The organism is Mesorhizobium sp. WSM4906 (assembly GCF_029674625.1).
In the GTDB taxonomy this organism is placed as follows: Bacteria; Pseudomonadota; Alphaproteobacteria; order Rhizobiales; family Rhizobiaceae; genus Mesorhizobium.
Genome location: NZ_CP121355.1, coordinates 3,016,943 through 3,071,399 on the forward strand (window position 1 = coordinate 3,016,943; position 54,457 = coordinate 3,071,399).

Consider the following 54,457-nt stretch of genomic DNA (forward strand, 5'->3'; position numbering starts at 1 on the left):
CGCTCGCCTTCATGGCGGGATACGGCATTCGCGCCTACCTGATCGCGCAATCTTTGAATCAGATATCCAAAGCTTATGGCGAGAACAACGCCATTCTCGACAACTGCCACGTGCGCATTGCCTTCTCATCCAATGACGAGCGCACGGCCAAACGTATCTCTGATGCGCTTGGCACTGCCACGGAACTCAGATCCATGCGCAACTATGCCGGCCATCGGCTGGCGCCCTGGCTTTCGCATGTCATGGTCAGCCGCCAGGAGACCGCTCGCCCGCTGCTGACGCCCGGCGAGGTGATGCAGCTGCCGCCATCAGACGAACTGGTGTTGGTTTCTGGGTTGCCGCCGATCCGTGCGAAGAAGCTGCGCTATTACGAGGATCAGAATTTCACCGAGCGAGTACTGCCTTCGCCGGTCCTGCACGACGGTTCCTACTGCGACTGCCCTGCCGCGCGTCCGGACGATTGGACTGGACAGCTGCGCAGCGTTGACTGCCGTCTAGCTGTCGACGACGAAAGTGTCGGAGCGGCAACTGACGACGAGGGCGGCGTTCAGCAGCAGCGTCATCCTGGTTTGCCGGAAGAACAGGCCGTCGTCGCCCACGAGCCCGACCAGGAAGATCTGTTCAAGCCCGTCGACGATGATAGCGAAGCACTCGCCGACAAGCGTGTCATAGACCGAATTTCCACCGCGACACGTGCCTACGGCATCAATGAGGGCAGGGGCGACGACAAGGACATCGTCCCCGGCTTCTGAGGCCTGCTCTGAGGCAGAGCGCAGCTCAGCGTAGATAACGGCGATAAGCGATTTCGGGCGTCTGACCGATGCTTGTTCCAGTCGCCGGCGCAACGCCGGCCTGTCGAGAACAAGCCGCATGAAGTCCCATCGCATTCGCCATCAGTTTCTGCTCGGACCCGAGTTGAGCGAGAAGCTGGACAATCTCAGCCGCGATCCATCGACCACGAAATCCGCCGTTGTGGCGAAGGCGGTAGAAGCCTTCATCGAGCGGCAGGGCGAGACTGAGCTCGATCGGCGCTACGGCGTCAGGCTCGATCGTCTTTCGCGCGACCTCGCCCACGTCAGGCGTGATGGCGAGATGATCCTGGAGAGCCTGGCGCTTTTCATCCGCTTTTCGATCACGCTTCATGCCCACACGCCGGTCCCGGACAGGGCGACACAGGCTGTTGCCCAGGAGCGGTTCGACAAATTCGTCGAGCAGGTCGGCCGGCAGATCGCTTCGGGTAAGCGCTCGCTTGGCAAAGACAAAGGCATGGGAGGCGAAGCATGAGCTCTCATCCCGAAGCCGACCATCGCCGTCGCAGTATGCTGCGCACCGCCATGGGGCCGGCGATCACCGAGGCGCTGGCCGATCCATTGGTCATCGAAGTGATGGTCAATCCGGACGGCGCGCTTCGGCTCGACCGGCTGGGAGAAGGTCGCGTTGAAACCGGCGTGCACATGCACCCGTCGGAAGCGGAACGGATCATCCGCCTGGTCGCCTCTCATGTACGTGCGGAGGCACACGCGGATAATCCGATCGTCAGCGCCGAGCTGCCATCGGGCGAACGCTTCGAGGGTCTGCTGCCGCCGGTGGTGTTGGGGCCATGCTTCGCGATCCGTAAGCCAGCGGCAAAACTCTACACGCTGGCCAACTATGTCGCCGACCGCATCATGTTGCCACTCCAGGCCGATGCGCTGAAGAAGGCTGTGCGCGAGCGGCGCAACATTCTGGTCGCTGGCGGAACGTCGTCGGGCAAGACGACACTTGCCAACGCACTGCTGGCCGAAGTCGCCGAATGCGACGAGCGGGTGATCTTGATCGAGGACACGCGCGAACTGCGATGCGCGGCGCAGGACTGCGTTGCCCTGAGAACCAGGCGGGGTTCGGTCACACTGGCCGATCTCGTGCGCTCGACGCTCCGGCTCCGGCCCGACCGCATCATCGTCGGCGAAGTGAGGGGCGCGGAAGCCCTCGACATGCTGAAGGCCTGGAACACCGGGCACCCTGGCGGCATCGCCACCGTTCACGCCAATTCAGCGCGCTCCGCTCTCTACCGCATCGAGCAACTCGCCCAGGAAGCCGTTGCCACCGTTCCGCGTCGGCTCATCGCCGATGCTGTCGACCTGGTCGTCTTCATCGCCGGGCGCGGATCCTCGCGCCGCATTGATGCGATCGCCGAGGTTACCGGTCTCGACGGCAGTGGCGACTACGCCATCACCCCGCTCACGATTCCGCAACTCCAGCAGCTTTGAAAGGTCATTTCATGCGCAAGAAGCTTCGCTTTCTTTCGTCCACCGCGCTCGCGTTTCTTCTTGTCGCGCCGGCTTACGCGGCAGGCTCCGGCATGCCCTGGGAACAGCCGCTGCAGCAGATCCTGGAATCGGTGCAGGGGCCGGTCGCCAAGATCGTCGCAGTGATCATCATCATCACCACCGGTTTGACGCTTGCCTTCGGGGACACTGCAGGCGGGTTTCGCCGGCTGATCCAGATCGTCTTCGGCCTGTCGATCGCCTTTGCGGCATCGAGCTTCTTTCTCTCTTTCTTCTCCTTCGGCGGCGGAGCGCTCGTCTGATGGTCGCGGGCGAGCAGCACGTCGAGGGCTTCGAAGTTCCCGTCCACCGGGCACTGACCGAGCCGATCTTATTAGGCGGTGCGCCGAGAGCGGTGGCGATCCTCAACGGCACGGTGGCCGCGGCAATCGGGCTTGGCTTGCAGCAGTGGATCGCCGGACTGGTGCTTTGGATCGCCGGCCACACGCTCGCAGTCTTTGCCGCAAGACGCGATCCTGACTTCGCCGCCGTGCTTGTCCGTCATCTTCGTCTGAAGGGATGGCTTGCATGCTGAACCTTTCAGAATATCGCGGCAAGGCCGACCGGCTTGCCGATCATCTGCCTTGGGCAGCACTCGTCGCGCCCGGCATCGTGCTCAACAAAGACGGCAGCTTTCAGCGGACGTTGCGGTTCCGCGGTCCGGATCTCGAAAGCGCGACGGAAGCCGAGCTCGTGGGCATCTGCGCCCGGGCCAACAACGCGCTTAGACGCCTTGGCTCCGGCTGGGCACTCTTCTTCGAAGCGGAGCGCGTCGAAGCGCTTGGCTATCCGCAATCACGTTTTCCCGATGCCGCCTCATGGCTGGTCGACGAAGAACGGCGTGCGGCCTTCGAGGGCAAGGTTGCGCATTTTGAGAGTCGCTATCACCTGACCTTGCTGTTCATGCCGCCGCCGGACAGCCAGGCGCGGGCGGAAAGCGCGCTTGTCGACTCTCATCATTCGGACGGCGAGCGAAACTGGCGCCAGGAGCTGGCGCGGTTCGGTGACGAGACCGACCGTGTCCTGGATCTTCTGTCGGGCTTCATGCCTGAAGTGCGCGTGCTCGACGATGCCGAGACGCTGACTTATCTGCACGGCACAATTTCAACCCGCCGCTATTCCGTCGCCGTTCCAGAAACGCCGATCTATCTCGACGGCGTCCTGGTCGATGCTCCACTTACCGGCGGCTTGGAGCCGATGCTGGGTGAGCAGCATCTGCGTACCCTTACCATCCTCGGCTTCCCGAACCTCACCCGGCCCGGGCTACTCGACGCGCTCAATCATCTGGATTTTGCCTATCGCTGGGTGACGCGTTTCATTCCGCTCGACAAGACGGAAGCCACGAAGACGCTGACTCGGTTGAGGCGCCAATGGTTTGCCAAGCGCAAATCGATCGTCGCGATCCTGCGCGAAGTCGTGACCAACGAGCCGGTTCCGTTGGTCGACAGCGATGCCGACAACAAGGCGCTCGATGCCGACGAAGCACTTCAGGCATTGGGCGGGGATCATGTCGGCTTCGGCTATCTCACCACGACCGTGACGGTATGGGACGAGGATCGCCAAGCCGCCGCGGAGAAACTTCGCGCTGTCGAGCGCATCGTCAACGGGCTCGGCTTCACCACGATCCGTGAGAGCGTCAACGCGGTGGAGGCATGGCTCGGCTCATTGCCCGGCCATGTCTATGCCAATGTTCGCCAGCCGCTCGTTCACACATTGAACCTTGCCCATCTCATGCCGCTGTCCTCAGTGTGGGCCGGCCCGGCGGAGAACGAACATCTGGCCAAAGTCACCCGCGCCGAAGCCCCGCCGCTTCTCTTCGCTGAAACCGGTGGATCGACACCATTCCGGCTCTCCACGCACGTCGAAGATGTCGGCCACATGCTGATCGTGGGACCGACCGGCGCCGGCAAGTCGGTGCTGCTTGCGCTGATCGCCTTGCAGTTCCGGCGCTATGCCGGCGCGCAGGTCTACGTCTTCGACAAGGGCAATTCGGCGCGCGCGGCGACATTCGCCATGGGTGGAGAGCACCACGCGCTCGGCGCGGACGGTGCGCTTGCTTTCCAGCCGCTGCGCAACATCGACGATCAGGCGGCCCGCGGTTGGGCGGCCGAATGGATCGCAGGTCTCATCGCCCATGAGAATGTCACCGTCACGCCTGAGGTGAAGGAGGCGATTTGGTCGGCACTCACCAGCCTAGCTACTGCGCCGGCCCAGGAACGCACGCTGACTGGTCTGTCGGTCCTGCTCCAGTCCAATGCGCTGAAATCCGCGTTGATGCCCTACACGCTCGACGGTCCGTTCGGCCGGCTGCTCGATGCCGATGACGATCGGCTGGCCTTGTCGGATGTGCAGTGCTTCGAGACCGAGGAGCTGATGCACAGCCGGGGCGCTGTACTGCCGGTTCTCACCTATCTTTTCCATCGCCTCGAGGAGCGTTTCGACGGCCGGCCGACCCTGCTCATGCTCGACGAGGCGTGGGTCTATCTCGACAACCCGCTCTTTGCCGCCCGGATCCGCGAATGGCTGAAGGTGCTGCGCAAGAAGAACGTCTCCGTCATCTTCGCCACACAGTCGCTTGCCGATATCGCGGGCTCTTCGATTGCATCGGCAATTATCGAGAGTTGCCCGCAACGCATTTTTCTTCCCAATGATCGTGCGGTGGAGCCGCAGGCGAGAGCGGCCTATGAGCGCTTCGGTCTCAATGAGCGGCAGATCGAACTGATCGCCCACGCCACGCCGAAGCGGCAATACTATTTGCAATCGCGCCGCGGCAACCGTCTGTTCGAGCTCGCGCTCGGTCCCATCACTCTGGCGCTTTGCGCCGCCTCCGATCCGGCCACGCAGACCCTGGTCGACAGTGTGCTGTCCGAGCACGGGCAGGACAGCTTTGCCTCTCATTTCCTGAATGCGCGCAGCCTCGATTGGGCCGCCGAGCTTCTCCAGCAGTTTCCTCAACCAGACACGGAGCAATCGTCATGATGGGACGCCGCCTTTTCACCAGCCTCGTCACTGTTTCCCTGATCGCCAAACCGATGGCCGACTACGTTCGGCCGGCTTACGCCCTGATCGTGTTCGATCCGTCGAACTATACGCAGAACGTGTTATCGGCGGCACGCGCGTTGGAGCAGATCAACAACCAGATCCAGTCGCTTCAGAACCAGGCGACCATGCTTCAGAACATGGCGCGCAACCTTCAGAATCTGGATTTTTCTTCGGTCGGACAGCTCACCGGTTCGCTCCAGCGCATCGATGGGTTGATGGAACAGGCAAGTGGCCTGAGCTTTGACCTCAATAAGCTTCAGAACCAATGGCGTCAGCAATATCCGGAAAGCTACGACGCTACGATCAAGGCCAGCGATGTGGCGAGCGCCGCCCGCGAGCGCTGGCAGAGCGCCATGCAGGCGTTCCGCCAGACCATGGGGGTTCAGTCGCAGATCACCGAGAATGTGCGCGGCGATGGCGATCTGCTTGCCGATCTCGTCAACCGCAGTCAAGGGGCGGCCGGTGCGCTCGAGGCAAGCCAGGCCACCAATCAGCTGATCGCCCTTTCGACCAAGCAGCAAATGCAGATCCAGACGCTGCTCGCGACGCAGTTTCGAGCCGAGGCCGAGGATGCTGCCCGCAAGGCGCAGTCCGAGGAAGCCGCTCGCCAGACGACAAAGCGCTTCCTCGGCACCGGCACGGCCTATCCCGGCAATTGACCATCAACTCTTCACGACGAGGAAGGCGGCGACATGAATGACCTCGGCGTCATCGATCTCTTCATGGCGACTTTTACCCGCTATATCGACAGCGGGTTCGGTCTGCTCTCCGGCGATGTGGCCTTCCTCACTACCACCCTGATCGGCATCGACATCACGCTTGCCGGTCTGGCCTGGGCGCTTGCAGGCGAGCCCAACATTTTCGGCCGGCTCATCCGCAAGGTGCTCTATGTCGGCGTCTTCGCCTTCATCCTGAACAACTTCAAGAATCTCGCCGATATCATCTATCGGTCCTTTACCGACCTAGGCATCGACGCGTCCTCCGGCAATCTCTCGGCCGACAATCTCCTGCATCCAGGCCGTATTGCCGCAACCGGCTTTGAAGGCGCCTGGCCGCTGCTCGATCAGGCGAGCCAGCTTCTCGGCTTCCCGGAAATCTTTGGCAACGCGCTCACCATCTTCGTACTGCTCGTGGCTTGGTTCCTGGTCATCATCGCGTTCTTCATTCTGTCGATCCAGCTCTTCATCACCATCCTCGAGTTCAAGCTCACCACGCTGGCGGGTTTCACTCTGGTCCCCTTCGCGCTCTGGAACCGGTCAGCATTTCTGGCCGAGCGCGTGCTCGGCAACGTGATTTCCTCGGGCATCAAGGTAATGGTCCTTGCCGTCATTGTCGGCATCGGCTCCACGCTGTTTGGCGAATTCGCATCCGCGCTGCAAGGCAAGGAACCGGACTTGGCCGCGGCCATGTCACAGGTGCTGGGAGCACTGGCATTGCTCGGGCTCGGTATTTTTGGTCCCGGCATCGCTTCGGGTCTTGTCTCCGGCGCTCCGCAGCTTGGCACAGGCGCCGCGCTCGGGACCACGGCGGCAGCCGCGGGATCAGCGCTCGTTGCCGGAGGCGCGGCGTTTGCCGGGGCGCGCATGGCAACCGGCGGCGGTCTCGCTGCAGTCCGTGCCGGCACAACCATGGGATCGGCCGCTTCCACGGCGTGGCAGTTGGGACGGGTAACCTCGCCTGACTCCGGCCTGTCAGGTGTGGCTGCTGGAATGCAGGGGTTGGCAGGAGCCGTCACCGGCGCCGCGATGCGCACAGCTCGATCTGCCACAGGAGCGTTCGGACGCAGCGCGGATGCCGGTCGCGAAGCCGCGTGGACTGCCACGGGCGGTGCACCGACTGCATCAATGAGCGGAAGCCCTGCCGGTGCTGGCCCCAATGTCGCGCCGACCTGGGCAAGGCGCCTGCGGTCCGAGCAGACAGCTCGCGCCCATCGCCACGCCGCCATGCAGGCCGTCCGTGACGGCGACAGGCCTGGAGGCAGCGCCAACCCCTCTCTCAACGACAAGGACGACTAGATGCTGTTCAAGCGACCCGTTCAACGTTACGGCAAGACACCCGAGCCGGTCACGCCGTATCAGAAGGCCGGCCAGCTCTGGGACGAGCGCATCGGCTCGTCTCGAGTACAGGCGCGCAACTGGCGGCTGATGGCTCTTGGCTGTCTGGCCTTGGCGACAGGACTCTCCGGCGGACTTTTGTGGCAGTCGATGCAAAGCCGTGTCGTGCCTTATGTTGTCGAGGTCGACCGGTTCGGCGAGGCCCGCGCCGTCGCGCCGGCAATCCGAGACTACGAACCCACCGATGCCCAGATCGCCTGGCATCTCGGCCGCTTCATCCAGAATGTCCGTTCGATCTCCACCGATCCGGTGCTGGTGCGGCAGAATTGGCTGGCGGCTTACGATTTCGCCACCGATCGCGCAGCGCTCTTTCTCAACGAATACGCCAAGGCGAACGACCCCTTCGGCCAGATCGGCACACGCAGCGTGTCGGTTCAGGTGACCAGCGTGGTCAGGGCTTCCGACAGTTCGTTCCAGGTCAAATGGACCGAGCAGGTCTTTGAGCGCGGCAGCCTGGCCAGCACGACGCGCTGGACCGCGATCCTCACCATCGTGATCCGCCCGCCAAGCAATACAGACCAGCTGCGCAACAATCCGCTCGGCGTCTTCGTCAACGCCATCGACTGGTCGCGCGAGCTCGACAGCGCAGCACCTGCATCCGTTTCCCCGAAGGAGCCCGCCAATGACAAATAAAGCCTCATCGCTCCGTACCGCGCTGGTCCTGTCCGCGTCAGCAGCCCTTGTCTCCGCCTGTGCTTCGAAACCGGTGCCGCCGCCTCAGATTTCCTATGACGATGCGGACTTCAAGCCGGCCGCAGTCGAGAAGCCGCCGGAGAAGCCGGTCAGGATCGTCGAGGTGCCAAAACCCTTGCCGTTACCCGGCCAGTTGCAACCCGATCCGGGCAAGGTCGCCGAGGACAAACGCTCCCCTGAAGAACGCGTCGCCGACGCCAACAAGGCGGCGACACAGCAACCGACCAAATACGGCTATGTCAATGCGGTGCAGGTCTATCCCTTCACCGATGGCGCGCTCTATCAGCTCTATGCCGCGCCGGAGCGCGTCACCGATATCGCTCTACAGCCGGGGGAGAAACTGACGGCCGTGTCGGCCGGCGACACTGTGCGCTGGGTCATTGGCGACACCGTCAGCGGCACCGGTGACAATCAGCGCACCCATGTGTTGGTAAAACCCTTTGCGCCGGGGCTTATTACCAACCTTGTCATCACGACGGACCGGCGCACCTACCACCTGCAGCTCCAAAGCACCGAGAAGATCGCAATGGCGGCGATCTCCTGGACCTACAGCGAGGATCAGATCGTCGCGGTTCGCCAACGCAACGCTCAAGCCGAGGAGACCATGCCGGTCGCGTCGAATGTGGCGCTCGAGAACATTCACTTCCGCTACGCGATTACCGGCGATACACCGCCCTGGAGACCGACGCGCGCTTTCGACGATGGCAGCAAAGTCTATATCGAATTCCCGCGCCGCATCGATCAGGGTGAGGCACCGCCGCTCTTTATCGTCGGTGCTGACGGGAACAACCAGCTCGTCAACTACCGGATGCGCGGCAACTTCTATATCGTCGATCGCCTGTTCGCCGCGGCAGAGCTTCGGTTAGGCACTAAGCAGCAGCAGGTGGTGCGCATCACGCGGGCAGACGGCCGACAACCATCGCCCCGTATGTCACACTTTCCGCGTCTTGGCAGGTGAGGGGGAGGGCTCATGACCGATACTCACCGCTCTAATACTTCGCCGAAGCTGGATCCTGAGCAACTGCAGCTGCGCGCTTCTCCGAGACGCGCCGTACGCTTCAGGGGCGGCGTGATTATTGCTATCGCCGCTGTTGGATCCAGCGCCATATTCGGCGTCGCCATGGTGGCACTTCGAGGGCCAGCTTGGCGCATCAACGGCCAGATGGAAGACCGCTATAACACCGAGCGCAAGCCAACCGCCGAAGGAATCGACGCGCTTCCCAAGGACTATTCTGGGGTTACGCCGAAGGCTCCGGTCCTTGGGCCACCACTGCCGGGCGACCTCGGCCGTCCCATCCTCGAGCGCCAGCGACAGCTCGGCATCGCGCCGGGACAGGATAACTCCGCCGAGGAGCAGCGCCTTGCCCAGCAGGCGATTTCGGCGCGTGAATCGCAAGTCCTCTTCCGCATCGACAATCGACCTACCCAGACAGATCTCGCTGGTAAGGGGCGAGGTGCCCAGCAGTCGTTTGAGCCGCTTCCACAGTCCGATGCGACACGCGGATCGCCTTCGGTTGCACCAGCCGAGGGCGACCAAAACAACCAACAGCGCAAACTCGATTTTATCGACCAAAAGGACGCGGGCGGGATCTACAATCCACACGCGCTGCAGACACCTGTTTCGCGATATCAGCTCATGGCCGGTAGCGTAATCGCCGCGAGCCTCATTACGGGTATCAACTCCGATTTGCCCGGCCTTGTCGTCGCACAGGTCACCGAGAATGTGCACGACACGGTCACCGGCAGCACCTTGCTCATTCCACAAGGGTCACGGCTGATCGGTACCTATGACAGCGTGGTCGCTTTTGGGCAAAAACGGGCACTGCTGGTCTGGCAACGCATTGTGATGCCGGACGGCTCGTCGATCAAAATCGACAATCTACCCGCGACAGACACTGCCGGCTATGCGGGGCTGGAGGACAAGGTGGATTTGCACACCTGGCAGCTGATCAAGGGAGTGGCGGTAGCTACGTTGCTGGGCGTCGGCACTGAGTTGAGTTTCGGGAGGAACGAAAGCGATCTGGTCAAGGCGATCCGGCAATCCACTCAGCAGAACGTCAGTCAAGCTGGCCAGCGCATCACGGACAAGAACCTCAACATTCAGCCCACCATCACGGTCCGCCCTGGTTGGCCGCTGCGGGTGATTTTGTACAGAGACGTCTTGCTCAGGCCATACACGGGTTGAAGAGGAATAATCATGGCCAGCCTAAAGCTAGGAAAGCTTCCCGACAGGACACCTTCGAAGATCACCATCACCGTTAGCGCGGCCTTGAGCCAAGCTCTCAACGACTACGCGGCGCTTTACCGCCAGACCTACGGCCAGTCGGAAACGGTGGCTGAACTCATCCCATTCATGCTGTCGGAGTTCCTCCAAAGCGACCGAGCTTTTGCCAAGGCCCGAAAGGAAGGTGTGCCTGGTGTCGCGTTTGAGAAACCGCGACGGCAATCAGCTTCAACAGCAGACAATGCGTAGCGCGGGATGTTCCGAGAAGGACAGGCTCTTGAACCTGGGCGCCGCCTTCAGCCTCTTTGATCGGCCGCCAAGTTTCGCGGTGGGCTTTTTGACCGGAGCGGCCTTCCTTCCCAACGATTTTGCCAGCGCTGAGCGGACAGCCCAATCGTCTGGGGCGACCATGGGATAATCCTTCGCCAACCCATTTCGCCCGGTGTTTATCGGGCGTCATTCCGCGCCGGGTTGCCAGATGGCGCTTAAGGGACTTGTATTTCCGAAGGGCCGCACGTTTTCCAGTGCGTTGAACGTAGCGCTTGAGGCAATCATCGCCGCATTTGCAAACTCGGAGAGCGACTGAAGGGACCCGGTGCTGCAGATGGCTACTTTCTTCTTCGCCTATTGCCGCGCATGCAACTCGGCGGCTAGCGCTTCAAGCGCTTCCATGTCGGGCGCGTAGTTGGCCGCATGCGCTGGGTACCGCTGCATCTGCTGGCGATAGAAGTTCAGCCACTTCGGCAAGTCAGCGATCGGAAATGTTCCTCGCCATATGTCTTTCTCGAGCGTGAAGGTGCCCGCCGCCGAATCGAAAGTCGCTACCGTCTTCATGGGCGCATTAAAGTGGTCTCGAAACAAAAGGCGCGGCCGATCGTTAGCGATCTGCAACGATGGGTCCACCATGCCATCCACCTCGATAGAGAAAACCAAATACGATCCGACAAGCAGGATCTTGTCCGTCTGGTTCGTGGCCAGCGGCAAGCGTTACGATTTCGAGGAGGTGCCGCCGGAGACCTACGCGGCGTTACGGTCGGCGTTTGTCAAAGGTCGCTATTTCAACGACCATATTCGCAATCACTTCCGCTATCGCCAAGTTCCTGACTAGCTGTCCAGTTGAAGCGGCTCGTGTTCGTCCTGCTCGTGCCACATGTCTTTCAACCACTTGGCCGCACGTCTCATACCACAGAAGTTCGAATCTTCGTCAGCGGCCGGCTGGCGGTGCACCGTCACCTCTGGACGAGGGCCGAGCTTAGAAAGCTTCGTCATCCTCGAAGACGGTGCGTAGATTTCAGGCTGCGCGGCTTCGGTCGCATGTATCGGGTTTTCAGGGCGCCAGGGCTCGTCGTCAATTCGACCGCCACAAGCACCGCCGCCAACGCTTTCTACATCGAGTAGCGCACAAAAGAATGACATTTAGAGGGGAGAAGGGCGTCCCAGACCACCAGTCTCCCCTCCCGTCAAAAGGCTGGCGATCAGTAATCGCCGTTATAGTAGCGGTCGTCGCAGGGCGCGGTGTAAATCCGGCCGTAGCGGTCCTGGTAGCGGCAGAGCTGCTCGCCGCGGCGCTTCGGAGTGGTCGCGCTGCCGACGACGGCGCCGAGCAGCGCGCCGCTCGCAGCGCCGATCACCGTACTCTTGGTGTTGCCGCCGATGGCCTGGCCGACCAGCGCGCCGCCGGCGCCGCCGATCAGCGCGCCCGTGGTGGCCCTCTGCTGACCCTCGGTTTGTGTCTCGCATCCGGCAAGGGCTGCGGTCATCAGCACCGCCACGAAAACCTTCTTGATCATCATCTCCAGAACTCCTTTGAAGCCCCAAAGACCAAAAGAAACAGGGGCGTACCCGGCCGCAGTGGTCTCGCATTGCGGCGGAACGGCGGCAAAGCCCGCTCACGAAGTGAGTCATGGTTTCCCGGCTGTTGAAGAGCATGGTCGCCAAAACGGAAAGACGGCGCTTACCCGAGGAACGATTGCCCGGCCTGCTTCACTCTTAGCGGGACCAAGATCGGGACCCCTGAACACTGTTCTCCAGCCGTCACCGTGCTGAGCGATGAAGGCTCGGGAATTGTTTCCCCATCCTCAACAAGGCCCTCGACATGGAACGCCAGCGCCTGCGCAGCGAGCTCACGCACCTCGCCCAGGCTTGCACCGGCAGTGACGACGCCCGGAAAGTCGGGAAAAGACACTCCAAAGTCGCTGTCGCCGTCTCTATGAACTAGCCCGACGTAGTGCCGCATACCCTTTTCCTCTGTGCGCTTGGCGCTAGTTTGAGACATCGATAAGACGACGGAAAGCGATGGACAAGGTTGCATCGGTTCGCAGTGCTCCCTCGGGCAGGCGCATGGTGCGCGCAGCCCAGTATCTGCGCATGTCGACCGAGCACCAGACTTACTCGATCGACAACCAGAAGGATGCCATCCGCGACTATGCCGATATCATGGGCTACGACATCGTCGCCACCTATGAGGACGTCGGTCGCAGTGGTCTAAAGCTGGGAGGGCGTCCGGGCCTTCAGCAGTTGCTGGCCGATGTCGAGAGCGGGACAGCCGATTTCGAGACGGTCGTTGTATATGATGTCAGCCGCTGGGGACGCTTCCAGAATATCGATGAGAGCGCCGCTTATGAGTACCGGTGCCAGATGGCCGGGGTGCGGATCGAATTTTGCGCCGAGCAGTTTGCAAACGACGGAAGCATCGGATCCGATGTGCTCAAGGCTATCAAGCGCAGCATGGCGGCCGAGCATAGCCGCATGCTGTCGCAGAAAGTGTTCCTGGGTCAGGTAAGGCTGATCCGGATGGGATTTCGCCAAGGCGCAAAGGCTGGGCTCGGCCTACGACGCTTACTTATCGACCAACAGGGGCACCCAAAAGGCATTCTTTCATCCCACGAATACAAGAGCCTGCAGACGGATCGAATCGTTCTGGTGCCCGGCCCGCCCGGCGAGATCGCAACCGTGCGATGGATCTTCGATCACTTTGTCAAAACACGAAAGACAGAGCTTCAGATCGCAAGACTGCTCAACAAACGCAGCGTGCTGACCGACCGCGGGCGCCCATGGACACGGGAGTCTATGCACTCGCTGCTGACCAACGAAAACTACATCGGCAACAGCGTTTGGAACAGGAGCTCGACCAGGCTCAAAGGCTGTCATGTCAGCAATCCCCCGGAACAGTGGGTGCGGGCGGAAAACGTCTTGGAGCCGATCGTGGACCGCAAGGTGTTCAGCCAAGCGCAGGCTATCCTCAAGACCATCTATCGCCACATGACAAACGAGGAGATGTTGGCCGCCCTCAAGGCGCTCCTGGCCCGTCGCGGCGCCTTGTCCGCCTCGATTGTCGACGCCGCACCCGATTGCCCGCCGTCCACGCGCTATCACTCGCGTTTCGGAAGCATCGTCAAAGCCTATGAACTGATCGGATACCAGCCACCCAAGAGTTGCCGCTTCATCCATGTGAACCGGCGCCTGGAAACGATGAGGCAGGGGGCGATCCAGGATCTGATGGCGGCGTTTGAAAAGTGTGGCGCGTTTGCGACCTATGATACGGAGACGGACCTGTTGCGGATCAACCATGAGATCACTGTGGCGATCGCGGTAGGACGCTGCAGGGTTTCCGGCCTTGGCTATCCGCGCTGGTTCTCGAGGGCTGATCATCAGCCAACGCCGGACATTTTTGTCCTGATCCGGATGAATCCCGGCGACCTCACCATTCGAGACTACCTGATTGCTCCCGCATGTGAGATCGCTGGCAAACGGGAATTGCATGCTGACAACGGGGCGCGGCTGGATTCATATCTCTTTCCCACGCTCGAGCCGCTTGTTGCGTTGGCGGAGCGGGTATCCGTCGAGGGCGCACTATGAACGTTAAGCGCCTGAGCCGGGAAGCCGCCTACGAGGCGCTCCTGCACAGTGACCGCAGAAACGCGAGGCGTTTTGCCCTCGACCAGCAAGCGCCAAGGATGCGTCGTTTCGGCCCCAGGCTCCTCAAGACCTATGTCGCGGAATGCAAACGAAAGCGTGCCTTCATAGAAGAATCAGAAGAACTGGAAAAACGCCTGGAATGTATCGCCGCGGCGGTTCTTTTGATTACGGGCGACTGGCAGTTCCGCGCCCTGCTTGCATCCGAGGGCCTTGCGACGATGCCAAAATCATTGGCACAGAGGGTTCAAGGCTTGCCGCCCGCACAACGCTCGCTTCAGCCCGCCTCTGTACCGAGCGCCCCCCTGCTCCCCGCCGGCGAGGTTTGCCCGGAAGTCCGGAATCTGCTGCGGGACTGCACTGGACCGGCAAAGCTTTTCGCCTTGCTCGGGCTGGTCGTTCCGGTCAGGCAAGTGGAGATTGCCCGGCTGATGATTGCCATGAAGCGGGTCAGGTTCAACTACGTGAAAATGCTCGTCGCTCTTACGCCACGGTCCCTTCTGGCCAAGGATGCCGATCCGCGAAAGGAGATTGCCGGCCTTTCCGAAGATCAAATGGCAGAGATGGAGCCCGAGTTGGCCAAGCTTTGCTTGGCGTATCTAAGCGCCGTGGAACGACGCGGGCCAGCGAGCCTGGAGCTGGTCGCGGCCAGCCGCTATTTTGACCGGTTGATGGATAGTTCCAAGGTTGTGCGTTATTTGGCCCATAATTTTCCCGGCCATTTTGAAGAGTTTCACAGCTTGTCCGTACCCGTCCTGGAATAAGTGGAATCATCCATTTGCTATCAATATCAGCTTTAGATGGATTGCCGCTTCGGCGAGGTGGGCCGGCGGAATGTCCGATTTTCGTCCTCGTGTCTCCAAGCAGAGCGACCGATTACGCCCCATCCCGGTCGTTGAGTTATGGGGAATACACGTTCGCGCGGGGCAGACTGAGCGGGACTGGGAAATGTTTTCCCGGCCTGTTGAGCAGGGCTGCGGCCAGCGTCGAGTAGGTTGTCGCTCGGGGTGGAGGACATGTCTGAGCGGACATGCCGCCGAGACCATCGGCGGGCAGAACGGGAAGACTAGTTAGCGCCGTGCCCACAACTATGGCAAAAAGTTTGCAGTATCTCGGCACGTCTTCATCTGTTACTTTGACTATTTATAGAGTCTCTGGGAACTGATCTTGGTTGATCGCCTTCACTATACGCCAATCCGATGGGCATGCCTGTTGCGAAAATCGCGCACTATTTGATCGAACGACTGGCCCCGACCTCCGGACCGCGTATTTTCGTTGCGACAGCTATGGCCATGCCCTATGGCTCGAGCAAAGCGCCGCCGTATTGCGCCCAAAGGTGTTCGCAGTCCCAGATCCTCAAGCTTGGCGTTCCTGGTTCCCCATACAGGACCATCGCACCGCGAACGTCGTAACCAAGCACCGACGCATTGGCGACAAATTGGATGGCGCGCCCTAGGCTGATAGCGCAGATCCGGGTTTCAATTTTGCTGGCGAGGTCGATCACTCCGAAGATTTCCGCGTCGGCGCCTCTGCCGGCCAAAACAGCCATGGAGATCGCATCGTCCCGAGCTAGCAACATCGCGAGAGTCCCTCAAAGCGGCGCTTTCTAACTTCGATGTGCGAAATTGGTTCCGCGTGCCCGAAAGAATCTGAGATCAACCATCCAGTTCAAGCGGCTCATGGTCCGGCCGCTCATGCCAAATGACCTGGCGGAGATCGCGCCGGTCGACCGGCTGGCCGCATTTCCTGCAATCGTAGAAATGCTCCTGCTCGCGGGGAGGGTCGCCCCCGTGTCGTCGCCCGAGGATGGGTGGCCCAAGGTCCGAAAGCTTCGTCACCCGCGCAACTTCCTAGCCTCGCGCTCGAGCGTCTTGCGGTCGTTGCCGTGCTCGCCGATCAGTTCCCGAACTTGCTCGGGCGTGATCCGGTGCTGCTTGGCGAAATACCTCACCTCGTAGTCCTCATCTGCCGACACGCGGTCGCGGTCGCGGAAATCACGTTTGCTCTTGTCGTCCGTCATGGCGCTGTTCCTCCTGGCAGGGAAACCCATCACCGGGCACGAACGTTCCAATCTGCTTTTTCAGCAATCGCTAACGGAACGCCTGCGGCTGTGCGATATTTGAATCAAATTCGAGTATCGCGTGGGGTTTCGATGCGTAAGCCCGCCGGCGGCGTCCGGTTATCCTTCATTCGTCCGATGGAGCCCGATCTGGTCGAGCAGCCGCCCAAGGGCGAGGGATGGAGCCACGAGGTCAAATTCGACGGCTACCGCACCCAGCTCATCAAGGATGCTGACGGCATCCGCCTCTACACCAAGACCGGGATTGACTGGACGGCCAAATATCTCCCGCTTGCCACGGAGGCGAGTTCGATCGAGGCACAAAGCTTCATCATCGAATGCGAGACGATCGTGACCAACGAAGCTGGGCTGTCCGACTTCCATGCGCTGCGCGCGGCGATCACCAGACGCCCGCAGGATCTCTATCTCGTCGCGTTCGATCTCCTTCACCTTAACGGCCACGACCTGCGCGACATGGGGCTGAAAGACCGCCGGGAGATTCTGCAGGCGCTCATTCCCTCTGGCGGCCATATCCAATTCAGCGAGGCGCTGCCAGGCACCGGCGATGCCGTCTATCACCTCGCGTGCGAAGCCGGGCTGGAGGGCATCGTTTCGAAGCGGCTGGACAGCGTCTATCGCAGCGGTTCGACGATGAATTGGCGCAAGATCAAATGCTACGTCGAGAAGGAGATGGAGATCATCGGGGTCAAGCGAGAGACCGGGAAGCCGGCGATGGTGTTGATGGCTGACAACGGCCGCTACATGGGCGGTGCCTTCGTCACTTTCAAAGCCGACAAGCGGCAGGCATTATGGGAGCGCGTGCAGGGTAAGACCGGGGCACCGCCACCAAAGGGCCTGACGAAAGAAAGAGCTGAATGGCTGAGGCCCGGTCTAGTCGGCCGGGTCAAGTTTCTGAAGGGTGAGGAGAAACTTCGCCACGCCTCACTCAAGGATTTTCGGGAAGAAAGCTAGGCAGCTGCTGGCCGCCAAATGTTCCTGTTGATCAGAACGACGACAGGGATGGGAACATGGCGGCCAAGGCGCGCAGCCTTGCGCGAGCGGCTTCAGCCCTTTTCGCGGTAGCCGGCGGTAACCTCGTCTTTGTGCGCGGCGAAGGCTGCCAGAACCTCGTCTTTCTCGGGCTTGGGAATCTTGAAGTGGTCCAGGGTTCGTCCGAGCTCCGCTGCGACCTCATCGAACTCCGCGGGCGAGATTTTCAAGCGGCGGTGGGCTTCCTCAAGGCCGAGTGGTGTCGAGCCCGGCCTGGTGGCCACAAACTTAAAAGGACCGCCCGAAACGTCGCAGACCCAAAGCGTGCGCATGAACTTGAGGCCGGGCAGCCGTTCAAGGTTCTTGGTATGCCATTCCCGCAGCTGGGGGTTCTTGGCCTTCTGGCCGACAATGGGATTCTTCACCACGGCGTCACTGAAGTGGTCCACCACAGCAGCTATGGCGAACACGCCACCCAGCCGCTCATATAGACTTTTCTCAGGCTTCGTTGGCTTTGTCTGCGCGAGTGCATCGTGAGCCGGCAATACAGCCATAGACGCGGCGGCCGCCGCCAACACAGCGACAACGCCTCGTCTTGTGAAGGGGGTCGAAACAGCTGTTTTCATTTCTGATCTCCTGCAGCTACGCCACAGCAAGCCGCAGCCTGTCTGGCGCCTTCAATGAAGTCGCTTCGGACATGTGATGCTCTTTATCCACCCAGGAGAGTCTGGTGCAGCCAACGGCTTCGTCAATATGAGCATTCGCTAACGTAAGAAAAACGGGGCTACGGCGAATTCTGAAATAAAAGGCCGAAGGCCGCTACCTCATCAAAACTGCTTACCGGCGCGGATCATCGCCCGAGCAATGGCAAGCTCTGCCTCAACCTTGGCGTTTTCCTTCTGGGTCATGTTGTCGGCGGCGATCAGGCGCCGCAGGGCGCGAATAACTTCGCCGCGCTGCCAGCCCGCATCCAACATGCAATCAACAATGGCTTGGAACCCCGGCTCCATTGCTTCCTGACAGTCAATCTCGCGGTCCGGGTAGGCACTGGCGCGCCTAGGAGGGCTTATCATAGGAATTTCTCTCCCTCGCCGCGGTGTTCAAAGCAAAACCAGTGCGACGGCTGGCGCGGTCGGGCAAAACCCCAGCCGGCATCCTTGCCGCATCCGGCGTGCTCGCAGGCATGCCCGAGAGGGCCATGCTCGCGCGGCTGGATCGGTTCGCCGGGTCGCGTCGGTTCATCGCTCATAGCAGCTTGATCGGTTCGATGAGCCCGGCATGGTCATTCGGTTTCTTGTCGATGGCCGCAGCATTCACCTCTCGACCGACACGATAGAACTGCAATTGCCCGTCGATGTCGTGGTTCAGAATGTCCCTCAGATCGCCTGCCGGCGTCTTGGGGTCGAGCCAGGCATCGTAATAGGCGGGATCGAGAATGAGCGGCTGGCGATCGTGGATCTGATCGACCGGTGCCGCGGATGGCTCGATGATGATCGTGCAGCTCGTCACGTCAAGGTTCGAATTGTAGGCCCACAGGCCGGCGAACGAGAAAGGCGCGTGGCCCGGCTGGAAAATGAGCCAGGGGTCTTTCTTGCCGTCGGCGGGCGAGATCGTCCATTCGTAATAGCCGTCGGCCGGGACAAGGCAACGCTTCGACTTGAAGGCGTCCCGAAAGGCCGGCTTCGTGTCGACGCTCTCGATGCGGGCATTGAACATCGCCGCCTTCGGCATCTCTTTGGCCCAGAAGGGTACCAGCCACCATCGCCCGGTGCGTACCTTGTGGTTGCCGTCGTCGGCCGCCGTGATGAACGGCACCTCGTCGGTCGGCGCGATGTTGTAGCGCGGTGCGTCGTTGCGCCCGACGTCGGCGGGAGCCGTCAGCCGGTAGAGGCGGTGGATCTCCGACCACGGCAGATAACGGGTGTAGCGTCCGCACATTCCCTCTACCTCAGTTCCGCAGGATTTCCGGCACGCTGAGCGGCCCGATCTCCAGAATTCGCTCATAGGCGCCCTGGCGGCGCCACACGCCGCGTGCACGCCCGTTTTCCCTGTCACGCTTCGGATCGAATACGATGCCACCGAAGTGGTCAAGGAAAGCCCTGGCGGCCTCGCGATCGGCGAAGCAATGCAGCCGCCATTGTTCCTGCTTGCCGCCCTCCCAAACCGCGATCACCGCTCTTGTCCTGCATGTCAGCCCTCGCTCCTGAAGGAAACGCCTGATCAGCGAGAAGTTGCGATCGGTGCAGATGTCGTCGGGCAGGGCAACTTGGTGCGGCATGTCACGATCGATGATCGAAGGCGCCGGGATGCCACGGCTTCGCCTCACCATGCCGGAGGCAGAAAACTATCAGCTTGAAGACGCATGGCCGCCAGCGTGAGGGCAATCGCGGTATTGGCTGGCGGCTTCTCCATGTGCAGATAGCCATCAGCACAACGCCACGCGGCGACGCTCAAGTCATCGTCGTCATCTTCGTAGCGGTCCAGTTGGATAATGCGGGCATCACAAGGATCCTGGTCGACCTCGATCTTCCAGCCCTGAAGGGATTTCTCGGTGATGGCCGCAACCTCAGCCAGGTTGCTCGTGAGATACGGAAGGCCCAAAGCAGCGGCCTCTTCGGGCGTCCCCGGCTCATTGACCCAACCCATGACATAGCAGATGTCGATGTCGAGCTGCCGGTCAGGACCGGTGGCTGTTTCGAGGCGCTGAATGATCTCCCGGTAGCGCCGCTGCCTGTCCGGCCAAGTCGCCAGATTGGCCATCTTCACCCTCGGCTCGACCGCGCCGATTCCCAAAACTCCATGGGCTCGGACGACCTTATCCGCGGGCCAACCAGCACAACATGCTTCGCACGCGGCCCGCTCGGCCTTCAACCAAACACTGGCCGTCGCATCCTGATCCTCAGTGGGTTCCGCATCTTCAGGAAAACCCTTCATATCCCACAGTTCAACCGCGAACATGCCGCTCGCCGCGTCCTCGTAGGAAATTCCAGAGTCCTCAAAAACCGCCCCCGCAGCGGCTACCCCGCGGGCAAGTTCTTCAAACGTTGCGTTCTCGATCACCAATCGAAGTGGCATTTCCGCCTCCTGTGGCTATCCTGCCATCAGTGAACAAAAAGAGAACGCGGGAGTCAAGAGACCTCTTGACGACACAGGAATATGTTCCTCACTTCAAGGAATGCCGGAACAACCCGAAAAGTGGCCGAGAGGCGTCGCCTGGACCCTGACGCATGCCCATGATGCCGGGCAAGTGGCGGGCATCCGCTGCGCCCGCTGCAACATCACGCGCTACTACAAGCCGCTCGAGCTGCGGGAGGTGATCGGCAACGTTACGATCGATGAGGTGCGGGACAAGGTGCGCTGCCAGCAGTGCGGCAGCCGGGAGTGGATGAGCGCGCAGCTATTCCACCCGACAGGAGAGCAGTCGCACACGATCCGCCTCCGGCGCCTGGTGGAGATCAGATGGGAGAAGCGGGTGGTCTGGCGAGATGAATAGGTGAACTGCGGGAGCGGCCCGGCGCACTGGCGGGTAGGCCAGCACGAGCCGGGTCTAACAGGCGGGGGCTCGGAAACAAACACGGCACCGGCTGATGATAAATATACGCTCCTGCCGCAATGAACGGCACGCATCTATAAGGCGGATCCAAGAGTAGCCGCACGCGCCGCTGCGGAACACCGGTCTCTAATTCCCGCGTGGTCTGGATCTTGGTCCTGGCAAGCTTTCACACGGATTTGCAGCCAGTCTGGCGGTTCGCGGGTCCCTTAGCCACAGAGACTTCTTTTTTCTTTCCAGTATATGATTGCGATCGAAATCGACGGCCGCTTGGCCTTTCGTCGCGGCGATCACATAGTCGGCTCTGTTCGTTCGATAGTCTTCTTGGACAGACATCGCTTTCCTCCCGGTCCGCGGCCTTCCCTCCATAGGCCCGGACCGAGACACTAGCTGCCGATGCATCGCAGGAGTCTACAAATTGAGGATTGTATTAAAATGATACACTTACCCCCGCGCCCATCGGAGCTTGTAGGACCGCTGCGGCTCTGTGCTATCGTGGAGAACGCTTTTACTCCTGCTCTTCGCCAGCTTGGTCCCAGGCTTGCGGCCAAGGCCCATCGACTTCGCCAGTGTCGACCGCTGCGCTGCGTAATTCGGCGCCACCTGGCGGCGTGTCCGGCGTCGTCCAAGGCGATGCTGTAAATGACGGTCGCACCCCTACGAGCCCGGTTACGCTGCCCCCACTCCAGACATTGGGGGGCGGCAATATTTACAACGGGACTGATGGAGGTGGCGGCGTCGATACTGGTTCGGGCACCATATACAACAGTCCAAACTAGGCTGATGGCGGGCCCAAGGCGTTAGAGATGTAGCCACTTGGCCGCCCAGTTTTCCTAAGCGAAATAAACGCAAAATGCCGTCAACCTCGGAGCCTTTGTCCCGCTGAAATTGCTGAAATATAAAGCTGGGGAGTGGAACAGCCCACTCCCCAGCCTTAGAGAATGTCGCCAAATTTGGACAGCACTTCGCTCGTTGGAGCCGAGTGGCAATCCCGAGCTATTTGCTGCAGACCGCGCCTGTCTGGGCTTCAAGAGCTCGCTCTCACTGACAGAGCAACCTTCTCCGGCCGCCTCGGGATAGATCGTTCTGTAGATCGGAACGCGGGCCCCATTTCATGATCAGCAGCTTCGCGCCCCGATCTCGGCCGTACAGATCAGCGTTGCCGTTCCCTGAAGCTGCCGTAGCAGGCTAGCGGGTGCAGAGGTCGTGCCGGTACCAGGTGAGGACGTACGATCCGGTTGTCGCAGCGAAAGCTACCGCCTGTGTTTCTGAATCCTGCTGATGCGAGATCAAGCCATGTCAAACCGTCAGGGACGATGCGACTAAGCGCGCCGTCCCCTGGAGCTTGATGTCTAGGCCGCCCGCAGGCCCACCATCGGACGCAGGTTCTGGTTCATGCGGAACAGGTTTTGCGGGTCATAGCGCTGCTTGATGTCCAGCAGCCGCCGATAGTTGCCGCCATAGGCCGCTTCGACCCTGTCGACCTCGTCCTCTGGCATGAAGTTCACATAAGCCGTGCCAGCGGCGTAGGGTCGTGCTTGCTCGTAGATACTGCGAGCCCAGTCGATGCACGCCTGGTCCATTGCCGGTTCGCGCCAGCGGGCATGGACGTTCATGACGAAATGCGAGCTGCGCTGCGGAAACGCGGTGGCGTCCGCCGTGACCCGGCCCGCCGCCCCACCGACATGGCCGAAGAATATTTCGCATTCCGGACCCGGAAGCCTGGCAATCGCCGCCGTGGTGACCTCGATCGCGCTGTCGGAGAGCTCGGTGAAGTCGTGGCTTTTCCAGTAGTTGCGGGCGCCCGGCGCAAGCAGCGGGTCGAAGGCTTGCTGCCAGCCGGTGAACGGATTGGAACCGACGACGTCGGCGATCGGCGTGCCGATGGCGCGAAGCCCCTGCGTCGCCTTTTCGCCGGCCAGGGTATCGCCGCAATAGCACATAGCCAGCACCAGCACATCCTTGCCGTGCCATTCGGCCGACAGGAAGGGAAGCGGCGGCGCCTGCCGCATGACCACCCAGCAAGTCAGTTCGTCGGGGGCCGCTTCCAGCGCCTCGCGATACTCCCGCAGCACCTTCCGCGCATCGGCGAAAGGATGGACGACAAGCCCCGACAGCACTTGCGGCCCGAACTGATGGAGTTGGAACTCGAATGCCGTGACGACGCCGAAATTGCCGCCGCCGCCGCGCAGCGCCCAGAACAGGTCGGGGTTCTCGCTCTGGCTAGCGCGCAGCAACTTGCCGTCGGCGGTGACCACGTCGGCGGAAACCAGATTGTCGATCGTCAGCCCGAATTTGCGGGTGATCCAGCCGAAGCCGCCACCCAGCGTCAGGCCGGCAATACCCGTGGTCGAGTTGATGCCGGTCGGCAGGGCCAATCCGAAGGCCTGTGTTTCCCTGTCGACATCGACGAGCGTGGCGCCGGGTCCGACCCAGGCCCGCCGTGCCCCGACATCGACCCGCACCGACTTCATCGGCGACAGGTCGATCATCAGGCCGCTATCGCAGACGGCGCTGCCGGCGATGTTGTGGCCACCGCCGCGCACGGAGACGAGGAGCTTGTTTTCCCGTGCGAAGTTCACGGCGGCAATGACGTCCGAGGCGCCGACGCAGCAAACGATCAGCGCAGGCCGCCGGTCGATCATGCTATTCCAGATGCTGCGTATGTCGTCGTAGGCGGCGTCGCCTTCCCGCAGCACCGTGCCACGTATTTGTGCCGAAAAGGCTTCAAGCGTTGCGGCCTCGACGGTCGTCGTGCCGCCTTCAAGGGTGGCAAAGCTCATGGCATTCATGATTTCCTCCCGATCTTGTTGGTGAGCCTCTCTCCTGAATTTAGTGTGCGCTTATATTAGACATCAGGCAAGTTGCGACCCCATCTCGTCCGTAGAGATCAGCTGCCGCGTCCTGAAAGCAGACATCGCAAGCGAGGACTCCGGAGGTCGCGGTTGCGCTACTCGGCAGCCGTCTCCGATGGCTCCTCTGCCGGCCCCGAAGGCCTGGCCTCGGCATGGGGCTTGCGCCGTGAAAACAGCGACCTGAGCATGACGTAGAACACCGGCGTCAGGAACAGGCCGACGAAGGTGACGCCGAGCATGCCGGAGAACACCGCTGTGCCGAGCGACTGGCGCATTTCTGCGCCCGGGCCTGTTGCGATCATCAGCGGCACGACGCCGAGGATGAACGAGAAGGCGGTCATCAGGATCGGCCGCAGCCTGAGGCGGCAGGCTTCGACGGCAGCCTCGGCGGCCGACAGGCCGCGTTCCTGCGCTTGCCGTGCGAATTCGACGATCAGGATCGCGTTCTTGGCGGCAAGCCCGATCACTACGATGAGGCCGATCTGCACGAGGATGTTGTTGTCCAGCCCTCGGAAAGTCACGCCCAGCAACGCCGCGAGCACGCCGAGCGGCACCACCAGCACAATGGCGAACGGCAGCACCCAGCTTTCATATTGCGCCGCCAGCGCCAGGAACACGAACAGCACCGACAGTCCGAAGATATAGACAGCGGCATTGCCGGTGTTGCGCTCCTGATAGGCGAGCTCGGTCCATTCATAGGAGGTACCGGCCGGCAGCGTCTTTGCCGTGATCCCCTCCATCAATGCCAGCGCGTCGCCCGTGGAAACGCCGGGCGCGGCGTTGCCCTGCAACGGCACCGAGACGTACATGTTGTAGCGCTGGACCAGCGCCGGACCGGTGACATCGCGGATCTCGATCAACGTGCCGAGCGGAACCAGCGCGCCGGTCGCCGAGCGCACCTTCAGTTTCAAGATGTCGGCGCGATCGAGGCGGAACGCCTGATCGGCCTGCGCCCGCACCTGGTAGACGCGCCCGAAAGCGTTGAAGTCGTTGACATAGGCGGTGCCCAAATTGATCGACAGCGTCTCGAAGATGTTGGGGATCGGCACGTTCAGGATGCGCGCCTTGTCGCGATCGATCGCCAGGAAGAATTGCGGGCTCGAGGCGGAGAACGTGGTGAACACGCCCGTCAGCCCCGGCGTCTTGTTGGCTTTGCCGGCGATTTCGTAGGCAAGCGCCAAGATCTGCCGCATGTCGGCGCTGTTGCGCTCCTGGATCTGCAGCTTGAAGCCTCCCGCATTGCCGACGCCGCGGACTGGCGGCGGTGGCAGTGCGATAATGAAGGCTTCCTTGATGCTTTGCAGGCTGCCGAACAGATTGCCGATGACCTTGGTCGCCGACTGGCCGGCCTTCAGCCGCTCGTCAAACGGCTTGAACCTGGCAAAGATCACACCCGCGTTGCTGGCGTTGGTGAAGGTCGCGCCGGAGAAGCCGGCGAAGGCGACTGCGTAGTCGACGCCAGGCGTTTTCTGGATGATCTGCGACGCCTGCTGGATGACCGCATCGGTTCTCGACAGCGAGGCGCCGTCCGGCAACTGGACGACGACGATCGCATATCCCTGGTCGAGCGACGGAATGAAACCGCGCGGCACCGTCTGCACCATGTAGACGGTGGCGTAGATGAGGGCCGCGAAAACGGCCAGCATGGCGCCGATCGCTATCCGCGAGCCGACCAGCGCGTGGATGATGCTCGAATACCAATGCGCGACCCTGTCGAAGCCGCGATTGAAGCCGTCGGCGAGCGCCCGTCCGAACCGCGCCAGGAAAAAGCGCGGCGGCGCCGCCGCAGCGTGGTGCGGCTTGAACAGCAGTGCGGCCAGCGCCGGCGAAAGCGTCAGCGAATTGAATGCCGAGATCGCCGTTGACACAGCGATGGTGATCGCAAACTGCAGGTAGAACTGCCCAGAAATGCCGGGGATGAAGGCTGTCGGTACGAACACGGCTATCAACACCAGCGAGATCGCGATGACCGCCGTTCCGACTTCGTCCATGGTCAGGTGCGACGCCGGATTGGGCGCCAGCCCACTGGCGATATTGCGCTCGACGTTCTCGACCACGACGATCGCATCGTCGACGACGATGCCGATCGCCAGAACGAGGCCGAACAGCGTCAGCATGTTGAGTGAGAAGCCGGCGGCGTAAAGCACCGCCAGCGCGCCGATCAGCGACACGGGGATCGCCACGATCGGCACGATCGCCATGCGCCCCGATTGCAGGAAGACGATGATGACGATGATGACCAGCAACATCGCCTCGAGGATCGTCTTGTAGACCTCCTGGATCGACTCGGCGACGAACTCGGTCGATCGAATATCTGAAGAACCCGCCGTCGCGCGAGAAGCTCGTAGAACTGATCAAGGCGATGGGCTTCACCGCCGCCCCAGTTGCTGCGCGAGAAGGGCACGCCCTACGCGGAACTCGATCTCGCTAAGGCGAGACAGGGCGCGTGCGGTTATCGATGCGTCGGGCACATGGCAAACGCCGAACCCACTCGGGGGCGCCGGCGGCATCCCGGCCGAAGGCGAAACGGAATTCGCAAGCCAGATTGCCTACGGCATACCGGATGTGCTCGGAAAGGACCGCGATCTGTATGCGGGTCGCACCAAGGTGAGGGATGGCTGCATGAAGTGAAGTTCGACGGCTACCGCTCTCAGATCGTGATAGATGACGCTGACGTTCGCATCTTCACCCGACGCGGGCTCGACTGGACAGCCAGGTATCGCGCCCTAGTCGAGACAGCCAGAGGGCTCAACGGTCAAAGCGCGATCATCGATGCCGAAATCATCGTCCTGAATGAAGCAGGCGTTTCGGACTTCGGCGTGTTGCGCAAAGCGATCACCCAGCGTCAGGACGACCTCTATTTCGTGGCCTTCGACCTCCTCCATCTCAACGGCCATGATCTCCGGGACATGGCTCTAGAAGACCGGCGAGAAGTGCTGCAGGCATCGATCCCTGCAGGCGAGCGGATCCAGTTCAGCGAACAGCGCTTCGAGGCACAGGCGCGGCGGTCTTCTACCTGATGGACAAGGCAGGCCTTGAAGGTGTCGTCTCGACAGAGCAAGTATCGCTCAGGACCGTCGACAAACTGGCTGAAGGCGAAGTGCTACACTGTCGACGAACATGACCTTATCGGCGTCGAGCGCGAGCCAGGCAAGCCGGCCTTCGCGCTGATGGCCGAGCGCGGCACCGGGCGTTATGTCGGCTCGGCTTTCATCAATGCCGGAAGAGCGGTGCGCGAGCGGCTCTGGCAGTGCGTTCAAGAGCATGCCGGGCCGGCGCCGAAGGGGATGGGCGGCCGGCGACGCAATGGGTCAAACCGGGGCTGATCGGCCGCGTGAAGCATCTGCGCGGCGAGGAGGACTTGCGCCACGCCTCGCTGCATGATTTTCGGGAAGATGGAATCTAGGAGAGATCCACGTCAGGCGCCCTGGCGAAAAGCGATGACAAAGCGCGGATGAAATCGGAGAGGAAGTGGGGAGCGACGGCGAGGGTCGATTGCATCGATATAGGAACCGGATGCGGACACTCGGGTTATGAATTGGAAGGGACCGCCCATTAGGAGATGATGATGACCCGGCTTTTATTCGCAGCAGCCATGATGGCCCTGTCTACCGGTCTTGCCTTCGGGCAAACGAATAGCACCACTTCCAGTGGTTCTTCCACAACAAGCACTACAATGCCGAGCGACCAGAACACGGACACGACAACGACCAAGTCGACCAATCCCAACTCGGCCAAGGATTGCGCCCCTGGACAACAGACCGGCAGCGCGAAACAGGCAGCGCCCGGGCAACAAGATACCGACACCAAAGCCGCTGCGCCGGGCCAGATGAAAACGACAACCGAAGGCTGCTAGATTCAGAAAGTGGACCTTGGCCCGCTGGCTCGACCAGCGGGTTTTTCTTTAGGCCTTGTCCACCAGCGGGGCCTTCCGCTTCGGTGGCACATAGGATGTCACTAGCCTGAGGGTATCCATGTTCACCGTCACAGGAACACCCAGGTTCACAGTCACCCAATCCCCTTCGATATGCGTGACGTCGCCTGTCAATTCTATGTGCTGGCCTTTCTTCACCGTCGATGTCCGGTCGACGACCGAGTGCGGAAACCCATAAGACGGGATCGAGACGCTGACGCGATCCTCAGTCACACGTCGGCGCACGGTCGCTGTGATGGCGACTTCATCGCCGACCTTGATGCCCTTCGCCATGGGTGAGAGTCTGGCGCGGCTGGCGGCTTCGTCAAGCACTCGCTAATATGGACCGGTCTGAGTTTGAAATCTGGCAGCGCCCAAACGGAAAACCCGTCGCAGCTAATGAGCGTAAGCGACGGGCTTTCGGTTGTCACTGAGGCGGCTACAGTCCTGTGATCGACCACCTAACGGTTAATTCGAAAGCGGCGGAATCGTTCCGCGCCTCCTTGGATGGCTCGCTGAAGGAATTGTTTGGCGCATTCCTCCCAATCGATAGGTGTTTGCTCCTGCTCGCGAACAGACTTCTTGAAAGCCTCGCGCAGCTCGTCAAGGTCGAATGCCGAAAGCCGTTTTGCCTTGCTCGTCATAACGGGGTTCATACGGCCCAAAGTCCTAAGCCTTCAAGAAAGCGGGCCTGACTTCTTTTGGGTGTATCTCGATGTGTAAGGTGTGCGGGGGGCGGCCCGGCACCTGGGCGGGGTAGGCCAGAACAGTGCCGGCCTAACCGGTGGGGTCCGGGGGACGGGCACCGGCTGAGGACATTTCATTGCTAATATACGATACGTGCGAATGAAGATCCGGCTATTAGCTCCTTGGACGAACCGCGTGCTGGCTGGACCCTATTCGGGGCAATGGTCTGTTTTCTTACGGAGGATTCGCTAGGTAGCTGCGGCGAGTGTAAAATGCCTCTGTCGTCCGCGCCCAGCCGAGGCAAGCAGGCGCTCATCACGCCTTCGCCCCGGTGAGGAATGAAAGCGTCATGGCTTCCAAAAGATACAGCGGCATATACATGCCCGCCGATATCGACATCCTTCAAAGGGTATTCGACCAACTGTGCAAAGAGCGCCGTCTGGCCCTGAAAGATTCGGAGCAGAGGGAGCGCCTTGCCCGCGAAGTCATCGATGCTTTCGAGAACGGCCTCACCGACGAAACGGAGTTGTGGCGGGCGCTTTCAAAGCTGCGTTCGGCTCGGGCGGGGTGAGCTAGAGGCGAGCGCGAGCACTACGGCGCCGGTGGCCGCGATGTAGAGCGGAACGAAGCTCATGAATGGAGACTCAGGTGAGAACCGGCGACCGATGCATATCATGTGTTGGGGAACAACTGAACGCTTCGGCCGCCGGCCCTCGGCGGGGGCGTTGCCCTTTCAGGCAACGCTGATAGGTGGGGCCTGCAATTGGTCTTCGAGCAATTCGAAGCCATCGCCATGGTAAACAGGCGATTACTATCCACAGGGCTCGCTACTGCGTCTTAGGGCTCTCGGGCCAGGGCAGCAGCCGACGTCTAAAAACCTGTAGCTCGTCGTCGCAGCACATCGAGTAGGCGAGTGCTTGAGTTTGGGCGCTCGCCGTCGGCTGCGTCGTGCCTGATTCACCTGGCACAACCAAGACTTCGCTTTTTATCCCAATTCCAGGTCATTAGGCTGTGCGTCACAACGTTACAAAATATACCGTAAGTTATTGATTTTATTGAAATCGGTTAGAGTTCAATCAACTGACATCCTCCGGGCCCACCATTATCTTTATTATCAATGGTAGGGTGGTTCGCCACGAGGTTCGCCAAGCATCGGCTTGCGCGTCACCAGACGCACGACTCGATCCATCCCCTGCACCGCCAGCCGAACCTGCGAGGTTTCTCATCACCTCGACGAGGTGCTTGCCGTAGGGGATGAGTTGACGATTCTCAAAGACGGGCAATTCGTCGGCACGTATCGCACGAGCGAGATCGCGTCGGGTGAAATTCATCGTCGCATGGTGGGGCGCGAGCTTGCGAAAAGCATTTATCCGCCGCGACCGGCGAGAGATGACAAGGCGCGAGGGCCCGTCGTTCTCGAAGTCAGTGACGCTGCCGTTGGCCGCGAGCTCAATAATGTCAGCCTGGATGTTGGTGCCAGCGAAATCCTCGGCCTTGCCAGATTGAAAGGCGCCAGTGCCGAAGCGCTGTTTGCGGCCATTTGCGGCGACTTGCCTTTGCGCCATGGCTCCATGAAGCTCGCGGGCGGTTCATACGCGCCGTCGAGCCCGACTTTCGCTTGGCGGCGGGGTGTTGCTCATCTGCCGGGCGATCGCAAAAATGAAGGGCTGATTGCCGAGTTCAGCGTACTCGAGAATCTGGTGATGGCCCGCCCCCCGCATCATGGGCCGGTCTTCGATCGCGCCGCTGCAACCACCATCGCGGGCGATCTCATCGCCCAGATCGGCATCAAGGCGCAAAGGGTCCTGTCGTTCGCTCTCCGGAGGTAATCTGCAAAAGGTGGTGATCGGCAAATGCCTAGCCGTCCAGCCATGCCTGCTCCTGCTCAACAACCCTACGCGCGGCGTCGATATCGGCGCCGCGCGGAAATTTACCGCATCATAAGGCAGAAGGCGGCGCAGGGCCTCGCCATAATCCTGTCCTCGGAAGACATGCCTGAACTGATCGGAATGTCAAACCGGCTGCTGGTGCTTCGACCAGCGCCATCGCCGCCTTTTATGGCGCTGCCGGCGCGCTGATGGTCGTGCTGCTGTGGGTCTATTACTCTGCCCGTGGAACGAGGTTCGCGCATCGGAACGGGCGCCGCGACCAGAAGATATCGCGTTGTGCTGCAATCCGATCCTTCTCGTTCAAAGACAAGCCAACAAACAGTGTAGCCGCCCAGAATCAAAAAGGCCGCTGGCCGGACGTCATCGTGCCGACCTTGGTGAGCGCTTCTTGAAGCTGCAATGTCGCCATGCCTGCTAAACGCTGAGGGCAATGCGGGTTCCCGCCAAATCGGCTGGCGACGCGAGGTGCAGTGCCTCCTACGCGTCGCCAAGTCAGGGTAGGCCTACTTGTTAAGTCCGTTGGCCATGTCCAGGTGGTGCTGCAGATGCGGCAATGTCGTCCCTGCCCATGCCTTCAGATCGGCCTGTTCGCCACCCTCGCTGTAGCGCTTGAAGAGATCGACCGCATCCTTGTGCGCATCGACCTGATCGGAATGGTACCGCTTGGTGAAGTCATTGCCCTGCAGCGCCTTCAAATCGTTGAGGGTCGACTGCTGCTTGTCGGTCATGGCCGTCGGAAGCGTGGCCTTCACCTTTCCGCTGGTCACGAGGCCCTTCAGATCGGCGGTGGTTTTCTCGTGGTCGGCGACCATCTGCTTGGCAAAGGCCTTCGTCGCTTCGTCGGACCGTTCAAGCGCCAGCTTGCTGGACTCAATCTCGAACATGTCGCTGGCGGCTGCTTCGGTAACGAAGTCCTGCGTCGACGGTGCAACACCCAGAACCGAATTCACGCCGGTCTTTTCCGTGGTCGAGGTTGATTGGGCCAAGGCCGGCGACGCAAGCATAACCGTCGCGACCGTCAGAGCGAACGTTTTCATTGATTTGTCTCCGTTGTAATTTCCGAACCGAAGACAGGCTTGTTTGTTCCCGTGACCTCTGGTTTGCGATACGAAGGTTCCCCGTATCCAAGTCTAACGCAGAACGCCGCCTATCATTCTGACGTTGAAGGGCTTCGGCGCCGCGCCGAGTCCGCTTCGCCGCCGCTCGTGTTCAGCTCCATGATCATGTCCTGACTGTTTTTTTGCGCACGGTGTCCAAACGACCGAGGAAGAAGCTGACCGTTTCATCGTCGATCAGCCCGTTGATGGAAATATTGGACTGGAACAGGAGCTTGTCTCGGTCCAGGCTGGTCCATCCCGCTCGTGTGAAATGCTGTGAACATGGAAGGTCATGGAATCTCGCGGGAATGTTCGGGCTCCCAACCGTCCATCGATCCATTCGTTCGTCGTGGTCTCGGATTAGCGGGAACCTCGGTGCCAGGGTCGGGTTATCTCGCTGCAAGGAGATGCCCATGAATGCGACGAAGAAATTCCTGCGCAGCTGGCTGGAGGAGAATGTCGGCACCCTGCCCGCCGACACCGAGGTCAGTGTTCCGATGCTGGCGCGGCAGTTCGAGCAGGACGCCGATGCCGCCGGCTACCGCCGCGAAGTGCGGGAGCAGGAGGTGGGCAACATCGAAGACGTCGTCCGACGCGCGCTCGATAAAAGCGGCGCCGAGAATGCGGAGACCGAATCGAATTCTGATGAGGAGAATTCACTGGCACCGGTTATCGATGCCTTGGAAGCTGCCGAGCCCGACCATGAGGCGCCGGACGACGCCGAGGGCCTGCGGTAACGGTCAGCAGTGGCGGAACAAAGAGCGACGTCAGGAGTTTGGCACCCGATTCATCCACGGCAGCCATGCAGCCCTTCGGTCCAACAGAGAAGCATACGATGAATAAGTCCCCCGGAAAGAGCGATCCTGTCGCGTCGGAATCCAGCAGCGGTCGGGCAAACCGGCAAGCCGAGACATTGCCGGAGCAAGACCCCGCGGAAGGCTCGAGCGAGACGGTGGATCGCGAGTTGGAACGGCAAAAGCGCTCGCCTCGGGCTGAAGATCGAAAGTCCGGACGACAGGCGCTGCGGGATCAGGTCGAGGAAGAGACCGAACTGCCTCAGAAGGGGTCGGCCTGATCGCGAGCAGCGACGCGACTGCTCTCGTGACAAGGTCCAGGCGGAACCTGCTCCTGTTGCTTGCAGCGGCAACGGCTGGGCTGGCGCTCTACAACAATCTCCTCGCGAGACAGGCATTGGCTGGACGTCCGCTCGGGCGCTTCATCCACCTCCGCGGAACCACGCTGCATTTCCTGGAAGCGGGCAATGGGCAACCGGTGCTGCTCCTGCACGGCAACGGCGCTTCGGCGGAGGACTTCACAACAAGCGGCATCTTCGACAAAGCCGCTGCCAGGTATCGTGTGCTTGCCTTTGACAGGCCCGGCTTCGGCCTGAGCCCACGCCCGGTAGGCAGACCTTGGACAGCCGGCGCCCAGGCCGATCTCATCCAGGCCGCTGCCGAAAAACTCGGCATCGGGAGCTATGTGGTTGTCGGGCACTCATGGGGAGCCACCGTGGCGCTCGAGATGGCGCGACGGCATCCCCGATCCGTCGCCGGTGTTGTCGTTGTCGCTGGCTACCATTATCCGCCGCCAAGGCTGGCACTTGCCATCTCGGCGCTGCCGGCCATCCCGCTGATAGGTACGGTTTTGCGTCACGCCCTACTGCCTTCGTTGGTCAGGCTGAACTGGCGCTGGGCGATGGAGAAGATATTCCACCCGGCAACCGTCGCGACGCCTTTCGCAGCAACGACAAGGGGGCTCGCGAGCCGCCCCTCGCAACTGCGGTCCATCTCTGCGGAGTCGTTCCTGATGCTTGCCTCAGCACTGTTCCCACATCGTCAATATGCCGACATCGCCATTCCTGTTGGGATAATTGCCGGCGCCCGCGATCAGCTGTTCGATGCCAAGGCCGAGGCGCTACGGCTGCAGGCCGAGATAGACCACTCGCTGGTCGATATCGTCCGGGATGCTGGACATATGGTGCATCAAAGCAAGCCGCAGGCGGTTCTGACGATGATCGACAAGATTGCCGCTTTCGCGAGCTTTGCCGGCCCGGTCTCTGGGAATCTATTCAACTCTCCGGTCCCTAAGACACGCCCGCGTCGACAGCACGAGGAACGTTCCGATACGACGCTCCGGGGCTGCTTTGTCCAGACGAGGAGGTTGCCCCTTTGAGAGCAAAGCCCGAGGGGAAATGAGAACTCGCTAAAAAGCTGCTCGTCCAGGGGAACATCGCGGCGGGCGGGAGGTTCGGATTAGATCGAGGAGGTGCACCATGAACAGTGTCATCTATCTGATAGGTCTGATTGTCGTTGTGCTAGCAGTGCTTTCCTTCCTCGGCTTTCACTAGGAGGCACCATGCAGCGCGAGAATGATCGGGGCCGCGAGACCGCCGACTTTTCCGAGGCGAAGGACGAAGTTTCCGACCGAATCCGGCAAGAAACCCAAAGCGCCGGCGAAGCTCTTCACGATGCTCGCGACGAGGTCGCCCGCAGGGCGGAGGCTTATGCCGCGGAAGCTCGGCAGGCTGCCGCCGAAAAGGCGGAGCAGACGCAGCGCGATATCGGATCGAGCCTGGCCGCTTTCGGCGGCGCCCTGCGCGCCGCGAGCGACCACTTGGCCAACAGTGACCAGAGTGCGGTCTCCAATTTCATGCAGGAGGCCGCAAGCGGGCTGGAACGGCTGTCCTCCTCGTGGAAAGAGAAGTCGTTCGGACAGGTGCTTGAAGACGTTCAGTCCTTTGGCCGCCGAAATCCTGGAGCGCTTCTTGCCGGTTCGGTCCTGGCGGGATTGGCACTTGGCCGCTTCGTAAAGGCTTCGCCGCCCGGCACGCGCCACCCGACGCAGGACGCGGCCAAACCTGAACATTCCGGACAAACCGGCATCGGAACGAGCGCGCGCCGGGATAACGCTCCAGCAAATTGGGGTTCCGATGGCGGCATACCCGGCAAAGCAGCGGAGCTGAAGAAATGAGCACTCAGGATAATCCAAGTCTCGGCATATTGGTCGCCGATCTGGCGCAACAGGTCAGCACGCTCGTGCAAACGGAGGCGAGGCTCCTAAGAGCGGAGATCTCGGAGAATGCGACCAGGGCTGGCGCAGGCGCCGTCGAGGTGCTGGGCGGCGCGATATGCCTGCTCGCAGCGCTGCTGGTTTTGTTGCAGGCACTCGTCATCGCCCTGGCCCGCCTTGGTCTGGGCGCCGGGTGGTCCGCTTTGCTCATCGGCGTCGTCGTGGCCGTGCTTGGGGTGATCCTGTTGCGGACCGGCACGGCGAGCATGGCGCTTTCCGAGCTCGCGCCGGACCGCACACAGGAACAGCTCAAGCGTGACGTGAAAGTGATCAAGGAACAAGCGAGATGACCGAGAGATCCGCAGCCGAGATCGAACGCGAGGCGGAAGCTACGCGCGCAAGGGTGGTGGCGACCGCCGACTCCATTCGCGACAAAATGACCCCCGGGCAGCTCTTCGACGAATTTACTGGGCTTTTCAGAGGCAGCGCGGGCTCCGACATGCTTCACAACCTGAAGGCCCAGGTGCGGGACAATCCGTTGCCGCTGACTGTGATCGGCGCGGGCCTGGCCTGGCTGATGTTGGGCAGCGGCGCTTCCGCCACCTCAGCTGATACCGATGATGCGACGCGGCGCGGTCCTGGCCCCGATCATCGATCATTCGGCGCTGGAATCGGTTCGACCGCCTCGGATGCCGCGGACTCTGTTGCCGAAGCGGCCAGCGGAGCGGCCGGAACTGTCGCGGGAATGTCAACCGAAGCTGCCGGCACAATGTCGAACGTGGCAAGCAGCGCAGCCGACACACTGGCGAGTTCGGCGGCGGCTGCGGCCGACATGGCAACGAGTGCCGGCCGCTCGGCGCATGGTATGCTTCAGGACCAGCCTCTCGCTGCAGCCGCCATCGGCCTCGCCATCGGCGCTGCGATCGGCGCCATGCTGCCCCACACTGAGGTCGAGGATGAGCGATTGGGTGCCTATCGCGAGAGGCTTCGGGACAGTGCCGAAGACACTTTGAAAGAAGGCCTCGACGCTGCAAAGCAAGTCGCGGCCGAAGCCTACCAGACGGCGAGCGACGAAGCCGGACGGCAGGCCTCGAGCGAGGGAACGCTGGCCGACAAGGTCGGCGGCGTCGTCAAAGCCGCGGCCGACAAGACCGACGAATCGGTGCGAGAACAATTCTCCGGTTCCGACCTGTCCTCGTCCCGGAAATCTTGATGCTTTTTAACACGTCCAAGGAACAATGCGCGCCACCCTCGGTTTGGGCAGCGTCAACGATGGAGACACTGCAATGGCTGAATCGCGCGAATGGCTTGTTCAATGGCTGAGGGACGCTCACGCAATGGAGGAACAGGCCGAGACGATGCTGTCGGGCCAATTGAGTCGGATAGACAGTTACCCTGAACTCAGCGAGCGAATCCGTAGCCATCTGGAAGAAACGAAAGAGCAGTCCAGACGGCTGAAGACCTGCCTGGATGGCCTCGACGAAGGATCGTCCGTGCTGAAGGACGCAGGCGGCAAGCTGACCGCCACCGCGCAGTCTATCAGCGGCGTCTTCGCCGGTGACGAAGTCATGAAAGGCTCTCTGGCGAGCTACACGTTCGAGCATATGGAAATCGCGTCCTACACGATCCTCATCGCTGCGGCCAATGCAGTGGGCGAAGCCGAGATTGCCCGCGTGTGCGAACAGAACCTGCGCGAAGAGGAAGCCATGGCCGAGTGGCTGAAGGACCACCTTCCGCAGGTCACCCAGACGTTCCTGACGCGTGCGGAAGCAGACAGCGACAGCGCCAAGCGCTGAGACGGCGATTAGAGCGGTTCACTGTTTCACGGAAACGGCGAACCGCCTCATCTTCTTGTTTTGACCTAGTTCCGGACGGAACCGCGGGCGAGCGGCCTGCCTGTCTGCCTATTCGTCATTCTCATCCTGGAACCGCGGTGATCTTGCACGCGGCTTGCGATCTCGGTCCCTTGCGGATCATCTCAGCCCGTAGAGGTAGGCCGCGACATCGCGCGCCTGCTGCTCGGTGATCCTTGTCGACGGCATGGCGGTGTGCGGATTGATTTCCCGTGCCGAGCGGATCCAGCGGATCAGGTTCTCCGGATTGTTCGCCAGCACACCCCCGATGTAGATGCGCCCGGCAAGGCTGCCGTCGAGCCGCGGCCCGACCTGACCTTGCGCCCCCGGCACGCCGGCAATTGTATGGCAGCCGGAGCAGCCATTCGCGGTCATGATCGGAATGGCGCGATCCCCCACGCCGCCGGTTGCGACATCGGACTCGTGCCGAACACGCTCGCGCCGGTCAATCCACAGGCTTCCCGCCGCGACCCCGATGGCCAGAAGCACGACACCGACGATCACGCCACTGAGCAGCTTAGCCAGGTCGGAGCGCATGGGCCGCCTCCCTGGTTCCGCTGTTGCTTATCCAGAGGCCGGCGAGCAGCAAAGCGGCTCCGCCGTAGATCAGCCCGGCCGGCACCCACATCACAAGCCCGGCGAGTTGCTGATCCTCGAGCGGGCTCAGGCGCCAGAGCGCGGCGCCGGAGGCATTTTCCGGGTACCAGAGTCTTGGCGAGACCAGCAGCAGGACGCCAAGCAAGCCGGTGTGCAGGGAGGTGAAGAACAGATGCATGACGGAGATGCCATAGGTCTGCTGTCGGCCGGAGCGCGGCAGAAGCACCCACCAGAACAGCAAGCCAGTGCCGAGGAAGCTCGCATGCTGCGCATAATGCAGCACACCCTGCTGCAGCGCTGCCTCGAACAGCACCGGGATATGCCAGATCCAGATCGCTATTCCATGGAGGATCGTCGCGCTGAGCGGACGAGCGGCGAAGGCCCAGAGCGCCTGCAGCACCTTGCCATGGGTGAGCTTTCCCGTCTCTCGACGGAGTGTGGTTGGCAATGCCCACATCAAGGCCGCGCCGGGACTGGCGGCGACAAGAAGCGGCGCCGCCACGGCCATCAGCAATTCATGCTCGACCATATGGGCAGAAAACACCCGCTCGCCGAGCGCATGGATGGGGCTGACCAGCGCAACGGTCAGCACGCTCCAGCCGGCCGCGAACAACAGAGCTTGCTGCAGCCGCTCGTGACGGCCTCGGCCGCTGCGACGCCACAGACGACCTGCGCCGATCCCATAGATCATAGCGATCGCCAGCAAGGGAAGGGTGATGGGTAGCGCCAACGTCCATCCGGCTTCCGGCGCACCGGCGCCGTAGCAGATAGAGGTCGAGAAGAACACTTCGAGGCTCATCGCAGGCACTCGTCGAGGATGAGCGCCGCGCTGCCCTGCATGACGATGACGAGGGCGAACAGCAGCGCCGCGAGCATCCCGAGATCGGCGACGAAACGCTCGGTGCCGCGTGTGCGCTCGGGCTTGAAGGCGGCGCCGCCCTGCCGCTTCGCCCGCCATGACAGCGCGCCGCCGAGCAGCGAAAACACCGCGAGCAACAGCGCCAACGGGAGCACCACCTGCACCTGGCGATTGCACTGCCAGTGCACGAGCGCGTAGTTCAGCTGCGTCGAAATTGCCCAGGCCAAAGGCCCCGACAACAAACCTCCCCAGGACGTGCCAAGCCGCAGCGCGCGCATCTCAGCCCCACCTCGGTAGCCAGTATATGAGCAGGTAGATCGGGATCCAGGTGAGGACCACGAAATCCCAGTAGAAGACATTGTCGCCGACATCGCCGAAGCGCCGGCCGCTATAGCCATGGTGCGTAAACATCAGCACTGTCAGAACGATCGTATCGCCGACATCGGTGATCAGATGCGTGGTGTGGAGCCCGAGCAGCACCCAGAGCATCGAGCCGTAGGCGTTCGTGTCCCAATAGATGTTCAGCGCCGGAAACTCGAACCAGCGCACGATGAGCGGTGCAACGCCGAGCAGCGACATCACCACCATGCCGATCCGCACCGGCCCGATCGCACATTCCTTGGCGTAGCGGTTGAGCATATGGTTCGGCACCAGGCTGACGATGAGAAGCAGCGTCACGATCGTTCCCGGCCAATGGTTGGGCTGCGGGGCGCTTAGCCGCCAGTTGGGCCACAACGTCGCGAGATAGAGATGGGCCCCGGCGGCCAGCGCAAAGCCCGTGCCTTCCAGCGCCATGAAGCCAAGCGTGCCCCACCAGGTGGGGCTGCGCGGACCATGTCCAAAGGTCGGCAGGCCGGAAATATCCATGGCAGGGCGCTGGTTCATTCCTCGTCCTCCGGATCGCCTTTCGGCCAGAACCAGCCAATCAGGGTAACGGCGATCGGCGCGGCGCCCCAGACAATCGCCCAGGGTGTGAAGATTGAGTAGAGGAAGGTGCCGCCCACGGCGATGGCCGCCAGCAGCGGCCAGATCGACGGCGTCGCCGATTTTTCGCGGATGTCGGGATGGGCCTCCGCCACTGTCGAGATGATCAGTTCGCGAGCATCGACGCGAAGCCCGGTCGCGACGGGAAGCGGCTCGCGTTCGGCCCAGAGCGGCTCGACATTCGTCACGACCGGAATGCGCGCGAAATTATAGCTGGGCGGCGGCGAGGACGTCGCCCATTCCAGCGTGCCGGCGTCCCAGGGATTGTCGCCGGCTGGCGCACCCTTCAACACGCTGTGGACGAGGTTGAAGGCAAACAGCACGAAGCTCAGGAAGAAGAGCACCGCGCCGGCGCTGATGAAGAGATTGATGTTCCCCCAGCCGAGCTCGGCCGGATAGGTGTAGACCCTGCGCGGCATGCCCCAGAGACCGACGATGTGCATGGGGAAGAAAGCCGCGTTGAAGCCGATCAGGGCGAGCCAGAAATGCCAGCGCCCGAGGCGCTCGCTCATCATGCGGCCGGTGATCTTGGGGAACCAGAAATAAGCCGCGCCGAGCAGCGGAAAGACCGCGCCGCCGATCAGCACGTAATGGAAGTGAGCGACGACGAAATAAGTATCGTGCACCTGAAGGTCGAGCGGCACGGAGGCCAGCATGACGCCGGTGAGGCCGCCGATGACGAAGATGAAGAAGAAGCCGAGGACGAACAGCAGCGGCGTGCGGATCACCGGCCTGCCGTCCCAGAGAGTCGCCAGCCAGCAGAAGATCTGAATACCGTTGGGGATGGCGATCATCATGCTGGACGCGGTGAAGACGCTGGCGCCGAGCTTCGGCAGTCCGGTCGCGAACATGTGGTGGACCCAGAGGCCGAACGATAGGAAACCGACGGCGATCAGCGACAGGACCAGACCGAGATGGCCGAACACCGGGCGCCGGGCGAAGGCCGGAATGATGGCGGAGACCATGCCCGTAGCCGGCAGGAAGATGATGTAGACTTCAGGATGACCGAAGAACCAGAACAGGTGCTGGAACAGCAGCGCGTCGCCGCCTTCGGCCGGGTTGAAGATGTGCGTGCCGACGAGCCGGTCGAGGATCAGGAAGGTCGAGGTGATCATCACGGCCGGCATGGCGAAGACGACGACAAAGGACGTGACCAGAAGCGACCAGACATAGAGCGGGATCTTGTCGAGTGACATGCCAGGCGCGCGCTGCTTGAATACGGTGACGATGGTCGCGACGGCGACAGCCAGCGAGGACACCTCGGTGTAGGTGATCATCTGCGCCCAGACGTCGGCGCGCTTGCCGGGCCCGTATTCCGGGCCGGACAGCGGCACATAGGCGAACCAGCCGACATCCGGCGCCATCGAGAGGGCGAAGGATACCCAGGCGAAAAGCCCGCCTGAGACATAGACCCAGTAGCTGAAGGCATTGAGGCGGGGGAAGGCGATGTTGCGGGTGCCGACCATCAACGGAACCAGATAGATCCCGGTCGCCTGCACGATGGGCACGGCGAACAGGAACATCATGGTGACGCCGTGCATCGTGAACAGCTGGTTGTAGAGATCCGGGCCAATCAGGCCGCGTTGCGGGCCCGACAGCTGAATGCGCATGGCGACGGCATTGAGCCCGCCCAAACACAGGAACAGGAAGGCGGTGATCAGGTATCTTCGTGCGATGACCTTATGGTCGACGCTCGACAGCGCGCCGATGATGCCGGCAGGCGTGCGCCACGTCCGCGCCAGCCAGCGATGCAGGCTGGCGTCATCCATGCCGGTGTCGCGCGGTCCGTCTCGCCCTGGTGCGATATCGCCTTTGGCGGATGCCTCGCGCTCCGGCGGCAAATCGCGTTCGCTTGTGAGATCCGCGCTGCTCATTTCAGCCCCTCTAGATAGGCGACGATGACGTTGAGCTCGTCGCCGCTGAGATCGACCACCGGCATGTGAGACCCGGGCTTGACGCCTTGCGGATCGGCTATCCAGGCGGCGAGATTGCCGCGGCTCATCGTCAATGTTCCGGCCGCGAGCGTTTGCCGGCTGGCGACATGGGTGAGATCGGGCGCGACCGTACCGCCCGCGGGCGTGCCGCCTATCTTGTGACACATCACGCAGGGCCGTTTCAGGAAGAGATCCTTTCCGGCCTTGGCCTCGTCACTCATTGGCGCGGAGGCCGGCTGCAACTGGTCCCGCCACCAGGCGTCGAACTTTGCGCGCGGCTCGGCGATGATGAAGGTGCCCATGTTGGCGTGCTGCGCGCCGCAAAATTCCGCGCATTGGCCCCGATAGACGCCGGGCTTGTCCGCCTTAATGTCGAGCACATTCATTCGGCCGGGAATGAGGTCGAGCTTGCCGGAAAGGCTCGGGACCCAGAAGGAATGGATCACATCCGTGGAGGTGAGAAGAAGCCGCACTGGCTCACCGGCGGGAATATGGATCTCGTTCGCCGTGGTCAGGATGCGGCTCGGCGTGGCGTCTTCGTAGCGAACCTCCCACCACCATTGATGGCCCGTGACGCGAATGGTCAGCGCGGCGTCCGAGCCAATCGCGGCGAGCGTCCTGTTGGCGAAGAAGCTGAGCAGAGTGAGCCCGACCAGGATCACGGCGGTCAGCCCGACGGCGGTCATCACCACGCGCAGCTTCCGATTGTCGGCGCCGGCGTCAAGTACAAGCGGCTCTAGACGTTCTCGCGATTGCATCATCAGCGGCGCGGCAAGACCGATCATCACCAGCACCCACACCACCGCGCAGAGCCCGGTGAAGAACCAGATCAGCCATGCCAACTCGCTCGCGGCGGGGCCTTTCGGGTCGAGAGCCGATTGCCAGCCCGCGCACCCGTGAAGAAACAGGGCGATTGCCGTGGCCAACGCAATCGAGGCGAAGCGTTTCACGGCGACTTCCCCAGCGTGGCGGCATCGGGCATGCGGTTTTCCGAGGGATGCGCCATCATGTCGTCATTGCGGGAAGGCGCGGCGGAGGACGGCGCGTTGCCGCTCAGCGAGCGAACAAAGGCTGCAAGCTCCCAGATCTGATCGTCGGGGATCTTGTCGCGGAAGCTCGGCATGCCGTTCGGACGGCCGTCGCGGATCGTGGCATGGATGCTTTCCATCGAGCTGCCATAGATCCACTTTTCGTCCATCAGCGCGGGGCCCATGCCGCCGCCGCCATTGGCATGGCACCCCGAACAGTTGAACCAGCCGAACAGGCGCTTGCCCTCGCTCAGATGAAAGGCATTGGCCTCGAAGCTCGCCGCCTTGTTGTCTGTGGGGGAGGGGCGCTGTCCGCCGGGTTCCAAAGTCGTTACCGGCGTCGGCTGTTCGCCGGAGCCGAGCGCCGATTGCGGGCGCGTATCCCGCTCCTCGCGCTGGCATGCCGCCAGCGCTAAGACCGCCAAGAGAAGCGTGGCGGCGGCCGGTTTCATTGCACCGGGCTCCCGGCCATGTCGAGAAGCGGCACGCCATATTGCGTCAGGATCGCGTCGATCTCGGTCTTGTGCCTGGCGAGAGCGCTGTTCACTGCGCTGCGCAGCGCATCGTCCTCGCGCCTAACGCCCATGGAGATGTCGTACATCAGCGGCAATTGCGGCCCGTCGATGCGAGGTGAGACCGGCGTGATCCGCAGCGGCACCTTCTGCTTCTGGGCGAAATAGCCGGCGAGCGGACCCCAGACCACCGCGACGTCGATCTCGCCGTTCGCCAGCGCCTCGACAATGCGCGCTGGAGGATTAGGAGCGGAGTAATCGCCATAGACGGGGTAGCCGATGAGATGCCCGACGATGCCGCGGCGGCCAAGCGCCTGCACAGGAGGCGAGTTGGCGCCGTCGTCACCGATGAGCTGGACGCCGATACGCACGTCGCGGAGCCGCGGGTCGTTGAAGGAGGTCACATCCGGGCCGTCTTGGCGGCTCACGAAGACATAGGACGAACGATAGTAGGGCGTAGTGGTGCGCAGCATTTCGACATTTGTGGGCATCCCGAGCACCAGATCACAAAGCCCGGCTTTCAGCGTGTTGCGAACGAAGCCGCGGCGCTGGGCCCACCAGGTGTAGGACAGCTTGGCGCCGAGATCGGCGGCGACGATCTGGGCTATCTTGTTCTCGAAACCTTGGCCGCTGGCGTTGGAGAACGGCATGTTGTTGGGATCGGCGCAGGCGCGCAGTTCCCGCGCATCCGCCGCACCGGCCACAACCAGCCAGACCATCGTGACGAGACCGGCCGCGAAGGCCCGCAGGGCAGACCTTTTCGCCAGCGGGGTCAGTTTGAATGCATCAAGGCAGCCGGAACACATAGAGTGTGCCTCCCGCCGTTGTTGCATTCTTCAGATCCTTCATGGCGTTGACGAAACCAAGCGCGGCGGTGGCGTCGCGCGGATCAAGATCGCCCGATACGATGGCGCCGGCCCAGCCGCCGACACCAGACAGGATCGCGACATATTGGTGTCCGTCGGGGCCGCGATAAGTCACCGGCTGGCCGATGATGCCGGAGGAGGTCTTGAACTGCCAAAGCAATTCGCCGGTCTTCGCGCTGACGGCCTTGAACCAGCCTTCCATGGTTCCATAGAAGACGACATTGCCGGCGGTTACGACGCCGCCGCTCCACACCGGGAAGTTTTCCTTGAGGCTCCAGGCCGGTTTCTCCGCCGCGATGTCCCAGGCGGTGAAGGCGCCGCGATTGCCGCCGGGGCCCGGAATCATGCGGACGTTCATTCCGACATAAGGCGTGCCGGCGATGTAGTTCACCTCGACGCCTTCCTCGTCCATGCAGAGATTGTTGTGCGGGATGTAGAGCAGCCCCGTCTTCGGCGAGAAGGCGGAAGGCTGCCAGTCCTTGAGCCCCGATGCGGTCGGGCAAATGTCGCGGACAACCTTGCCGGTACCGATCTTCTTGTCCGGGTTTTCGATCAACCTGCCGGTCTTGAGATCCACACCTTTGCTGGAGTTGACCGGACCGTAGGGTTTTGCAGACAGCACCTCGCCGGTGGTGCGATCAAGGACATAGAGGTAGCCGTTGCGTTCCGGGCGGACCAGCACCTTGCGCGGCTTGCCCTGCCAGTTCATGTCGAGCAGGACTTGCTCGTTGATGCCGTCATAGTCGTGCAGATCGTGCGGAGTCCACTGATAGAACCATTTCGCCGCTCCGGTATCGGGATCGCGGGCAAAAATGCCCGATGTCCATTTGTTGTCGCCGGGGCGCAGATCCGGATTCCAAGGCCCCGGATTGCCGGTGCCGTGGAAGATCAGGTTGAGATCGGGATCATAGGAGATCCAGCCCCACATATTGCCGCCGCCGATCTTCCAGGCTTCCGGCGGCCATGTCGTGACGCCAAGGTCCTTGCCTTTGTCCATGTCGTAATGTGGCTTGAATTCCGGGCCGATCAGTACCTGGTCGTCGGGACCAGTATTGTAGGCCGTCCAGACGACATGGCCGTCGCCAGCGTCGAGCGCCTTAACCCAGCCGCGCACGCCCATCTCGCCGCCCGAATTGCCGACCAGCACTTTGCCCTTCACCACCAGCGGCGCCATCGTGATGGTCTCGCCGACATTGATGTTGCCGATATGGGCGTTCCAGACCGGCTGGCCGGAGTTCGCATCGAGCGCGATCGTGTGGCCGTCCAGCGTGTTGAAGAAGATGCGCCCGTCGGCGAAAGCGGCACCGCGATTAACGACGTCACAGCACGCTACCCCTTGCGCCGCGGGCTCGGGATTGGGTTCGTATTTCCACTTGATCGGTGCGCCAGGTTTGGAGAGGTCGAGCGCGTAGACGACGTTGGGAAACGGCGACACGATGAACATCGTGCTGCCGATCACCAGCGGCGCAGCCTCCTGGCCCTTGTTCACGCCGGTCGAGAATGTGAAGGCCACCTGCAGGTTCTTCACATTGGTTTCGTTGATCTCCGTCAGCTCACTGTAGCGGGTAGAGGCGTAGTTCTTGGCGGGCATCGTCCATTGCCCATCGTCGGGCGGCGCTGCGGAGGCAGGCGGCGCGATCGTCGAGGTGGAAGGAGCTTCCGAGGCAGCGGCCAGAAATGGAAGGCATGCCAGCAGCAGCGCTCTAACGAAACCGGGCCCGGCAGAACGCCGTCCATTAGCTGATCGGCCGGTTCGTCTTGCGTCGACGCGCTTCGGTGCCAGCTGCTGTGTCCTCGTCATTTCGGGTCGGAGCCTCCGACGCCGGCGCCCAGTTCCGCGGCGACGTCGCCTTCCTTGCCTTGGCACAAAGGATGACCCCAGCCCGATGCGCTTTTCCCGCCGGGGTCGATATCATATATGATGGCGTCCTTGAGATTGGGATTGACGCCTGCCGGAACCTTGTCGAAACCCAGCGCCGTCCGAACGCGCCAGGCGACGTTGTGGTCGGCGCAGGAGGAATCGCCACTAACGCCAAGGCCGCCGACGATCCTTTTGCCGTCATAGAGAGCGAGGCCTCCGCCGAACACCACGACGCCTCCGATCGGCTTGCCGATCAGCGGGTCGTTGGCGCTGCCGAATGTCCCGGCGTCCCCGGCGTAAGCCGCCGCCTGATTGACGGGGCTTGTGGTCTGCAGGCCGAAAAGCGGCTCAGCCGGTTGCGCCCCAGCGTAGAGATTGGCGGTCGAGAGGGCCATGTTCGCCACACTGACACCATTGGCTGTGTTCGCTTTCTCGGCCTCGATCAGCCGGCTGCCGGGCCATTGTGCATCCGCCGTTGGGCCGCTGAAAGCCATGGCGCAGACCGTGCCGTCGCGGGCGACGATTGCAGCCCATTCATTGGTCTCGAAGCCGCCATTCGCCGGACCGCCGCTTGCCTTGACATTGGCCTTGAGGGCCGAGAGCAGCTTGTCGTGATCGACCGGGCAGGGCGCCTGCGCCCGCGCAGGGGTTTGCGACAGCGCTACGATGGCCAGGATCAGGAGGCCAAGAGCAGCTGACGGAGACTTGCGGTAACGCATGGCCTTCGGAACACCCACCTCGTTCAACTCGGACAGCAAGGGAACGACCGAACCGGGGTGGCGGAGACTCCAGTCGCTCCGTCCTGCAATCTGATCCTGCTCTTGCTGCGCGAAACCGAACGGATAACGGGCTTCTTTGTTCCTGTTGTCCAAGAAGGGACCGCAAGAATTGCGGGCCAGCCCTTCCTGGATGGTTTGCAGCTGTCGAGAGGTTCTTGGCCTTGGATTATGACGTGCGGACCGGGGAACAAGCTGAACCGGCCTGCGTTGGCAGGCAATGGAGCAGCTTCGATCAGATTTTGCGGCAATGGCGCAGCGCGGTTACTGGCTGGCCCTTGTGCACGTGTTTCTCCCTTACGGGGTGGGCGTGTTCTTCCTGATCAGGACTTGCCACTGTTTATGACTCGGCCCTCCGGTCTCGCCAGCGTCGAGTTCGAGGCGAGGCGCACAGGCGCAAACGCCGGCCTGGACAGCCCAGGTCACGAATACCCTCCTAGCTGCAGCGATCGCGCCACGGCCGTCATAGGCTGCGCAGCAAGCGTCGCTGGCCCGGCCGTGCAGCCTGCCGCGCTTTTCGAACGGCCATTCCTCCAGAAACTCGATCGCGTCCATGGCGCAGCGTATTTTCCTTACGCCGAATGGCGCGTCATCGACGAGAACGGGCTCTGAGAACGCATCGGACTTCATCGCGCTACATCCTGCTGCTGATGCAGCCAGTGATGGGCCGGTTTCTGGATCGCAAATTTCGATGTTGCCCGGATGTCCGGGGCCGATCGGCACAGGTTCTTGAAAGACTTTGGGGCCCATTCGTTCCTCCGGTCAATCCGCCGCTCGGCGACGACCAAAGGGACACCTTCCGCATCGTCTTGGGCGCACTAGGGACGCCGTAGACGGAAATATTGGAAGCGCGATTTTCCGCGTCAAGAGGCGGCCAGTGGATGCTGATCTTGCTTATTTATTGATCTGTTTGACGGACGGCAAAGGAGGCATGACTAGAGCTGCGAATGAAGCCTGCTGGCCAGCCAGTCCGTGAATTTCTCGGTCGGGGGACGTGCTCTCCATTCTGCCAGGTCTCAATCGCCCTGCTGTTTGCGGCTGCGATGCTTTTCGATTTCCTCAGGCTCCTTATCGTCAATACTGGTGATGTTCGAGGCCGAGCTGTTTGACCGCAGCATCTCATCCAACTTGGCGTGGATTGCCTGGGTGTCGCGATGCTCTGCCCGTTGAATGAATAACGTCATAGCCCAGGTGAAGAGGGTGGCCGCCCCGTGCCAATTTAAGCTATGAGGCTCGAAAGCCAACCAGAGCGCCGCGTAAGCCAACAGAACCAGGAATGCTGCAGGCCGAGACGTTAATGTGCCGATTGAGGTCACCAGACTTGTGATCGAGTGATTTGCCATCTTCAAAAACCTTCGGCCCGGATTCTGGTTCCAGCTCGTGGGCTAGGCGCTGGAAGCGAGCCTGAAGCGACAACAACTTTCGACAAAACCGTGCATCCTTCGCACGCAATCGGCGTGCGATGGATCTAATGAGGCGGACCGCACGCTTCGTCAGAGAATGGATCGACGAGTATAAGGCGGAACCACCGGCTGCAATCCCGGCCGAAATCACCGCCGAGAAGCTAGCCGAACAATGCATGGCCGACGCGAAAGCGGAAGTTATGCGCGTTCACAAGAGTTTGCTCGGGAAGAACGCTGTTAGGGAAAGCAGCTCGATTGGCGTCATTTGATCTGCTCAAAAGTGCATTGGCGCGGTGCTCTGTCCGGGCGCCAACGCAGCAACTTCGTACCGTGTCGAAAGGAATCGCCAGTGACGTGGTCGTGTCGGACTCGACGACCAGTTCCGGTCGGACCGGTTCCTAGGCTCCGCTCCGTTCTGTGCTCCAGCGACCAGGACCACCGGGCGCTTTGCCGGTGAAACCCGGCGACCCGAGCAACGCTTCCAGGCGCCGGGTTACTGCGGGCCTATTCTCGTTGCTTATCGTCGAAGTGAAGCCAAGATTGTCGAGCTTGCCGTCTTCATTATAAAGGCCGAGCAGCAAGGACCCAACTTCCTGTCGTTCGGCGAGGTAAGGGAATCCGCTAACCACGCAGTCGGCGCTCTGCATGCGCTTGATCTTTATCATCGCGCGCTCGCCGCAGAGATACGGATGGTCACGCCGCTTTGCGATGATACGGCTCTTGTGGCTATCTTGCTGCGGGAACAGAAGCGGCCGGGTCGCGGTTGTTCTGGATGGCGCCCAAGAACGACAACCTCGATATGTCCGAAACGGAGATCGCGGGTGGCTGCTTATGCGGTATCGTAAGATATCGCGTTACGAACACGCCTCGCGTCCATTATTGTCATTGCGACATGTGCCGCAGGGCTACCGGCAGCGCCTTCGTGGTGTTGGCATGGATGCCAGTCGATGCTCTATTCTGGACCAGCGGAAGGCCAAAATACCGGCGCTCGTCACCGCTAGCCGAGCGCGGTTTCTGCGAGAATTGCGGTACGCCGCTCACGCTGGGTTACGATGCAAATCAGGATGAGCTTGCGCTACACGCCGGCACTTTGGACGCACCTGAACGTTTTGAGCCGCGTTATAATTATGGCGCGAGTCAAAGGCTTGGTTGGGTATGCTGCGGCATTGGCTTACCAAATCGAAACACGGAGGAAAGGTGGTGAGCGGTCGGCCGTTCGACAGAGCGTTGCTCGGCATCCTTGCTGGTGTCGCGGCGACCATGGCGATGACTGCGACGATGAGACGGCTGCACGCGATTTTGCCTGACGACGAGCGCTATCCGCTTCCACCTCGTGAACTTGTCGACAACTCCGTCGTGGCCGCTGACGAGGATGGCCTGCGGTCGAAGACATTGCTCGCGCATTTCGGATTCGGCGGTTTCACGGGCGCTTTATTCGCCCTGCTGCCTGCCATTCGAGGGGATGGGGTAGTCTATGGCCTTGGCGTGTGGGCGCTGAGCTACTTTGGCTGGATTCCGGCCGCCCGCATTCTGGCGCCTGCGCATCGCCATGCGTTCAGAAGAAACTCGCTGATGATAGCAGCTCATATCGTCTGGGGTCTGACGCTTTCAAAGTCATTGAAGGAAATGGAAAGCGCGGCTGACGAAGCGTTCGCGTCATCTGGCAAGCGGCCTATGAGGCCTAAGGAGAAGGCAGAGAGGAGGCGTGGGTGAACCGTCAATGCCTTCAATCATTCTGGAGCGGCATCATCACCCATTCAAGCGCGGGATCACGTCCGACGGCAACCCGGAGATGAGAGTTCTCGTCACAGGGTCTGGCGGCTTGATCGGCACGGCAATTTGCGCACGACTGATTTCCGAGGGATGCGAAGTTGTCCGGGTATCGCGACGAGAACCGGACCGAGCCGACGGAGACGGAAGGGTCGTCATCGATATGGCGAAGGCCTTGGCCCCCGAGGATTGGAACCATGCTCTTCAAGGTATCGATGCGGTAGTGAATTGTGCCGGCGTCCTGCAGGACAGCGCCCTCGATCATATGGCGGAGGTTCACGCCTCGGGCGCGGCGGCGCTGTTTCGCGCCTGCGCGCGAGCAGGCGTGCGCCGGATTATCCACTTTTCCGCTATCGGTGTCGATCGGGAGCAGCCGTCAGCCTTTTCCGCCAGCAAGCTGGTCGGAGATGAGGCGCTTATGGCGCTTGACCTGGATTGGATCATCCTGCGGCCTTCTGTCGTTCTGGGGCAACCGGTGTTCGGTGCAAGCGCCCTCATTCGCGGGCTTGCCGCTCTGCCCGTTCTCCCATTGATGCCGGACACCGGCCGGCTCCAGGTGGTCCAACTCGGCGATGTCGTGGAAACGGTGATCTTTTTCCTGAGCGCCGACAGCCCGTCCCGTGTTGCTGTCGAACTGGCGGGGCCGGATGCATTCACCATGGAGGAGTTGATCGCGCACTACCGCAAATGGTTCGGATGGACAACGGCACGCGTGTTTGCTCTCCCGCACTGGGCGGCGCGTCTCCTCTATCGCCTCGGCGATGCGGCAAGCATTTTGGAGTGGCGCCCGCCTGTGCGAACCAACGCTGCCCGTGAAATCACCCGAGGTGCGATCGGTGATCCAGAGCCATGGAAGACAGCCACAGGCATTGAGCCTCAAGGACTCGCGGCTGCGCTTGCGGCTAACCCGGCCACAGTGCAGGACAGGTGGTTTGCGGGCCTGTATTTCATCAAGCCGGTGATCTTCACGGTACTGCCGTTCTTCTGGATCATGACGGGCGTCATTTCCTTGACTACGGGCTGGGCAAGCGGAGTCCAGCTTCTCGTCGGGACTTCGGTCGGCGCGCTGGCAGCGCCGCTGGTAGTCGCGGGTGCCTTGGCCGACATGATCGTCGGCGCGCTCATTGCGTTTCGCAAGACGGCGCGCACCGGGCTCTTGGGAGCGATCGGCATATGCATCTTTTACGCATTGGCCGGCACGATCCTGCGACCCGACCTTTGGAACGAGCCGCTGGGGCCGCTGATCAAGATCCTGCCGATCGTCCTACTGCATCTCGTGGCGCTCGCGGTTCTGGAGGAGCGCTGATGCTTTATTTTGTCCTCAAATACATGCATGTGGTCGGCGCGGCCATCCTGCTTGGAACAGGCGCGGGTATCGCCTTTTTCATGCTGCTCGCGCACCGGACCGGCAATGCCGCAACCGTGGCAGCTGTCGCCCGCATCGTCGTCATTGCGGATTTCCTTTTCACCGCCACCGCAGTCGTAGCGCAGCCGATCACCGGCGTCGCGCTAGCCTGGCACGTCGGCTATTCGCTCTGGGAAGGCTGGATCGCGCTGTCGATCGTTCTCTACATCGTCACCGGCCTTTTTTGGCTCCCGGTGGTGTGGATGCAGATGGAGATGCGCGACCGGGCGTCGGCGGCAGCGCAGGCCGGTCAGCCGCTTCCGCACAGCTACCACCAGCTATTCCGGCTCTGGTTCCTCTTCGGCTTTCCGGCCTTCGGCGCCGTCGCCGCGATCTTATGGCTGATGATTACACGCCCAGTCATCGACTGGTTTGGGGCTAGCTGATGGCGAGCCTGAGTCTCTTCCGGTTTCTCCGATAGACGGGCCAGGCCTCACCCTCGTCCTGGCCTCTCGATCCAGTCCTGAGCAGGCGTGCGGCCGACATTCCTCGGATTCATCAGTCGGCTTGGATCGAATAGTTCCGCCAGCCGTTAGAGACGGAGCCATCCCGGAGACAGAGATGAACGTCAGCGGCGAAACCACCAAATCCCTTTGGATGAAGAATGCGAAATTCCCTCCGGCTCAACGGCTCAAACAAGATGAGCGATGCGACGTCGCTGTGGTGGGCGCCGGCATCGCTGGTGTCTCCGTGGCTTACGAACTCGCCCTGGCGGGGCGGAAAGTAGTATTGGTAGACCGCGGCCCGCTACTGGGGGGCATGACGTCTCGCACGACCGCTCACTTGGCGCCGATCTGCGACGACGGGCTGAGCGAACTCGTCAGGGTACGTGGCGAGGAACTAGGACGAGGTTTCCAGGAGAGCCAAGCGGCTGCCGTCGACCGGATCGAGCAACATGTAAGGGACCTCGGGATAAACTGCGACTTCCGGCGTCTCGACGGTTTTCTCTTTCCGGCGGCGTGGATGGACGAAGAGGAAGCCGGAAAGACTTGCGAAGAAGAATACGAGGCGGCCGGCAAGGTTGGTGCCACGGCCGAGCACGGCAAAGGCGTCCCGCTCAAAGGGCACGAGTCGGCACCTGTCTTGCGCTATCCCAACCAAGCCACCTTCCACCCGCTCAAATATCTCCAGGCGCTTCTGGCCGACTTTGAGAAACGGGGCGGCAAGGTGTTCGCCGACAGCGCCGTCGTCGAGGTCGAGGAAGGCGAGCAGGGGGTTCGCCTCCGTGTCGAGGGTGGAGGGACGATCATGGCGAAGAGTGCGGTCTTCGCCACCAACTCCCCCATCAACACCGTCGTCGCGATCCACAGCAAGATGGCGCCCTACCGCACTTACGCCATGGCTTTCGAATTGCCCAAGGGCTCGCTTCCGGACGCGCTCTATTGGGATATGGATGATCCCTACTACTACGTTCGTCTCCATCCCGGTGCGGCCGAAATCGATTATCTGATAGCGGGCGGAAGAGATCACAAATCCGGAGAAGCCGACGATGGGGACGCGCGTTTTGATGCTCTCAAGGCATGGATCCGAGCGCTGGTGCCTGGCTTGGAAGATGAGACGGCACGATGGTCGGGCCAGGTTCTCAATACCGTCGACTATTGCGGCTTCATCGGCCGCAGCCCTGGCAGCCACAACGTCTTCATCTCCACCGGAGATTCTGGGCAAGGCATGACGCACGGCGCATTGGCGGGACTTCTCATCCGCGACTTGATCGTCAAGGGGTCAAGCAAGTGGGAAAGTGTCTATGCTCCCGATCGGATGCCACCGGCGGCGCTGGCGAATTACGTCAGCGAGAACCTCAGGGCGGTAAAGAACTTCGCCGAATATTTGCTGCCGGGCGAAATCACGTCGGCCGAAGATCTCAAACCTGGCGAAGGCGGCATCCTCCGGGACGGCCTGAGCAAGCTCGCGGTTTGCCGCGACCAAAGCGGGCAAGTCCATATGCGTTCCGCTTCCTGCACGCATCTCGGCTGTATCGTCCACTGGAACTCGACCGAACAATGCTGGGACTGCCCATGCCACGGATCGCAGTTCGCACCTGACGGCAGCGTTCTGAACGGGCCGGCCATTCATGCTTTGCCGGAGAAGGACGCCACTGCAGCCTCGCCTATCACCTTGCGCACCCGGGGCACACAATAGTCCAAGAGCGGTTCTCCCACTCTTTTAAGCATGGTGCCCGTATGGTCGACAGCTGTTTCATCAGGCCGCGCGACTGAAACGATCCGCTCTGAAATCATCGAGCAGTGTTTCGCAGCGGCCGGTCGTGATGAGTTCGGCCATGGCCTCGCCCACGCCCGGGCCGAGCTGGAAGCCGTGTCCGCTGAAGCCGAAGGCGTGGAACAGGCCCGGCGTCGTTGCCGATTGCCCCATGATCGGCAACATGTCGCGCACATAGCCCTCGCAGCCGGACCAAGTGCGGATGACCGCGACCTTTGCGATTGCCGGCAGAAGCCGCGCGACGGCGCGCAGCTGCACCGGAAGGCGCATGGGATCGGCCTTCGCACGGCCCGGATCAAGATCCACCGGCACCCTTTCGGCCGCGCCACCGAAGACGATATTGCCACGCTCGACCTGACGCAAATAGGCGCCATAATGCTTGTCGCGCGTCCAGATGCCGACCACCGGCAGGATTCGGTGCGGCAACGGCTCGGTCACGCCGATCTGCGGTCCGCGGGCATCGAGCGGAACCTCCTCGCCGAACAGCGCGGCAATGCGCGCGCCCCAAGCGCCTGCGGCATTGAGCAGGCATTCGGCGGCGAATGGACCTTTTGAGGTGGCGACAAGGAAACCGGAGTCGGTCCGCTCGATCTTTTCGACCGGGGCTCCCTCGATGATTTCCGCGCCGAGCTTGCGGGCGGCTTCGGCAAAGGCCGGCGCGATCAGCCGCGGATTGCCGCTGCCGTCCTGCGGCGAGAACGATGCCGCGATCGCGTCGGGACCGAGGCCGGGAAAGCGGGTACGGATCCCGCGCGGGTCGAGCTCCTCCAACTCGAGCCCCCATGACCGCGCAGCTTGAGCGTAGGCCCGCATGTCGGCGAGGCCGCCATCATCGAAGATCAGCCGGATATGACCGGTGGCGCGGAACTCCACGTCGCGTCCAAGCATCTTCTTGGCCTTGCCCCATAGTGTGAGCGAGCGGTGAGCCAGCGGAAGCTGGGACAGATGACGCCCCGTGCGCCGGATGTTGCCGAAAGAGGCGACAGTGGCCCCGCTGCCGATCCGGTTGCGCTCGATCAGGGTCACGCTCGCGCCGCGCCTGGCGAGGAAATAGGCCGAGGCCGTCCCCATCAGCCCGCCGCCCAGCACGATCACATCCATAGTCATTCCTTGTGCAGAGCGGATGATCCTTGAATATGCCAATCTTGTCCGCGCGGCGGCATTGCGTCAAAGATGGGTTTGGACAAAAGCCATAAGCTTTACCTATGGAGTGGCAATGCGGGCGCGGCAGCTCGAAGTGTTCATCGCCATCATGCGTGCGGGTACCGTGACCGCAGCGGCGCGGATGCTGAACATTTCCCAGCCTGCGCTCAGCCAAACCCTGCTTCATACGGAGGACGAACTCGGCTTCACGTTATTCGAGCGGGTGAAGGGCCGGCTTCGCCCGACCCCGGAGGCTTTGGAGATTTTCCCCGATGCCGAGAGGCTGTCGGCAGGGCTCGATGGGCTGCGCCGCAAGACCACGGATCTCCGCCTCGGTCGCACGGGGCTGGTGCGGGTCGCGGCCTCGCCGCCGCCGGCCATGGCGATACTGCCGTGCGCGTTCACCAGGTTTCGGGCGCAGCACCCAGACATATTGCTGCGTTCCCATAGCGCTCCGATCGCCGCGATCGTCGATATGCTGCGCGCAGGTGACGCCAGCCTCGGCGTAGCCATGGATGACCGCCTGCCTCCCGACATCGAGGCCGAGGTGATCGGGAGCGTGGGCTTCACATGCCTGCTACCCTCCGGCCACGCGTTGCAGGAGAAGACCGAGTTGACGCTTGCCGACCTCGCCGGGGAAGAGTTAGTCTCCTACCGTGGAAACACGCGTCCCGCCGACGAACTGGCCCATGCGGCCCGCGCGCAGGGTGTGGCGCTTTCGCCGTCGATCGAGATCGACGCATCCATCTCCGCGATCGGCTTCGTCCAGGCCGGTCTGGGTATCGCCCTCGTCGATGCACTGCTGCCGTGGCGCCAGTTTGCCGGGCTTGCCGTCAGGCCGCTCGCGGCGGGACCGGAATTTCCGATCGCGCTGCTTACTTCGCGCGCCCGAGCCCTTTCGCTGGC

Annotated in this window: 59 protein-coding genes and 7 pseudogenes (2 of these 66 cut by a window edge); 36 read left to right on the plus strand and 30 right to left on the minus strand. The window is 61.8% G+C overall.

From position 1 onward, the window contains the following. The 12 genes from QAZ22_RS14420 to QAZ22_RS14475 all read left to right on the plus strand — a co-directional run. A protein-coding gene (locus QAZ22_RS14420; RefSeq protein WP_278207432.1) for a conjugal transfer protein TraG crosses the window boundary here: on the plus strand, nt 1-752 show its 3' end. It extends 1,279 nt beyond the left edge of the window; the window shows 752 of its 2,031 coding nt (coding positions 1,280-2,031); its start codon lies off the left edge, out of view; it ends in the stop codon at nt 750-752. Between the two features lie 118 nt (nt 753-870). Beyond that, on the plus strand, nt 871-1,284 hold the full coding sequence (locus QAZ22_RS14425) for a CopG family transcriptional regulator (RefSeq protein ID WP_278207433.1): 414 nt from the start codon (nt 871-873) through the stop codon (nt 1,282-1,284). Then, entirely contained in the window at nt 1,281-2,249 is a 969-nt protein-coding gene (trbB, locus tag QAZ22_RS14430) for a P-type conjugative transfer ATPase TrbB (protein ID WP_278207434.1), read from the plus strand. The genes QAZ22_RS14425 and trbB overlap by 4 nt, the downstream gene beginning before the upstream one ends. An 11-nt stretch (nt 2,250-2,260) precedes the next feature. Beyond that, entirely contained in the window at nt 2,261-2,569 is a 309-nt protein-coding gene (locus QAZ22_RS14435) for a TrbC/VirB2 family protein (RefSeq protein ID WP_278207436.1), read from the plus strand. Further along, the gene (locus tag QAZ22_RS14440) at nt 2,569-2,841 is read left to right on the plus strand and encodes a VirB3 family type IV secretion system protein (protein ID WP_278207438.1); all 273 of its coding nucleotides are present in this window, start codon (nt 2,569-2,571) and stop codon (nt 2,839-2,841) included. The genes QAZ22_RS14435 and QAZ22_RS14440 overlap by 1 nt, the downstream gene beginning before the upstream one ends. Continuing rightward, entirely contained in the window at nt 2,835-5,285 is a 2,451-nt protein-coding gene (gene trbE / locus QAZ22_RS14445; RefSeq protein ID WP_278207440.1) for a conjugal transfer protein TrbE, read from the plus strand. Before QAZ22_RS14440 ends, trbE begins: the two co-directional genes overlap by 7 nt. Then, the gene (trbJ, locus tag QAZ22_RS14450; RefSeq protein ID WP_278207441.1) at nt 5,282-6,007 is read left to right on the plus strand and encodes a P-type conjugative transfer protein TrbJ; all 726 of its coding nucleotides are present in this window, start codon (nt 5,282-5,284) and stop codon (nt 6,005-6,007) included. Before trbE ends, trbJ begins: the two co-directional genes overlap by 4 nt. Nucleotides 6,008-6,040: 33 nt before the next feature. Next, nucleotides 6,041-7,363, plus strand: a complete 1,323-nt coding sequence (trbL, locus tag QAZ22_RS14455) for a P-type conjugative transfer protein TrbL (protein WP_278207443.1) — start codon at nt 6,041-6,043, stop codon at nt 7,361-7,363. Beyond that, nucleotides 7,364-8,095, plus strand: coding sequence for a conjugal transfer protein TrbF (gene trbF / locus QAZ22_RS14460; protein ID WP_278207445.1), 732 nt, complete (start codon nt 7,364-7,366; stop codon nt 8,093-8,095). Further along, on the plus strand, nt 8,085-9,113 hold the full coding sequence (gene trbG, locus QAZ22_RS14465; RefSeq protein WP_278207446.1) for a P-type conjugative transfer protein TrbG: 1,029 nt from the start codon (nt 8,085-8,087) through the stop codon (nt 9,111-9,113). Before trbF ends, trbG begins: the two co-directional genes overlap by 11 nt. A gap of 12 nt (nt 9,114-9,125) precedes the next feature. Then, nucleotides 9,126-10,340, plus strand: a complete 1,215-nt coding sequence (locus QAZ22_RS14470) for a TrbI/VirB10 family protein (RefSeq protein ID WP_278074753.1) — start codon at nt 9,126-9,128, stop codon at nt 10,338-10,340. A gap of 12 nt (nt 10,341-10,352) precedes the next feature. Further along, nucleotides 10,353-10,628, plus strand: coding sequence for a DUF2274 domain-containing protein (locus QAZ22_RS14475; RefSeq protein WP_278074752.1), 276 nt, complete (start codon nt 10,353-10,355; stop codon nt 10,626-10,628). Here QAZ22_RS14475 and QAZ22_RS14480 read toward each other — a convergent pair. Together QAZ22_RS14480 and QAZ22_RS14485 are read right to left on the minus strand one after the other, a co-directional pair. Next, a pseudogene (locus QAZ22_RS14480) lies at nt 10,608-10,881 on the minus strand (MucR family transcriptional regulator); the annotation flags it as partial. The gene QAZ22_RS14475 and the pseudogene QAZ22_RS14480 sit on opposite strands and share 21 nt — an antisense overlap. Before the next feature lie 122 nt (nt 10,882-11,003). Further along, the gene (locus QAZ22_RS14485; RefSeq protein WP_278208018.1) at nt 11,004-11,363 is read right to left on the minus strand and encodes a hypothetical protein; all 360 of its coding nucleotides are present in this window, start codon (nt 11,361-11,363) and stop codon (nt 11,004-11,006) included. Between QAZ22_RS14485 and QAZ22_RS14490 the strand changes: the two genes are divergently transcribed. Further along, nucleotides 11,284-11,487 (plus strand): KTSC domain-containing protein, encoded by a 204-nt coding sequence (locus QAZ22_RS14490; RefSeq protein ID WP_278207448.1) that lies wholly within the window; start codon nt 11,284-11,286, stop codon nt 11,485-11,487. The two genes, QAZ22_RS14485 and QAZ22_RS14490, sit on opposite strands and share 80 nt — an antisense overlap. A gap of 367 nt (nt 11,488-11,854) precedes the next feature. Here the strand turns inward: QAZ22_RS14490 and QAZ22_RS14495 are convergent, their stop codons facing one another. Together QAZ22_RS14495 and QAZ22_RS14500 are read right to left on the minus strand one after the other, a co-directional pair. After that, nucleotides 11,855-12,172, minus strand: coding sequence for a YMGG-like glycine zipper-containing protein (locus QAZ22_RS14495; RefSeq protein ID WP_278074750.1), 318 nt, complete (start codon nt 12,170-12,172; stop codon nt 11,855-11,857). 251 nt (nt 12,173-12,423) lie between these two features. After that, nucleotides 12,424-12,615, minus strand: a pseudogene (locus tag QAZ22_RS14500) (type II toxin-antitoxin system HicB family antitoxin); the annotation flags it as partial. Between the two features lie 59 nt (nt 12,616-12,674). Between QAZ22_RS14500 and QAZ22_RS14505 the strand changes: the two are divergent. Then, on the plus strand, nt 12,675-14,237 hold the full coding sequence (locus QAZ22_RS14505) for a recombinase family protein (RefSeq protein WP_278207450.1): 1,563 nt from the start codon (nt 12,675-12,677) through the stop codon (nt 14,235-14,237). Beyond that, nucleotides 14,234-15,058 (plus strand): plasmid partitioning protein RepB C-terminal domain-containing protein, encoded by an 825-nt coding sequence (locus tag QAZ22_RS14510; protein WP_278207451.1) that lies wholly within the window; start codon nt 14,234-14,236, stop codon nt 15,056-15,058. The genes QAZ22_RS14505 and QAZ22_RS14510 overlap by 4 nt, the downstream gene beginning before the upstream one ends. 533 nt (nt 15,059-15,591) lie before the next feature. On the opposite strand, the gene QAZ22_RS14515 is transcribed toward QAZ22_RS14510, so the two are convergent. Together QAZ22_RS14515 and QAZ22_RS14520 are read right to left on the minus strand one after the other, a co-directional pair. Next, on the minus strand, nt 15,592-15,843 hold the full coding sequence (locus QAZ22_RS14515) for a hypothetical protein (protein WP_278074747.1): 252 nt from the start codon (nt 15,841-15,843) through the stop codon (nt 15,592-15,594). A 285-nt stretch (nt 15,844-16,128) separates the two neighbouring features. Next, nucleotides 16,129-16,314: a DUF3606 domain-containing protein gene (locus QAZ22_RS14520; protein WP_278074746.1), complete on the minus strand. Its 186-nt coding sequence runs from the start codon at nt 16,312-16,314 to the stop codon at nt 16,129-16,131. Nucleotides 16,315-16,446: 132 nt separating this feature from the next. Between QAZ22_RS14520 and QAZ22_RS14525 the strand changes: the two genes are divergently transcribed. Then, nucleotides 16,447-17,325 carry an ATP-dependent DNA ligase gene (locus QAZ22_RS14525; RefSeq protein WP_278207452.1) on the plus strand — a complete coding sequence of 293 codons (879 nt, stop codon included), beginning with the start codon at nt 16,447-16,449 and terminating at the stop codon, nt 17,323-17,325. 92 nt (nt 17,326-17,417) lie between these two features. Here the strand turns inward: QAZ22_RS14525 and QAZ22_RS14530 are convergent, their stop codons facing one another. The 5 genes from QAZ22_RS14530 to QAZ22_RS14555 all read right to left on the minus strand — a co-directional run bounded on the left by QAZ22_RS14530 (nt 17,418) and on the right by QAZ22_RS14555 (nt 20,418). Next, a complete protein-coding gene (locus tag QAZ22_RS14530; protein WP_278207454.1) occupies nt 17,418-17,969 on the minus strand; it encodes a group 1 truncated hemoglobin in 552 nt (183 codons plus the stop codon). A gap of 201 nt (nt 17,970-18,170) precedes the next feature. Beyond that, on the minus strand, nt 18,171-18,353 hold the full coding sequence (locus tag QAZ22_RS14535; RefSeq protein WP_278207455.1) for a hypothetical protein: 183 nt from the start codon (nt 18,351-18,353) through the stop codon (nt 18,171-18,173). Between the two features lie 235 nt (nt 18,354-18,588). Continuing rightward, the gene (locus QAZ22_RS14545; protein ID WP_278207457.1) at nt 18,589-19,281 is read right to left on the minus strand and encodes an SOS response-associated peptidase; all 693 of its coding nucleotides are present in this window, start codon (nt 19,279-19,281) and stop codon (nt 18,589-18,591) included. 10 nt (nt 19,282-19,291) lie between these two features. Beyond that, entirely contained in the window at nt 19,292-19,621 is a 330-nt protein-coding gene (locus QAZ22_RS14550; RefSeq protein WP_278207458.1) for a hypothetical protein, read from the minus strand. A 44-nt stretch (nt 19,622-19,665) separates the two neighbouring features. After that, nucleotides 19,666-20,418 carry a hypothetical protein gene (locus QAZ22_RS14555; protein WP_278207459.1) on the minus strand — a complete coding sequence of 251 codons (753 nt, stop codon included), beginning with the start codon at nt 20,416-20,418 and terminating at the stop codon, nt 19,666-19,668. A gap of 172 nt (nt 20,419-20,590) precedes the next feature. Between QAZ22_RS14555 and QAZ22_RS14560 the strand changes: the two genes are divergently transcribed. Continuing rightward, nucleotides 20,591-20,836, plus strand: coding sequence for a hypothetical protein (locus QAZ22_RS14560; RefSeq protein WP_278207460.1), 246 nt, complete (start codon nt 20,591-20,593; stop codon nt 20,834-20,836). A 1,409-nt stretch (nt 20,837-22,245) separates the two neighbouring features. On the opposite strand, the gene QAZ22_RS14565 is transcribed toward QAZ22_RS14560, so the two are convergent. Both QAZ22_RS14565 and QAZ22_RS14570 read right to left on the minus strand, forming a co-directional pair. Next, nucleotides 22,246-23,685, minus strand: coding sequence for an FAD-binding oxidoreductase (locus tag QAZ22_RS14565; RefSeq protein ID WP_278207461.1), 1,440 nt, complete (start codon nt 23,683-23,685; stop codon nt 22,246-22,248). A gap of 158 nt (nt 23,686-23,843) precedes the next feature. Then, nucleotides 23,844-26,051 (minus strand): annotated as a pseudogene (locus QAZ22_RS14570) (efflux RND transporter permease subunit); the annotation flags it as partial. A 2-nt stretch (nt 26,052-26,053) separates the two neighbouring features. On the opposite strand from QAZ22_RS14570, the pseudogene QAZ22_RS14575 reads away from it, so the two are divergent. The 4 genes and pseudogenes from QAZ22_RS14575 to QAZ22_RS14590 form a co-directional block, all read left to right on the plus strand. Next, nucleotides 26,054-26,177 (plus strand): annotated as a pseudogene (locus tag QAZ22_RS14575) (arsenate reductase); the annotation flags it as partial. Between the two features lies 1 nt (nt 26,178). Continuing rightward, nucleotides 26,179-26,358, plus strand: a pseudogene (locus tag QAZ22_RS14580) (flavoprotein); the annotation flags it as partial. 8 nt (nt 26,359-26,366) lie between these two features. Next, nucleotides 26,367-27,154: pseudogene (locus QAZ22_RS14585) on the plus strand (ATP-dependent DNA ligase). A 162-nt stretch (nt 27,155-27,316) separates the two neighbouring features. After that, a complete protein-coding gene (locus QAZ22_RS14590; RefSeq protein WP_278207463.1) occupies nt 27,317-27,604 on the plus strand; it encodes a hypothetical protein in 288 nt (95 codons plus the stop codon). A gap of 48 nt (nt 27,605-27,652) precedes the next feature. Here QAZ22_RS14590 and QAZ22_RS14595 read toward each other — a convergent pair whose 3' ends face one another. Both QAZ22_RS14595 and QAZ22_RS14600 read right to left on the minus strand, forming a co-directional pair. Continuing rightward, entirely contained in the window at nt 27,653-27,955 is a 303-nt protein-coding gene (locus tag QAZ22_RS14595) for a hypothetical protein (RefSeq protein ID WP_278074737.1), read from the minus strand. A gap of 167 nt (nt 27,956-28,122) precedes the next feature. Beyond that, entirely contained in the window at nt 28,123-28,305 is a 183-nt protein-coding gene (locus tag QAZ22_RS14600) for a hypothetical protein (RefSeq protein ID WP_278207464.1), read from the minus strand. 392 nt (nt 28,306-28,697) lie between these two features. Between QAZ22_RS14600 and QAZ22_RS14605 the strand changes: the two genes are divergently transcribed. From QAZ22_RS14605 to QAZ22_RS14615, 3 genes are all read left to right on the plus strand, one after another. Beyond that, a complete protein-coding gene (locus QAZ22_RS14605; protein ID WP_278074735.1) occupies nt 28,698-28,919 on the plus strand; it encodes an RNA-binding protein in 222 nt (73 codons plus the stop codon). Between the two features lie 688 nt (nt 28,920-29,607). After that, complete coding sequence (locus tag QAZ22_RS14610) at nt 29,608-30,177, plus strand: hypothetical protein (RefSeq protein ID WP_278207466.1); 570 nt, start codon at nt 29,608-29,610, stop codon at nt 30,175-30,177. 248 nt (nt 30,178-30,425) lie between these two features. Beyond that, nucleotides 30,426-30,629: a hypothetical protein gene (locus QAZ22_RS14615; RefSeq protein WP_278207467.1), complete on the plus strand. Its 204-nt coding sequence runs from the start codon at nt 30,426-30,428 to the stop codon at nt 30,627-30,629. A 111-nt stretch (nt 30,630-30,740) separates the two neighbouring features. Here QAZ22_RS14615 and QAZ22_RS14620 read toward each other — a convergent pair whose 3' ends face one another. Then, a complete protein-coding gene (locus QAZ22_RS14620; protein ID WP_278074730.1) occupies nt 30,741-31,274 on the minus strand; it encodes a DUF4142 domain-containing protein in 534 nt (177 codons plus the stop codon). A 473-nt stretch (nt 31,275-31,747) separates the two neighbouring features. Between QAZ22_RS14620 and QAZ22_RS14625 the strand changes: the two genes are divergently transcribed. The 6 genes from QAZ22_RS14625 to QAZ22_RS14650 all read left to right on the plus strand — a co-directional run bounded on the left by QAZ22_RS14625 (nt 31,748) and on the right by QAZ22_RS14650 (nt 36,139). Next, nucleotides 31,748-32,071 (plus strand): hypothetical protein, encoded by a 324-nt coding sequence (locus tag QAZ22_RS14625; RefSeq protein WP_278207468.1) that lies wholly within the window; start codon nt 31,748-31,750, stop codon nt 32,069-32,071. Nucleotides 32,072-32,465: 394 nt separating this feature from the next. After that, nucleotides 32,466-33,506, plus strand: coding sequence for an alpha/beta hydrolase (locus tag QAZ22_RS14630; RefSeq protein WP_278207471.1), 1,041 nt, complete (start codon nt 32,466-32,468; stop codon nt 33,504-33,506). Between the two features lie 183 nt (nt 33,507-33,689). Beyond that, entirely contained in the window at nt 33,690-34,304 is a 615-nt protein-coding gene (locus QAZ22_RS14635) for a hypothetical protein (RefSeq protein ID WP_278207472.1), read from the plus strand. Beyond that, nucleotides 34,301-34,693, plus strand: a complete 393-nt coding sequence (locus QAZ22_RS14640) for a phage holin family protein (RefSeq protein WP_278207473.1) — start codon at nt 34,301-34,303, stop codon at nt 34,691-34,693. Before QAZ22_RS14635 ends, QAZ22_RS14640 begins: the two co-directional genes overlap by 4 nt. Continuing rightward, nucleotides 34,690-35,556 (plus strand): DUF3618 domain-containing protein, encoded by an 867-nt coding sequence (locus QAZ22_RS14645; RefSeq protein WP_278207475.1) that lies wholly within the window; start codon nt 34,690-34,692, stop codon nt 35,554-35,556. Before QAZ22_RS14640 ends, QAZ22_RS14645 begins: the two co-directional genes overlap by 4 nt. A 73-nt stretch (nt 35,557-35,629) precedes the next feature. After that, complete coding sequence (locus QAZ22_RS14650; protein WP_278207476.1) at nt 35,630-36,139, plus strand: DUF892 family protein; 510 nt, start codon at nt 35,630-35,632, stop codon at nt 36,137-36,139. Nucleotides 36,140-36,316: 177 nt separating this feature from the next. On the opposite strand, the gene QAZ22_RS14655 is transcribed toward QAZ22_RS14650, so the two are convergent. From QAZ22_RS14655 to QAZ22_RS14715, 13 genes and pseudogenes are all read right to left on the minus strand, one after another. Further along, on the minus strand, nt 36,317-36,733 hold the full coding sequence (locus tag QAZ22_RS14655; RefSeq protein ID WP_278207477.1) for a cytochrome c: 417 nt from the start codon (nt 36,731-36,733) through the stop codon (nt 36,317-36,319). Further along, nucleotides 36,714-37,592: a cytochrome c oxidase assembly protein gene (locus QAZ22_RS14660; RefSeq protein ID WP_278207479.1), complete on the minus strand. Its 879-nt coding sequence runs from the start codon at nt 37,590-37,592 to the stop codon at nt 36,714-36,716. The genes QAZ22_RS14655 and QAZ22_RS14660 overlap by 20 nt, the downstream gene beginning before the upstream one ends. Beyond that, nucleotides 37,589-37,930: a hypothetical protein gene (locus QAZ22_RS14665; RefSeq protein WP_278207480.1), complete on the minus strand. Its 342-nt coding sequence runs from the start codon at nt 37,928-37,930 to the stop codon at nt 37,589-37,591. The genes QAZ22_RS14660 and QAZ22_RS14665 overlap by 4 nt, the downstream gene beginning before the upstream one ends. Nucleotide 37,931: 1 nt before the next feature. Then, nucleotides 37,932-38,537 carry a cytochrome c oxidase subunit 3 gene (locus QAZ22_RS14670; protein ID WP_278207481.1) on the minus strand — a complete coding sequence of 202 codons (606 nt, stop codon included), beginning with the start codon at nt 38,535-38,537 and terminating at the stop codon, nt 37,932-37,934. Beyond that, nucleotides 38,534-40,510, minus strand: coding sequence for a cytochrome c oxidase subunit I (ctaD, locus tag QAZ22_RS14675; RefSeq protein WP_278207483.1), 1,977 nt, complete (start codon nt 40,508-40,510; stop codon nt 38,534-38,536). Before ctaD ends, QAZ22_RS14670 begins: the two co-directional genes overlap by 4 nt. Continuing rightward, nucleotides 40,507-41,520: a cytochrome c oxidase subunit II gene (gene coxB / locus QAZ22_RS14680; RefSeq protein ID WP_278207484.1), complete on the minus strand. Its 1,014-nt coding sequence runs from the start codon at nt 41,518-41,520 to the stop codon at nt 40,507-40,509. Before coxB ends, ctaD begins: the two co-directional genes overlap by 4 nt. Beyond that, nucleotides 41,517-42,050, minus strand: a complete 534-nt coding sequence (locus QAZ22_RS14685; RefSeq protein WP_278074719.1) for a c-type cytochrome — start codon at nt 42,048-42,050, stop codon at nt 41,517-41,519. Before QAZ22_RS14685 ends, coxB begins: the two co-directional genes overlap by 4 nt. Then, nucleotides 42,047-42,916 carry a substrate-binding domain-containing protein gene (locus tag QAZ22_RS14690; RefSeq protein WP_278074718.1) on the minus strand — a complete coding sequence of 290 codons (870 nt, stop codon included), beginning with the start codon at nt 42,914-42,916 and terminating at the stop codon, nt 42,047-42,049. The genes QAZ22_RS14685 and QAZ22_RS14690 overlap by 4 nt, the downstream gene beginning before the upstream one ends. Then, a complete protein-coding gene (locus tag QAZ22_RS14695; protein WP_278207485.1) occupies nt 42,897-44,567 on the minus strand; it encodes a methanol/ethanol family PQQ-dependent dehydrogenase in 1,671 nt (556 codons plus the stop codon). The genes QAZ22_RS14690 and QAZ22_RS14695 overlap by 20 nt, the downstream gene beginning before the upstream one ends. 206 nt (nt 44,568-44,773) lie before the next feature. Then, nucleotides 44,774-45,556 (minus strand): heme-binding protein, encoded by a 783-nt coding sequence (locus tag QAZ22_RS14700; RefSeq protein WP_278207486.1) that lies wholly within the window; start codon nt 45,554-45,556, stop codon nt 44,774-44,776. A gap of 354 nt (nt 45,557-45,910) precedes the next feature. Further along, nucleotides 45,911-46,363 (minus strand): DUF982 domain-containing protein, encoded by a 453-nt coding sequence (locus QAZ22_RS14705; protein WP_278207487.1) that lies wholly within the window; start codon nt 46,361-46,363, stop codon nt 45,911-45,913. A gap of 266 nt (nt 46,364-46,629) precedes the next feature. Beyond that, a complete protein-coding gene (locus tag QAZ22_RS14710; RefSeq protein WP_278207488.1) occupies nt 46,630-46,956 on the minus strand; it encodes a low affinity iron permease family protein in 327 nt (108 codons plus the stop codon). A gap of 321 nt (nt 46,957-47,277) precedes the next feature. Next, nucleotides 47,278-47,729, minus strand: a pseudogene (locus QAZ22_RS14715) (ATP-dependent DNA ligase); the annotation flags it as partial. A 224-nt stretch (nt 47,730-47,953) separates the two neighbouring features. Here QAZ22_RS14715 and QAZ22_RS14720 point away from each other — a divergent pair. The 5 genes from QAZ22_RS14720 to QAZ22_RS14740 all read left to right on the plus strand — a co-directional run bounded on the left by QAZ22_RS14720 (nt 47,954) and on the right by QAZ22_RS14740 (nt 52,330). Beyond that, on the plus strand, nt 47,954-48,220 hold the full coding sequence (locus QAZ22_RS14720; protein WP_278207846.1) for a GFA family protein: 267 nt from the start codon (nt 47,954-47,956) through the stop codon (nt 48,218-48,220). After that, a complete protein-coding gene (locus QAZ22_RS14725; RefSeq protein ID WP_278207489.1) occupies nt 48,217-48,729 on the plus strand; it encodes a hypothetical protein in 513 nt (170 codons plus the stop codon). Before QAZ22_RS14720 ends, QAZ22_RS14725 begins: the two co-directional genes overlap by 4 nt. Before the next feature lie 79 nt (nt 48,730-48,808). Next, the gene (locus tag QAZ22_RS14730; protein ID WP_278207847.1) at nt 48,809-50,092 is read left to right on the plus strand and encodes an SDR family oxidoreductase; all 1,284 of its coding nucleotides are present in this window, start codon (nt 48,809-48,811) and stop codon (nt 50,090-50,092) included. Further along, complete coding sequence (locus QAZ22_RS14735; protein WP_278207490.1) at nt 50,092-50,577, plus strand: DUF2269 family protein; 486 nt, start codon at nt 50,092-50,094, stop codon at nt 50,575-50,577. The genes QAZ22_RS14730 and QAZ22_RS14735 overlap by 1 nt, the downstream gene beginning before the upstream one ends. A 175-nt stretch (nt 50,578-50,752) precedes the next feature. Continuing rightward, on the plus strand, nt 50,753-52,330 hold the full coding sequence (locus QAZ22_RS14740) for an FAD-dependent oxidoreductase (RefSeq protein WP_278207491.1): 1,578 nt from the start codon (nt 50,753-50,755) through the stop codon (nt 52,328-52,330). 60 nt (nt 52,331-52,390) lie between these two features. Here the strand turns inward: QAZ22_RS14740 and QAZ22_RS14745 are convergent, their stop codons facing one another. After that, entirely contained in the window at nt 52,391-53,509 is a 1,119-nt protein-coding gene (locus QAZ22_RS14745; RefSeq protein WP_278207492.1) for an FAD-binding oxidoreductase, read from the minus strand. A gap of 115 nt (nt 53,510-53,624) precedes the next feature. Here QAZ22_RS14745 and QAZ22_RS14750 point away from each other — a divergent pair, with 115 nt between their 5' ends. Beyond that, nucleotides 53,625-54,457, plus strand: the 5' portion of a protein-coding gene (locus tag QAZ22_RS14750) for a LysR family transcriptional regulator (protein WP_278207848.1). 73 nt of this gene lie beyond the right edge of the window; the window shows 833 of its 906 coding nt (coding positions 1-833); its start codon is at nt 53,625-53,627; the stop codon falls past the right edge of the window.

Coding starts and splice junctions, on each gene's coding strand:
- QAZ22_RS14505 (WP_278207450.1), top strand. CDS start 12,675: ATGGACAAGGTTGCATCGGTTCGCAGTGCTCCCTCGGGCAGGCGCATG.
- QAZ22_RS14545 (WP_278207457.1), bottom strand. CDS start 19,281: ATGTGCGGACGCTACACCCGTTATCTGCCGTGGTCGGAGATCCACCGC.
- QAZ22_RS14490 (WP_278207448.1), top strand. CDS start 11,284: ATGCCATCCACCTCGATAGAGAAAACCAAATACGATCCGACAAGCAGG.
- QAZ22_RS14665 (WP_278207480.1), bottom strand. CDS start 37,930: ATGCGCGCGCTGCGGCTTGGCACGTCCTGGGGAGGTTTGTTGTCGGGG.
- QAZ22_RS14635 (WP_278207472.1), top strand. CDS start 33,690: ATGCAGCGCGAGAATGATCGGGGCCGCGAGACCGCCGACTTTTCCGAG.
- QAZ22_RS14475 (WP_278074752.1), top strand. CDS start 10,353: ATGGCCAGCCTAAAGCTAGGAAAGCTTCCCGACAGGACACCTTCGAAG.
- QAZ22_RS14625 (WP_278207468.1), top strand. CDS start 31,748: ATGAATGCGACGAAGAAATTCCTGCGCAGCTGGCTGGAGGAGAATGTC.
- QAZ22_RS14510 (WP_278207451.1), top strand. CDS start 14,234: ATGAACGTTAAGCGCCTGAGCCGGGAAGCCGCCTACGAGGCGCTCCTG.
- QAZ22_RS14495 (WP_278074750.1), bottom strand. CDS start 12,172: ATGATGATCAAGAAGGTTTTCGTGGCGGTGCTGATGACCGCAGCCCTT.
- QAZ22_RS14590 (WP_278207463.1), top strand. CDS start 27,317: ATGACCCGGCTTTTATTCGCAGCAGCCATGATGGCCCTGTCTACCGGT.
- QAZ22_RS14535 (WP_278207455.1), bottom strand. CDS start 18,353: ATGGAGCCGGGGTTCCAAGCCATTGTTGATTGCATGTTGGATGCGGGC.
- QAZ22_RS14425 (WP_278207433.1), top strand. CDS start 871: ATGAAGTCCCATCGCATTCGCCATCAGTTTCTGCTCGGACCCGAGTTG.
- QAZ22_RS14440 (WP_278207438.1), top strand. CDS start 2,569: ATGGTCGCGGGCGAGCAGCACGTCGAGGGCTTCGAAGTTCCCGTCCAC.
- QAZ22_RS14670 (WP_278207481.1), bottom strand. CDS start 38,537: ATGAACCAGCGCCCTGCCATGGATATTTCCGGCCTGCCGACCTTTGGA.
- trbF (WP_278207445.1), top strand. CDS start 7,364: ATGCTGTTCAAGCGACCCGTTCAACGTTACGGCAAGACACCCGAGCCG.
- ctaD (WP_278207483.1), bottom strand. CDS start 40,510: ATGAGCAGCGCGGATCTCACAAGCGAACGCGATTTGCCGCCGGAGCGC.
- QAZ22_RS14685 (WP_278074719.1), bottom strand. CDS start 42,050: ATGAAACCGGCCGCCGCCACGCTTCTCTTGGCGGTCTTAGCGCTGGCG.
- QAZ22_RS14515 (WP_278074747.1), bottom strand. CDS start 15,843: ATGGCTGTTTTGGCCGGCAGAGGCGCCGACGCGGAAATCTTCGGAGTG.
- trbL (WP_278207443.1), top strand. CDS start 6,041: ATGAATGACCTCGGCGTCATCGATCTCTTCATGGCGACTTTTACCCGC.
- QAZ22_RS14655 (WP_278207477.1), bottom strand. CDS start 36,733: ATGCGCTCCGACCTGGCTAAGCTGCTCAGTGGCGTGATCGTCGGTGTC.
- QAZ22_RS14730 (WP_278207847.1), top strand. CDS start 48,809: ATGAGAGTTCTCGTCACAGGGTCTGGCGGCTTGATCGGCACGGCAATT.
- trbJ (WP_278207441.1), top strand. CDS start 5,282: ATGATGGGACGCCGCCTTTTCACCAGCCTCGTCACTGTTTCCCTGATC.
- QAZ22_RS14520 (WP_278074746.1), bottom strand. CDS start 16,314: ATGACGGACGACAAGAGCAAACGTGATTTCCGCGACCGCGACCGCGTG.
- QAZ22_RS14745 (WP_278207492.1), bottom strand. CDS start 53,509: ATGGATGTGATCGTGCTGGGCGGCGGGCTGATGGGGACGGCCTCGGCC.
- QAZ22_RS14525 (WP_278207452.1), top strand. CDS start 16,447: ATGCGTAAGCCCGCCGGCGGCGTCCGGTTATCCTTCATTCGTCCGATG.
- QAZ22_RS14470 (WP_278074753.1), top strand. CDS start 9,126: ATGACCGATACTCACCGCTCTAATACTTCGCCGAAGCTGGATCCTGAG.
- QAZ22_RS14605 (WP_278074735.1), top strand. CDS start 28,698: ATGGCTTCCAAAAGATACAGCGGCATATACATGCCCGCCGATATCGAC.
- QAZ22_RS14710 (WP_278207488.1), bottom strand. CDS start 46,956: ATGGCAAATCACTCGATCACAAGTCTGGTGACCTCAATCGGCACATTA.
- QAZ22_RS14690 (WP_278074718.1), bottom strand. CDS start 42,916: ATGTGTTCCGGCTGCCTTGATGCATTCAAACTGACCCCGCTGGCGAAA.
- QAZ22_RS14640 (WP_278207473.1), top strand. CDS start 34,301: ATGAGCACTCAGGATAATCCAAGTCTCGGCATATTGGTCGCCGATCTG.
- QAZ22_RS14550 (WP_278207458.1), bottom strand. CDS start 19,621: ATGCCGCACCAAGTTGCCCTGCCCGACGACATCTGCACCGATCGCAAC.
- trbB (WP_278207434.1), top strand. CDS start 1,281: ATGAGCTCTCATCCCGAAGCCGACCATCGCCGTCGCAGTATGCTGCGC.
- QAZ22_RS14700 (WP_278207486.1), bottom strand. CDS start 45,556: ATGCGTTACCGCAAGTCTCCGTCAGCTGCTCTTGGCCTCCTGATCCTG.
- QAZ22_RS14645 (WP_278207475.1), top strand. CDS start 34,690: ATGACCGAGAGATCCGCAGCCGAGATCGAACGCGAGGCGGAAGCTACG.
- QAZ22_RS14705 (WP_278207487.1), bottom strand. CDS start 46,363: ATGGGCCCCAAAGTCTTTCAAGAACCTGTGCCGATCGGCCCCGGACAT.
- QAZ22_RS14720 (WP_278207846.1), top strand. CDS start 47,954: ATGCCAGTCGATGCTCTATTCTGGACCAGCGGAAGGCCAAAATACCGG.
- QAZ22_RS14595 (WP_278074737.1), bottom strand. CDS start 27,955: ATGGCGAAGGGCATCAAGGTCGGCGATGAAGTCGCCATCACAGCGACC.
- trbE (WP_278207440.1), top strand. CDS start 2,835: ATGCTGAACCTTTCAGAATATCGCGGCAAGGCCGACCGGCTTGCCGAT.
- QAZ22_RS14650 (WP_278207476.1), top strand. CDS start 35,630: ATGGCTGAATCGCGCGAATGGCTTGTTCAATGGCTGAGGGACGCTCAC.
- QAZ22_RS14660 (WP_278207479.1), bottom strand. CDS start 37,592: ATGAGCCTCGAAGTGTTCTTCTCGACCTCTATCTGCTACGGCGCCGGT.
- QAZ22_RS14565 (WP_278207461.1), bottom strand. CDS start 23,685: ATGAATGCCATGAGCTTTGCCACCCTTGAAGGCGGCACGACGACCGTC.
- QAZ22_RS14615 (WP_278207467.1), top strand. CDS start 30,426: ATGGTCGTGCTGCTGTGGGTCTATTACTCTGCCCGTGGAACGAGGTTC.
- trbG (WP_278207446.1), top strand. CDS start 8,085: ATGACAAATAAAGCCTCATCGCTCCGTACCGCGCTGGTCCTGTCCGCG.
- QAZ22_RS14735 (WP_278207490.1), top strand. CDS start 50,092: ATGCTTTATTTTGTCCTCAAATACATGCATGTGGTCGGCGCGGCCATC.
- QAZ22_RS14620 (WP_278074730.1), bottom strand. CDS start 31,274: ATGAAAACGTTCGCTCTGACGGTCGCGACGGTTATGCTTGCGTCGCCG.
- QAZ22_RS14600 (WP_278207464.1), bottom strand. CDS start 28,305: ATGACGAGCAAGGCAAAACGGCTTTCGGCATTCGACCTTGACGAGCTG.
- QAZ22_RS14740 (WP_278207491.1), top strand. CDS start 50,753: ATGAACGTCAGCGGCGAAACCACCAAATCCCTTTGGATGAAGAATGCG.
- QAZ22_RS14435 (WP_278207436.1), top strand. CDS start 2,261: ATGCGCAAGAAGCTTCGCTTTCTTTCGTCCACCGCGCTCGCGTTTCTT.
- QAZ22_RS14555 (WP_278207459.1), bottom strand. CDS start 20,418: ATGCCACTTCGATTGGTGATCGAGAACGCAACGTTTGAAGAACTTGCC.
- QAZ22_RS14695 (WP_278207485.1), bottom strand. CDS start 44,567: ATGCCCGCCAAGAACTACGCCTCTACCCGCTACAGTGAGCTGACGGAG.
- QAZ22_RS14530 (WP_278207454.1), bottom strand. CDS start 17,969: ATGAAAACAGCTGTTTCGACCCCCTTCACAAGACGAGGCGTTGTCGCT.